The organism is Paenibacillus sp. FSL R5-0908, from assembly GCF_038006245.1.
Classification (GTDB): Bacteria; Bacillota; Bacilli; order Paenibacillales; family Paenibacillaceae; genus Paenibacillus_AQ; species Paenibacillus_AQ odorifer.
Genome location: NZ_JBBOUV010000002.1, coordinates 1 through 57,296 on the forward strand (window position 1 = coordinate 1; position 57,296 = coordinate 57,296).

Below are 57,296 nucleotides of genomic sequence, written 5' to 3' on the forward strand. Positions count from 1 at the left end.
TCGCCGGCGGTAACAAGATCCTGGGCGATGGACTGCATCCAGGAGAGCATGAGCTACAGCTGTAGTGGATCCCGTATGGTCTACACCGATTGAATCAATATAACCCTAAATATTCAGAGATAAAGGCGGGGACGGAATGAGTACTAATGATTTTGAATGGAGAATGACAAGGGGTTCAGAATCTGGTTATCTGGTCATTAATGAAATATCGGGTATATGGACGGTGGGTTGGTCTAGTGAAACCTCTAGGATCATAACAGACATGTGGTATCAAGGAGATAATAAAGATACTGCTTTTTCAGTATTTCGTGAGAAAGTAGCAGAAAGGTTAAAAGAAGGCTATAAAGCAAAATAAACAAAACCATGGACTGCATTAAGCAATATTAGGGAACATAAAAAGAAGCTAGCTGAATTCAGCTAGCTTCTTTTTTATGCGTATGTATTATTTCTTATCTGTCACGATAGATTTTTTCAAGAACGTTGATCATATCTTCAGGTCGTAGTGTACCAAGAAATTTTTTGATTTTATCATGATGCAGTGGAACAAAGTCAGAACATCTTGCGACAGAAGGAGAACTAAGACCAGCCTCTTTCCAATGGATGATACTTACATCCCCACCATCATTTTTCCGTTCCTCATGCGAGGTTACTTTAATGACAAGAGAATGATTATCCTTGGTTTCTAAGATTATAGCTGGTCTTAATTTCTCAATGTCCATATCATCAAAAGGATAAAGGACTGTATATAAATCTCCGCGATTATGGTACATAGATTGGGAATGCTACATTTAGCAAGTAGCTAATCCTTTTTGCTCCCCTCTACTCGATTTTTGAATTCGGATTCTAATCTCTTTAAGTTCTTTTCACCTTTGGCCCAGAGATCGTCAATTACAGAATCCACTTTTTCATTAGCAATACTAAGTCTTTCTTGAACAGTACTCATATCATTTTCCTCCTCATTGAAACACATTTCATTACCCCCAAGATAATAAACAATCTTGTTGACAGTGTGCTCCCATAAGCTAATAAAATATACACAGAACCATTTATTGTGAAAAAATTAAACAACGCTCTTACTAATTTAAGTATAACATACATTTTTGTTCAAATGCACTGGGTACTATCAGGTGACGAACAAGGAATCTACGAGCTGCTTCGCATCTGCCACAGTGGGAACCTCTACAGATCGTTTTGTACAAAAATCCACCCTATAGCCATTCCTCAAATGTAAATTCGCCGGCATAGGTACTCACATTCATGAATCGATTTCATTATCAGCTTAATGGAGAAAGATATGAAGACCAAAATAGAGAGCACAGCCGACAAAAGGATAGAAGTTTGCATATTTTAAATTGGAACACTCCACAACCTTGGATAGTGCTGTTAGCGCCATAAATATGAAAATGCCAGCAGAAAGTGAAATGGCTATACCTGAAATGGTCTCAATATTTTCAAGCCTGCCAATAAAACCAGCAGTAACCATCATCCCTAGTATCGTACAAAAACTCAAACTGACTAAATATATAATCAGCCTGAATGAATCACGAACCAGCGTACACAATATTAGCGAGAACATAATTATTTCTGTGAGTTTATGTAGAAGCATAGATGAAATTATCACAATCCCCGTATGTTCATCCACCAGAAATCCAGTAGCTATAATCATTCCATCTACAAAGCTATGGATGCATGCACCCATCATCATGAATTTGATAGACAACTTCGACTTCTGTTCCTCTTCATGTTTATGTCCATTATGATGAAAGAGAAGGGGAATTAAAATTCCCAGAACAATAAAAATAAGCCCAACATGTGAAAAATCAACTGCTAAGGGAATGAGTTCGATAACCGTAAAAGTTAGCAGAACACTCATATTTAACGCTACAATTTTAAAATGATTATGAATGATCCACTGACTCTTAAAATTCATCAGCACTCCTGAGAGAACAGAAATAGCTAATAGCCCAGCAGAAATAAGAACGTATGTCATTGGGAAATCACCTCTAATTTCCCATCGTCTAAACTGAAAGTATGAACCACTTCAATAAATTTGACTATCAACTCCTGCTTTAGATCATCCCGGTTCTGAAAACTGGTTTGATGCAATGATTTTTTTATTTTGGGTTCAAATCTATAGATAATTTCCATCATAGCTTGCTTGTCATTTTCTTGTGCTTGTGCGATCAATTCATATAAATGGACTTGGTTCATTTTCGACCTCCTGTTGAACTGTTTTTAATAGCTTCAATGAGTTTGCCCATTGTCTCACTCAGTACATCTATTTTCTTCTCAAATCGAATAAGCAAATAAAAAGTTACTCCTATCGGAAATCCAACATTCGCAATGATTTGTCCCCAGGACGGAACATCATCCATCTGTTTTCCCTTCCTTTCTATTTATCGATTCTCGTAATTTTTTTAAGGCAACCTTTTTCGTTTTAGAAATACTCTGCTGAGATACGCCTAACTTATTGGCAATTTCTTTATCCTTCATATTCTGTACGATGGAAAAGTTTAGTATTTCGCGTTCTCGCTCAGTGAGGTTGATAAACGCAGCATACAGAGAAGGATCGCTAATCTGGTTCTCTAACTCTTCAAAGAAATTATCTGAATATTCAACGCTGTTTTCGGCGGGATGATTCAAGTAATCGGATTCATCCAAGACCATTGAAAAGCGCTCATTGTGTTTCCTATTCTTTTTATCAAAATAAATTGAGTTATAGTGCAGCAGACTCGATATATAGCCAACAAATCTTTTTTCTAGGGTCATATCTTTATCCTCTTTATTTTCTGGATAATCATTCCTTAACAAGTGTAATCCCTCCTTTTTATATAAAGAGATGTAAGTGGAGAAAAAAACAACCTAAATAGAACAAATGTTCCCATTTTATTATACCATCTATTCGATTGACGATATAATCTAAAAAAAAAAGCAACTTGCTCTCGAAAGAACAAGTTGCTTTTTTAAAATTAGTTTAATAAACGAACAGGTACCCCGGTAATGTAGAAGCTGAAGTATATCGAAGATAGCTTCTATTAATTGTGAATACCCAAACCCCAGCTTGCCCTTGAGCAGAAATGACGCCACCCTGAGTTACATAATGATCAACTGCCCAACCAGGACCGTAATCAGGCTTCCCAGCTACAATCATGTACTCATGACAACCCGTGCACTCGTATTTAGAACCGCCAGCAAGTTCAGAAACATTATTCCCATTTTGGTCCACTACCCGGGGCGACAACCCCGAAGGTTTCATGTGGTGACCATTACCGTAGACCGGACATGGATTTTCAGCCATTGTAATCTCTCCTATACAATTTAGTTTCAAGAACGTCAACCGAAGTTGATCGTGCTTGTACTAAGTAAAGAGATCTCATGAGAAAAAAATACAACCAGTTACTTTAAAAAATTTTAGCCACCTTTAAATTTACGGAACTAAATTGGATGAAATAAGTAATATATGGTAAGGTTATCCTAAAAGGAGGAGGAATTAAGACAATGAAGAAAGTGAAATGGTTATTTTATTTGACTCTGCTATCTGTAGTCCTAATGACCGGATGCAGTCAAGCAGCACCCACAAATGACCCGAACGCAGCTTCAGGTAACTCGCCCACATCATCTGTCGCTCCAGATGAAGAAGCAGCAACAAGAGAACCGCAAGCAGCTACGCAGAACCCCTCATCTTCTGTTTCAGATGAACAAGCCGTAAATGAAGCCATTAAGGTTGCCGAAATATACAAGAATATAGAATACAATGTTACAGCTTCTGATGAATTGTTGTCTGAAGAGTCAATTCAAAAGCGAACTGAAGAAATGAAATCATTCTTTACAGAAGGTTTTTCCGAAAAAGCCGTGGATACGCGCTACACAATTATGGTATTACAAGTAGCAGAAGCACAACAGGCATCGGTAACATCAGAAAATCTAAAATTTACGGTTTCAAATCAGAAAAAAGATATGGTTGAATTGATCTATACAGCTGACCTTATCTTATTGGATCAGGAGAATAAGGAAAGTAATCGAGTACCGTTACAAGGGACTTTAACTTTATTTAATGAAAACGGAAAATGGCTCATACAAGGAGATAGATTTGACAAACCTGCATTTGCTAAACTTTCAAGCCCCTTAGAATAATTCGGTGTGACTTAATTGTGCCCTGTAGTTTGGATTGCATTTTCGTTAGGATAATGAAATAAAAAAGCAACTCTCGCCAGCTATTGGTTGGCAAGAGTTGCTTTTTTCCATTTCTAATGGACTTTTCAGGTGACAATCAAGAATTTAGCAGCTGACATAGAATTATTCTCGCATCCTGTAGAGGAACTATTTCCGGTTCTGGGAATTTCGATGTCGATACTTTGTAGTCAAGCAGGGGGAAACTTCATTTTCGGATATGCAACGCTGGCGATTATATTCTTGGAAATTCTCAATGACCGTAAAAGCATGCTTTTGTGAACACTATAAAAACGTCTATTATTGTGTTCCAAAATGTGGTATAATAACTTTAGGAATATTCCAAAATATACATACACATTTTGAAACGAACTAAGGAGTTTTCTGGAATGAAAATAGCATATGGTCGGGTATCAGCCAAAGATCAAAATCCGGAACGTCAACTTGTGAAGTTTCGGCAGTTGGGCATCGAGGAACGGTTTATTTTTGTGGAAAAGCAAAGCGGTAAGGATTTTGAGCGACCACGCTATCAAGCTATGCGCCTGATGATCCGTGAGGGGGATTTGGTGTACTTAGATGCGTTAGATAGGTTAGGTCGTGATTATGACGGGATAATTTCCGAATGGAAATATATTACGCGGGAGGTCGGCGCGGACATTGTTTGCCTGGACAATGAGATTTTGTTCGATAGCCGAAAATTTAAGAAAATGGGAGATTTGGGGAAACTACTGGAAGATCAGTTTCTAAGCATGCTTGCTTACGTGGCTGAACAAGAGCGTAAGAAAAATCGACAAAGGCAAGCGGAGGGTATCGACGTTGCGCGAGAAGCCGGCGTAACCTTCGGAAGACCAAAGAAGGAAATCAATTCTAAATTTTTGGATGTGTACAATCAATGGAAGGAAGGGAGTATAACAGCTACTGCAGCTATGAAAATGGTAGGTATGGGAAGAACTACTTTCTATAGGCGTGTTAAGGAATACGAAGAGTCAAATATATAATTTAGTTCTTAAGGATGTTGAACACTCAACTTTATTATGGGTCAAGGGATTGTTAACCGCTGGATGATGGCTAGAGGGATAAGGAGTTGAAATAAATGAATACATGCAACAAATGTGGCAACCTATTCGACCATTACGAAGCATTCTATACGGATATCTGTGATCCGTGTGCTGAAAAGTCGGAAGGAAAGTCACTCGCCGAACTGGAGAAAGAAGACGCTAGATTCGATGATGTAGTGATTGAAGCTTAATGCATATTACGAGTTTACTAGTTAGAGGACACATATAGCGAAGAAACTAAATAAAAAGGGGCGTGCATGGAAATGGATGAAATTAAAACGATAATCATGGAGTATGAAAATAATTTGCTTGTGCGAGTTGAATCATCTGTAATGTTAGGTGACAAAGAGTATAAAACACTATCATTTGAGATTTGGACAGACCGTGAAAAGTATAAAGATAATATTTATGAAGAATGGAAACAGGGTGAACAATATTTATATTGCACAAATCACGCTACGATAGATGAAAAAGATATGATCCGAACTTTTAAGCGGCGTTTTATGAACTGAATTTTATTACGCCGTACGAAGTTGACGCATACGGCGATGGAGGGAATAAGGTGGGTTGAGCTGCATATAACGGTTCAACATGTTCAGTAACTGGCGATTCGTGCATGTTCTTTTTCCCAGACAGTAAGAACTGTGCTGAGATATATAACGAAGGTCCAGATGCAAATGTTGATAGATGCGAGGAATGTAGGTTCTTCTATATGAAAGATGAAAAACGTTGTTGTACATCTAAGCCTTTTTATCATGAACCAAGAACAGAATTTTTAGAAGAAGACTTAGTCAGTTGTGGTGGATTTGAGAAGGCATGATGCACAGTTCGAAGACACTGAATGTTTGACGCATATAGCGAAGTATAGAAAATGAACAAGGAGCGTGCATAAATGATTACCAAGTCCGTTGATCTAACACTACATGAATCCGTTTGGAAGGCATTAGAACATGATATTGAAGCATCCGGTGGAAACGTTAATATCGCAGAACTGTTACGTGCAGTAGTGACTGAATCCTATTGGAGCAAGATGGAGCTAATGGGACTGGAATTGCCACTTTACAAAGGTCCAAAATGAATATCGAATATTCATAATGAGACTCACTTTTACCAGAAAACAAAGGATGTTGCTCTCCTGCAGGAAATATTTAACCATTCAGCTCCATCCATCATGATGAGATACATAGGGATAAATCAGGACATAATTGATCAGGCGATTAGCGAAATTCACCTTTGAGGGAGGGTTTATTGATGTTCTTTGTTAATGAGGCCCATAGAAAGAACTATGAATCTCTATTAAATTTCTACGCAAGCAGCCTACCCAGTATTGAATATGAAGTAGCTTGTTATATCTTGGCGTTACCCGAAGTTTTAAAGAGAATACCTGAAGATCATAGCATAAAACTTCCTTTTGATTGGGTACATCATTGGGAAGATGAGAATGATGAAAGTACTAAAAGATTATCCGATGCTATTTTTTACATGGATGATCCATACAAACATTTGGTATTTGCGGGGATGCACATGTATAACGGTGAAATATTTAGGCTTAATAGTGGTCTGAGTACATGGAACGACACTCATTTTCAAGTTTTTATACAGGCATGTAAGATTAGAGGAAAGCTCTAAAGCATGAACACCGTATCGCATATAGCGAAGGAGAATAAATATGAAACTTGAGTTTAAAGGCAAGAATCATCGCGGTCGGGAAATATGGATTGATACGGATTATTATGATGAATCTAAGCCGTATACGGGGTTTGAGTTGGAAGAATGGCAAATCCCAAGATACCAAGAAATGATGAATGCAGCTGTAAAGTGCATGGGTCGTAAGCTTACAAGAGAAGAGGCTCGTACATTGGATTGGCTGTCAGGTATGGAACCTGAAACCTGCCAACATATAACGAGATTCATCAGAGAGGCATACGAAAATCCTAAAAAAGCTGAAACGAAATAGTGAACAGTACGAAGACACTGAATGTTTGACACATATAGCGAAGTATAAAAGTGAATAAGGGAAGTGTATCAAATGAGTGTTGGTTCTTATGAATATTGGTTGAAAATTTGGAAAGAACAGCAAGGTTCTTTGAGTAATGGTGAAATGCTGGCAGCTGCCGTTGATTTCTGCCTTACAACCTATGGTTTAAAGGGTCCGGAAAGACTTAAATGGATCCGGTCGGCTCATAAGGTATATGAAGAACAAGGAAAAGCTTAATTCCAGCGAAAACACTTGCCAGCCTGAGTTCATTAGCAACTTTTTTATTTTCTTTTGCCTAGCCTGGTAGATCTCTTTCAAAAGGGTACACAATCAATTAATGTGACATAGTGGGGGCATTTTTTGTGGAGGATCTAGTTTTTCTATTCTTATAGAGCAGCTATCGTAGCGTTTAATATATATGGAGCTTAGTACGAAATATATAGCAAAGGGGATTATATCTATGGGTTATAAAGCAGCAGAACTTGCAAGTGAATGGTGTCATGCTAATCCTGGGTGGCAGAGAATTTGCGATATAGGAAATGGAGCTGAACATTTATATTTGCAATGGGAAGAACTATCTGCAAAGGCTAGACGGGAATGGGGCAGTGATTTCGATGAGCATGGAGCAAAGGAAGCCTGGGAAGAATTCGGTAAGAAAATATGTAAAGTACATAATGGCTTTATTGCTGAAGATGGTCAGTTTTACACAACGAATGATTTTTTAGGCTTATCCTTAAATGGAATGATGGTTTTTAAAACGGATGTTGCACAAACCGATGAGGCCGAACAATATGATGCATATACCAAAGGAGCGAAAACGAATGGATCATGCAATTGATAGTCTAAGCGCCTTTTATGAGATTGCTTTGAAACGCCTTTATGATGAGTGGGCAACAGGTAAATATATAAAATTATCAGATTGCCCTTTGTATAAAGAATGCAATACGTACCGCAAGGCGATTAAGGTAATGAGAGATTCATATAACGGTGAAACGTCGAGGGGTTCTGTCAAGGAAGACTTGGAATCTGAGATGTGGGTAACTAAAGGTATCGAAGTTAAATGGTGATACGCAGTACGACACCGAACTATAGAATGAATAAAGGAGTGTAATATTGAATCGGGAGAGTGTATCAGAATGGATACATGGTTAAACATTGTTTTTGGCGTGGGGTTTGCGTTGGGAGTAACTGAAATATTCTTTTTAATTAGAGCAAGGAGACAGGTTGCTCCTAAGATTAATGTTCCCAAGAAAAAATATATTTGGGATGGTAAAAAGTTCAATGAAATAAAATAAATATAGCAATAATGCCGCTGCTTAATGCTTGCGGTTTTTTTGTTGTGATGGAAATAATTTATGCAAATCTATCAGGCTATTTAAGCAGATTTCATGTGAATCTGCGTAACTTCAGGTAACTCAGTGTGATCCTGGGCGCTGGACTGCATCCAGGAGAGCGTGAGTAGCAGCTGCAGGGGATCCAGCGATTAGCTGCAGCATTTAGCCAGGGCAATGCACAGATCCGGAACCTGCAGATAGTTAGGTGAGCAGCTGAAGACTCCGGATCGATGCCGGCAGTAACAAGGTCCTGGGCTAGCAGCATCCAGGAGAGCGTGAGCTGCAGAGGATCCAGCGGTGAGCGGTGGCACTTAGCCAGGGCAATGCACAGATCTGGAACCTGCAGACAGTTAGGTGAGCAGCTGAAGACTCCGGATCGATGCCAGCAGTAACAAGGTCCTGGGCTAGCAGCATCCAGGAGAGCGTGAGCTGCAGCTGCAGGGGATCCAGCGGTAAGCTGTGGCACTTAGCCAGGAACAATGCACAGATCCGGAACCTGCAGATAGTTAGGTAAGCAGCTGAAGACTCCGGAACCTGTTACTTGTAAATCTTACAAATTATAATTTTTTTCCGAGATATATGTGAAAAATGATAGTTCAAAATGGTGCAAATGACCTATATAATTGTTTTGTTAATCATAAAAATAGAGAGAAGTGATTTATCAGTTGAGCACAATGATTTATTTATTATTAGGAGTATTTGATGCATCTGCAGTAATTATTTTAGCCCTTAAACTTTACAGACTTCCATTTCGAGAATACATAAAAGACATAGCGTTAATGTCTTTAGGAGTATCGTTGTTCTCTTATTTAATGAGAATAGTCATAGGTATACCAACATTAGATCTACCTATACAAGTGATATTCTTCATTCTATTTTTTAGATATCGTCTAAAAATAAAGCTGTTTTATAGTTCATTAATAACCAGTGCCAGTCTAAATGCATATATTATAGTTCAACTCTTTATATTATATGGATTTATTTTCGCAGGAACTTTAGAGTATAATGTAGTCTTTCAAACCCGTGATCTCCAGATACAGTTAATTCAAATACTATCTATTATCGTCTCATATTTGGCGGCGTTTTTATTTCATTTATTTGGATGGGGATTTTCTTTTATTATTAGACCTCCGCATCAGTTCAGCATTAAAGAGGATTATTTTAGTGGGGAAAACAAGGCTCTATTATTAACCACTTTATCAACTCTAGTAGGCGTATCATTAGCTTTGGTTATAACTTTTAACTTCTATGCTTTTTTTCTTATTCCATCATTTCTGATAGTCTATAGCATATCTTATTACTTTTCACAGAAAAGAGATCAGCAAGGATGATTGAAAGATTGGCACTTTTAATAGCTTCTAAGATAAAACAATTTGAATCTGTGACTGTTAGTATTGATATTATGGCTTATGAAATAGGTCGTAAATTGAATAATTACATAATTATTTTATTGACTCTCTTATTGAGTTACATAAATGGTACTTTAATTTTTTCGACAGTAGCAATGATTTCATTTGTTTGTATAAGAAAGTACTCAGGTGGACTTCACATGAAAAGCTATTTGTCTTGTATTATAAGCTCTGTAGCTATTTTTATTTTTGTGCCTATGGTTAGGCTGAGTGCGTTTGGTACTGATTTCTTATTAAGTATTTCATTAATAATATATTTATTTTATGCACCTAATGTATTTACTGGTAACATCCATCCTGAGGGATGGATGAGGAAAGCAAAAATAATATCTATAGCGTTAGTTATAATAGCTTTCTATATTCAATTATCTGCAGTTTCATTGGTTTTTTTCTTACAAGCAATATTAATCCTGCCGTGGAAAGGAGGTGCTAGAAAATTATGGGGGAAATGTTGATGAAAAAGATATCTGTAATGTTGGAAAAAAGTGCAATTAAAAATGGACCTAAAGAAAAAACTTTTTTGGGAAATCAACCGATGCCTGAAGATCTAAAGAAATTATTAATTGGGATTTCTGATAAAAAGTAGAATGAGTCAAAATGGATAATGAATTAATATTAGGTATAGGAATTGCTAATGAAAAAGAAACGGGTAACGTAGTTTTTGTAGAGAGAAAGAGTGTAAATTATATTGATATATGGTCGCCTAAAAAAAATTATCATGTTCCTAGATTCCATAGTGGCTCTGAAATGTATGGGGTATTAACCACATTGGAAGCATGTAAAGTAGCTTTTCCGAAATATCTGCAAGCAGATACAGGTAAGTTGGTTAATATGGATTCTGTGATAGATGTGACTGAGAGTAGATTTGCACTCACTCTCCATTTTGTGGACGGTTCGACTACTAATATGGCAAAATACAAGAGAAATCTTGTGAAAAATTTAAAGGATTGTTCGAAAAACAATAGTAGATTATTGCAAGCGAAAGATGAATTCTTGATAGGCACAAAAGTTGAGAAGGGGAAAGAAACAGGGGAAGTTACATATTTCGACAAAAAACACATTAAATTTATCGATGTGTGGGAACCTAAAAAAAACTATCATGTTCCCCTGTTTCACACAATGTTCGGAAATTTCAGCGAGATGTTAACTCTAGAGGCATGCAGAGCTGTCTTTAATGATTACTTAATGTTAGATACTGGTAAGTTAGTTAATCTGAACTTTGTGGATTATGTAGAAGAAAATAAATTCGCTTTGATCTTGCACTTCCTAGATGGGTCAACTACTGACATGGCAAAATACAAAAAAGATATTGTATATCACTTGATCAAAAAGCCTCACTAAATGCTGTGGCTTTTTTTGTTTGGAAAAATCATGAATTTTACCACAAGTCGAGCTTAGATTACAAGATAAATCGATACTAGTATTGATTTGCAAAATAGGCGTTCATTATTCGACATATTACACAAAGTTTCTATGCTAAATTAACTAGGTACAAGTGATCATGTGAAGGGGAAATGCAATAGTGGAAATAATACAGCAAGTCATAGAAATGAGAACTGCGAAAATATTTGATGGCATCCTGGAGAACGAAGGTGGATATCGATATAAGGAATTTATGGATAGTATACAATCGTTAACATCAGTTCCTTCAGAAATCATACTTAACTTAGAAGATATATTTTTGAGTCATACCAGGGAAGTGATAGATATATGTTATGAGTTAGGACTCAAAGAAGGAGTGCAGTTAAGTAAAAATAGAAAAGGTCTAGAAATAGATCTTTTTAAAACGAATAATAAATCCGGAAGTGAAAGGAAAAATCTAGCATAAATCAAACGAAATTTTTACAGCCTGGTTGCTTAAGCAGCTAGGTTATTTTGTTAAATAACTTGCGTGTAACCGATTAATGATCTTTGGATCAATGCGCCATCGATTGGTTCGTTTGAACTATTACATTTACAGTAACTAAGGAGGAAGTAAACATGTCAAACAGTAAACTTTATCGCTTTTTAGTGGAGTATATCACTGAAAATTATGAAACAACGCCTGGTCAAGTCGAGGCTACAGCAAGAGGCATTGAGCATTACTTAACGGATATAGTAATCCCTGAAACCCTATCAGGCAATAAGGAGTAGTGTGACACCAATGAAACCCACTAATACTCAGCCATTCAAGGCACAGGGAGCTAACTGAACAACAATTAGAGATAAAATTTGTAGATCATACTTCTATCATACTTTTTGAGTACGTTGAAATATAAAAACTGTGTTAAGCTATTAGAGATGGATAGAGGGGTCACCTAGCAAATTAGGTGACCCTTTTTGTATTTATTTTATTTAGGAGGTGCTCTGAAATTGAATGTTTTGTTGTATGGTTTAAACCCTACTAGATTAAACTCTCCGAGTCTAAAAATTCGCAAATGTGAATCTTTGGACGAGTTAAAGGAACTGACAGTAGTATTAAGCCCTGATTATTTACTAGTTGAAGAGTCTATGGCAAGCGAAGCAGTCTCTTTAATTTCAGCTGAAGATGCTTTTTGTCCAATAATTGTGGTTTGTACAGAAGATTCCGCACATAAAACGAGATATTGGAGTTCTCAAGGTGCAACGTCTGTATGGACTATGCTGGATTGGCAGGATAAATTATCTGAGCTTCAGGTTTCGCCAATTATGGGCATTGCGAAAGAAGAAGTGTTAATTCCTATTCCTAACAATCGATTTGTAATGAATGATGTCAGTGAGGAGACAATTGTTATTGCTGTGGGAGGAATCTATGAAGGTGCTGGATCAACACATACTGCTTTGCTTGTAGCAAATTTTCTAGCGAAGAATTTTAAAACAAAGGTGGCTTTGTGGGAAGGAGGAACAAGACCATGTTTTAGGTATTTAGAATATATTCAACGGGGTGAGGTGAATAATAAATCGCGTTTCGAAATTAATGATGTAACCTATTTCTCAGGGATACCCTCAGAATTAGCGGAGGCTGCTACTGAAAACTTTCGTTTTTTTGTTATGGATTTAGGTAGCCTAAATTCAGATGCCACATTCAAACTATTTAATCAAGCAAAGGTTCCAATTCTTTGTGCCTCTGGTGCCGAATGGCGAATGGTTGAACTGCTGCAATTTTGTCAAAGGCATTCAACCACACGCCAAGATCGATGGAAAATTGTATTGCCTCTTGCAAGTGAAAGTAGTAGAGAAGAGACGGCTGATTGTTTGAAAGATCGGCTGGTGTTCTCAATTCCACCGCATTCTGATGTATATAAAACACAACTAGATAGTGATCAGGTGTTAGAGGGTATATTGGGTTCGGTTATATCCGGAAAAAAATACAAGAAGAAGTTCGGCTTTTTTAATATGTGATTTAAGGAGGGAGGATATGTTAAAGAAGGTTCTTTTTCAACCAATTAGAGATATTATCATAGATCGAAATATAGGTTTTGAATCTACAGTGTGTGGTGTTTCTGGAGAAACAGCATCTGAAATATTTGATTATTATGCTGGTAATAGAGTGGAGTTTGATAAATGGGCAATCTGTGAGTCTATCAATAAAGGAATTCCATTATTGAAGCCAGATCAGAAATTATTTATTAATATTCGTTCTGAAACTTTTGAACATGGTGGGATTATATTAGCTGACATAGATCCCAATAAAGTAATTATTGAGGTATCTGAGGTAACGGAAATCACTAATCCGGTACGCGATTCATTAATGGATCTTGCTAATCGTGGATTTAGATTTGCTATAGATGATTTCGGGGTTGGTTTTTCAAATATTAATCGACTAATTTTAGATTGGTTCAAGCCCACATGGTTAAAATTGGATCTAACATTAATCGAACAAGTGGATACAAATCCCCGAATAGAAATTATTGTTAAATACATTCTTGATATGTGTTCTGAATTGGGTATTGAGCTTGTGGCAGAAGGAGTTGAAACAAAAAATCAATTATTGAAACTAATGAAAATTGGCGTGCGGTTTGCACAAGGATACTATTTAGGGAGACCGGATGATCCAAAGATAATAATTGATAGTCAAAGCGATCTCCAAATATCGGGAGATCGTTTTTTTCGTCTCTAATAAACATGGGGGGAGGTGATAAATATGAATAAAAAAGGGCATGTTGCTCTCGCTGCGATAGCAGGATCATTAAGCTTCTATACAGCGTTGCATAGCAAACTCTGGAACCCATCACACGAATATATTGGACCTCTTCTTATACTAAGTGTTGGTGCTGCAATTACAGGAGGACTTGCACCAGATTTAGATCACAAAACAAGTACCGCAAGTCAACATATTCAATTTTCTGTACAAAAAAGGCGGTTCTTTAGACTTGTTTCAGTATTAATGCTTGTTGTTGGGGTAATCCTTCTGGCGTTGAAATTATATGAAGGGGACTGGCGTTTAAGCGTTCTACCAGCTGCTAAAAATGCGCTGATATGTCTTGTGGGAAGTTTGATATTTTTTATGTTGGCCAATATGAGAAATATTGTTTTAAGTGGAGTCGGTATAACTCTGTTAGCTATGTATAGTTTGTATGGTTTGCATTGGATAACTGCCTTTGCTGGATTGGGATTTCTGATGTTACCTGTAGTCAAACATAGAGGGATAATTCATACACCAGAGTATGCAATTGTGATGAGTCTAGGTATTATTTCATTTTCATTCCAACAATCTGACACCGTTCAAATTTTGGCAATCGGTTTTTTAACCGGTTGGTGGGCGCATTTAGTTGGAGATTGTTTTGGCAGTGACGGTATTCACTCGTTAATAATTCCAAAGCTTAAAATTGGTCTACATCTCTTTTCAAATGGCGGGACAGTTGAACGCTGGATATCTCGTATTTGCTGGTGCTCTAGTCTAATTGTATGGGTGATCATACTTACAAATCAGGCATTACCTAACGTAACCTTTTTTAAGACACTCAATTTTTTACAATAAAGGAGGAGATAAAATTGAAAACATACAAAAATTGGACAGGTAATTTAAGAGAATATTTAAATGTAAATGATTTAGTGGATGAGGAGATGGTAAATCATTTCACCAATGTATCTCCATCTATATTAACAGGGGATCTAATCCAAATTGGTGAGCCTCAAGGCATTGTTGAGGGACATTATCTTTATCTAACTCTAATAAAAACTCCAGATGGTTGGAGATATGCGGGGTGCTGCCACTATGGACAAGCTAAGAATATATCATAAGGTACCAAGAATATTTATTTAAAATGAATAATGGGGAGGTTTTTTTTATGAAAAGAAGTAAAGCTTTTTCAATACTTCTCTTTTTAATTGTGTTTCTTTTACCGGTTGTAGCATATGCGGATGATGAAAACCCAGTAACAAAAATGAAAAGTATGTTGAAATTCAACTGGAAAGTATTAGATGGTTTGGGTTTTCTATTCTATATCATCATGATTCCCCTTACTCTTGCTATAATTGCATTGCTAGTATGGTGTATTGTTGATGTTGTTAAGTATTTAATTAAAGTAAGAAGAGCTAAAGCAAGCTTGGGTGACAAGAAGTTTTGGATAGAACTTGCGATTACACTTCTAATAGTGTTCTTGTTCACTTCAGGCGCTTTCTTGAATGTATTAGAAAACGTATACGATTGGACAAGCAAACAGGATATAGGTACAAACGAGATAAGTACTCCAGCTAAATAATTTTAAAAAAGGCAGATTCCCGAGAGGGGATCTGCCTTTTATTTATCTTGAATCGTAGGCGGTGGTGAATTGGATAAGGATTATATTGATCAGATGAAAAAAATATACACTATTAAACAATCTGATGTTACAGCATTAGACTGGTTTCTATTGTTGGTAGGTGGAGCAGCTACAATAATATGTACCGCTGCGTTTGTCTATTGGATTATAAAAATTATTATATTCTTGATTAATGTAAGGAAAGCAAAGGCTAGCATAAATGATGTTAGATTTTGGAAAAGGATGATCATTTCATTATTAATTATTTTTCTCTTTATGTCAGGCACTTTGCTCCTTGTATTCGAAAAATTAACTAACTTTCTGCAGATTATGGGGTGGAATGTTAAATGAAAATAAAATCAATACTTTATATGCTTGTGATAGTTTTAACTTTAAACTTTGTTTCGTCTAATGTTGTTCTCGCGGCTGCTGTTGCGCCTGTTCCCAATTATCCACCGAATGCACCGGTAGCTACACCTGTTGTTACTCCTAATCCATCTGTAACACCTGGACCTGGGGTAAGTGAACCTATTAAAGAGGATAATCCATGGTATATGCCTGAATGGGTATCTGCCTTAATGGAAGACTTTCAACAAATGAACCAAACGTTCAAGGATTTAATGTCTGGAAAGTTAATACACGATGCTATAGAAGGTCTAATTGTTTCATGGGTTGATGAGATGATGAGTCCTTTATATGGTGCTTTTGCTAAGAGTTATTTATTCTCACCGCGAGTAGCTGAGATATCACTTGTCTATTCTGGTTGGTCAATATTTTCAATTATAGGTTTGGCTGCAATATTGGCTGGATCACTAGTTTTAGCCTGGAATGTTATACATGGGAAAAAGGATCTTAAGAAGATGCTTCAAGCTTTTATAGTAAGCTTCGTAGCATGCTTATTGAGTTTAACGGTTTTAAACTTCTTGAATGTTTTAATGAATTGGATTACACAAAAGTTTCTTTCTGGAATTATAGGTACAACTGATATTTTATATGAAGGATTAAAAGGTGATCAAATCTTAAAGTCCCTAATTCTTGGGGCTGATGGAATTACGGACGCTATATATGCCAGTAAAACCTTAGGTGAGATTGTTGTTGCAACAGAGGGTGGAATATTCACATTGCTGATGTTTGTCACCATAGTAGTAGTACCTCTTTTCTTTATATCTGTTTTGAAGGTTCTAGTATTGATGATGATGGCTATTTTCGTTGCAATTTGGATTTCATACACTGCATATTCCGGAAAAATTGAAACACTGATTGGATTCATAAATATATATATTCGCACCTTACTGGTAGGGCTTATATCAGCTATCCAGTATGGAATATTTGTTCGTCTTCAGACAGATTATGGTGAGGGGGCTGGATTTTCAAGCGAAATAGGAGTATCGCCTTTAGTCTTTATGATCTTAAGCATTTTGGTCACAGTAATATTAATATTCGTGTTTTGGGTAAGACCACTTTTCAGAGCTATTAAACGACCAATGACTTTAAATGGGGGAGCCACGATTGAAAAATTGGGGGAAATGGGGGAAAGAACAAGTACAGCAATGAACAGTGTCGGTAAACGATTAGGGGCAGATTCTTTACAAAAAGGTTCGCTTTCTTTGAAGCAAAAAAGCAGTCGTATTGCTGAAGTGGGAAAAAGAATGCAGACTCAACAAAAAGGTACCCGTAGAAATCGGGTTGCTTCAAAATTAACAGGTGGAATATCAGAGTCGATCCAAGGAGTGAAATATACTGAACCGGAAGCTTTAGTCTCAACAGGGACTATGGTATCTGTTGATAGTGGTCATTTGGAACTTGAAGATGATCGTATTATTGAAAGTAATCAAACAGTTGCTAAAACGCTGCAAAAAGACAAGTTTGAACACGCTGAAGTTATAAATATAAAGAACAGTGAAAGAGCAGATATGTCCAGATTGATTAAAGAAATCAAACCCCAATATGGTGAACGAATTAATTGGAATGCAAGGGAAGGTAAGCTTACTCTTAAAGGGGATACAGGGGAAATAAAGGAAAGAATCAATGGAGAAATGTTATTTACAACCTCTGATGTACAGCGAGGATATTATAAAAATGGTCTGTTTATTGATACCGAGACTCTAAAAACGCATGTTGATGGTTCGGAAGCATCAAAATCAGAGCTTAAAAAAGTAAAAAACCTGTTACCGACTTACCGAAAAGCTGCTCTTTCAGCAGATGTTGCAAAAGAAGCATATAAGCAGCTGAATCAACAAGTAGACAAAATGCCGTGGGTTTCTAAAATTCGTTTGGATAATGGTGCCCTTTGGATTCCGGAAGAACATGTAACTGAAGCTGAAGGAGTATTTAAGCAATTACTAGCCAAACCAGTGGATCTAGTTAGATTGGATTTACCAAAAGGCAATCGTTTTATGCCGGCACTTGAAGAACATATTAAATTAAAAAGCAAAAATAAAGATCTACTTGCTGGTTTGCAAATTAATTCAAAAGATACCTATGTAATCGTAAAGAAAGATCTTGAGCAAGCATTCAAATCAGCATTAGAAGAGTTTAGGGATGGAAGAACACCGTACTGGAGAACAAGAGAAGGGAATATCAAAGTGATTGTTGACGGAGAACCTGTAAGTTATGGTCAAGCACCCATACCGGGAATGGACATGGGGAGTTTTGAGAACTTCCAAGCTGAAATGATAAACAAGCATAAAAGTTAAATTGGGGGTGTAAAGGTGACCGAAAAATCTTATCAAGAGCGAGAAAACGAATTGCTCCGCGCTAGTATGTTTGCTGATATACGAGAAGACATTCAATTTATGGGACTTTCAGTGAGTGACATAGGTTGGATCATTGGGGTTACATTTTTAATGGGTACCACGGTATTCCTATTACCCATATCCTTTATCATAAAGCTGTTATGGCTAATTACAGTTTTTGTTACCATTCTGATGTCAAGGATCCTAAAATGGTCCTATCGTTTTAGACGTTTGACACATTATATCAAGCACCCAAAAGAAGGATCTGGAGATAGTATGGATTCTTTATTGGGGGTTACAGAAGATGGATGGTTTTATAGAAGTGGAAAAACAATTCACATTATGCTAAACGTCCAATCACCGCCATGGGAAACAGCTGTCTTTTCTCAAAAAAAGCAAAGAATCGGTGGATTTGAAACTTTTCTAAGATCATTGGTGAGGGAAGGGTTTGAATGTGATATTACAGAAGAACAAATTCCTGATTTCAGGCATGAGATATGGAATGTGAAAAAGGAAAAAAGAAGTGTATCTGAAGGTATTGAGCGGAGAAAAGTAAAGAGGCTTCAGCTGTTTGAAGAATTAGCGAAGTCTGGTTCTGCAAAAAGAAGTGAATACACTATACGTTTGTCTATCAGTGAATTCGACCTCACGATTCGCCAAAGAGAGGATGAACCTAAGGGTTTGTCTAAAGCAGAGTTAAAAAGGCATAGATTGATTGCCGAATTGCGTCAAAGGAAAGATAGGGTACTTAACGGGCTTATACAAAGTGGTCATGAGTGTACAATAATATCTGGATTTTCAATTCCTGAGCTTACAAGTCGTCACTGGGATCGAACGGTTTGGGAAGAATGGAAAGCCTCACAAGGTACATGGGAAGAGGAAGAAGAAGAGGAAGAAACAAACGATGAACCTTCTAATTCTCAAAAATCTTTAATTGAATCCGTTGTATTGGCTATCGAAGGACAAAGGGAAGATGCAGTTATACCAACAAATGATATAGATCTCAGGAAAAATGAAGATGATTTTATTTTTCAGCCAGAACATGGGGAGGATCCGGAAATTTTGAGTGTTAATAATGAGGCTGCAGTAACAATGGAGGACAATGCTGTGGGGGAAAATAACGAATCTAAAGCGGACTCTGTAGAAAGTGAAGACATTGTTGTTCCGGTAATTAATTTGACCATAATGATTAGAATAATCAAATATCTTAATTTCATTAAGCATAAATTATTGGATTTGAAAGATTTACATTTTCCAAAATTAAAAAAACTGATCTATATGTTTCCAAAAAAGAGCTCTAAGGTAGAGTCCACAATTGAGATTGAGGAAGAAGAAATTGTTGTAGAAAACGGAAAAATCACAAAAGAATTGGTAGGAGTGAATATCTTTACATCTCCTACCTCATCAGGAAAATCATTTGTGGCTGCGAATATCGCTGTTGCTAATAGTGACAACGAGCGAACTGTTTCGCTAATTGATCTCTCGCCTCATTTTGGTACTTTAACTCTAATAAACCCACTACAAATTGATGGAGAGTACGCCAAGTGGAAGTCTTGGAGTTCTCGCCAAGTTTCAGGATTAAGTATTTTTACACCACTTGAATTTCCTGAGATTGAAGAAGTTCAGAATTTAATAAATTCCAGGTTAAGGGTTGGAGCAGTAGTTATAGATCTACCATGGAATTATCCAGGGCGGAGTTACTTAACTAACCAATATGACACTATAGCTATAATTGACACCGATTATCACCATTGGATGCGTTGGGAAACGGAGGTCAGCAATTGGAAGGGAGAGGTTTGGTTAAATCAAGTAGATGTGGACATGGATTTGAAAATGTCAGCACTAGTTAAAGAACATTTCAAAAAAGAAATTGATAAGAAGATTCCTTTTTTTCAAAATGCAAATCAAATGTTATTCCAAGGGCGACCGCTTGCTATTGATCCGCAAGCGCGTCCTTTTTTTGTGCATAGTGAAAGGAGTGTAGAAGAATGATAGAACAGAAGGAAAAGAAGCTATCACTTAAAAAGGTTTCTCTAAAAAGCAAGGTTGATAAACAGCTATTAACATATAGCGGACGTTTGATTAAGAAGTGGTCAAAGGAAAAAAAACATACTCTAGTGAACTCTGGTGATGAGAAAAACACTAAGTTAGTTAAAACTATGGAAGGTAAAGATTCAAAAACTGGTCATTTTGTAAGAGTCGTAATGATTGAGTCATACCCTCTTGAGATAGTAGCAGGGTACCTTGATCAATTAGATGAGTTAGTCACCAAAGAAGGGGCAACTCTTCGTAAAACAATTCGCTACATCAAATCAGATGTTAAATGGAATTGGGCAATGAAAAATAAATATAAACGACTTGAAAAAAGCGTTTCAGAAATGACCATTACAGATCCAGGTCGTCAATCTGAGATAGACGCAAGAGATGCCTTAGTATCTCTGCAGGAATCGATACAACAGGGGAAAAGTAAGCTGGTTGAGGTCAGTACTTTCCTTACCATATCTGCGGAAACAACTTATCAACTGGACGCAGCTGAATCAAATATGAGAGATTGGATCGATGACCTAGATGGAAGACTTGATAATCTTTTTAGTGAACAACTAGAAGCTTTAATTCAAACCAGTCCTGTGTCAGATAAAGAATCACCCTCCGGTGAATTCTTTAATAAGCATCACTATGGGCGCGTTATTACTGATTCAGTTGCAGCAAGAACATACCTATTTACTAGTGGATCTTTTAGTGATGGTCAAGGGTTATACTTTGGTCGGCGCACAGAGGACGGTGGTTTTTGTTTTATTAACTTGTGTGACCCTAATGACCCTAGAGCTCAAAATTTGATGGTTTTGGGGAAAACGGGACAGGGGAAAAGTTATTTTTTGAAAGCACTAGTTGTCTCTTTGTTAGAAGAAGGTGTACATGTATTTGTGTTCGATCTTGACGGCGAGTGGAGGGATTTATGCGACGAAGTCGGGGGAGTATACATTGATCATACTGCTGATGTTGGCAGATACTTTGAACCACTAGCAATTATGCCCTCTATACCAGAAATCGATGAAGAATGCGTAAGGTATAATCGTTCAAGATATCAAAGAGCAATTGATACTGGTATTCGTACTTGTTCTATGCTAGCTGATGGTTTAACGAAAACAGAACTATTCGAGGCTGGTGAGGCTGTTAGGCGAGTATTCCAAAATGCTGGTATAGAGAAAAATAAACCAGAAACTTGGGACGGACCATATTCTGGTGAGCGACCAACTATTCATGCGTTTTTTAGAGATGTACAGGAAGATGCAAAAACGAATGATGATGCTAAATCATTATATGACAAAATCAAAATCTATTTTATTGGAATTTATGATGGAGTATTCGAGTCTGAAGAACCTTTAACATTTCAGAATGCTCCTTTAGTAGTCTATAAGGTAGGAAGTGGAGAAACTGAAGGGAACGAGAAGGATGAAAAAGCTAAGTTAGCACAATTAAAAATGTCCATGGCTTTTGATGTGGTAAATTCTAATATCCAAAAACTTCGATTCGAAGGGGCATATTTCAGCGCGGTTCTAGTTGATGAGGGACAAAGGCAATTAAAAAATAGAGAATTAAAACAAGCTGTATTTGATTGGTATACAGCCATACGTAAGTGGAATGGAATGATGATACTAGGGGCTAATACTCCAGCTATTATTCTTGATACAGCTGAAGGTGTTGGTATGTGGGAAAACACTAATGTTAAGGTGTATTTCTATATGGAACATTCTGCTGTACGGATGTTATCTCAGCACTCTGATGTACCAGAAGAAGTACAGGATAGGATTAGAGAAAATGAAGATACGAATTGCTATGTCTTAGAGTATCACAAGAAATATGACGAGTTGTTTATGCATGTTCCGGAAGATGAGCACGTTCTTTACAAAACTCGCGGTCTAAAAGAAGCAATATAAGCCTATGTCAGATGCGATAGCTAAAACTCAGGAAACAATTAATAAGATCAAAAAAACTCGTCGAATGATTATCTTATTAACTACTTCATCTCTAGCACCATATATTTGGGGGCTCATTATATTAATCGCTCTGGTGATTCTAGTGATCGGATTTGTTTTGCTTCCGTTTTTCTTATTCTCTACTCCTGGTTCTCTATCTTATAGTTCTTCCACAACAGACTCAGCTTTATATGCACCGAATCAATTAGATACGGACGGTACAGCCTATATATGGCCTGTGCCGTCTATTTCGCGTGTCTCCTCATCGTTTGGAAACCGTGATTTAGGAGGGATTGAGTATCATAAAGGGATCGATATTGCTAATGGAGCAGAAAAAACAGAGTTACAGCCAATTTATGCAATGGCTTCAGGGGTTGTAACGTTGGCTGGTGCGGCTAGCGGCTACGGTCAAGTGATTTATATCGATCATGGTAATAATCTTGTATCGAAATATGGTCATTTGGAAGCATTGATGTATGTGAATACTGGAGATGTCGTAAGCAAAGGACAACTAATAGCAAGAATAGGCAAGGGAATAGTTGGGAGATCAACGGGACCACATTTGCATTTTCAAATTGAATCGTCGGGAAAACCTGTGAACCCTCTTGATTACGTACAACCGCCTGGAACATCGCTGGATCCAGGTGAATATTCGTATAAACCTTTAAATATACCCGTTTTATTGGATTATCTAAAGAAGCGTAAGTCAGCACTTGGGTACGTAGAAACTCTAAACATGATTGATCGTGCCGCCAAATTAAAGAATGTCGATCCATATCTACTCCTTGCAATTACCGGTCAGGAGCAATCATTCGTCCCTGAGAGTAATAATCATGCTTCAGAGATTGTGAAAAATCCTTGGAATGTGTTTGGCTGTTGGGTGCGACTTGTTCTGCTATAACCGTCATGAACGGGAAAAGCAGGGATTCATAAGAATCTAACTTTGTAACTGAAGAGAGGAATGACGGAGCCATGTTTCCTGAAACTCTCTCGTTAATCCTCCTGTGTGCAGGATCGATGGCGAATCCATCCTGTACAAAGCCAGGTGAAGTCGGCTGAATGAAAGCTACAGCCACCCGAAAGGGAAGGTATGCTGACAGATAGGCCGGACGGCTGAAAAGTAAATGATGGTGAGAATGACCCAGGGGTCTGACGAACTGCCGAATGTACGGGCCTATATCCGAGCGATACGGAAACGTGTTGTCTACCAACTGGTAGAGTGGATGGCGAAGAGTACAAATCCAGCATAGGAAACTCGCTATATCGAACGATGGCGATATCCAGTCCACAGGTTCAAAGGCAGCACCTAAGATTTACATGGATAGCTAGGTTGCAAGGAACAAGGAAAGCAAGGGACGTCGTTAGTTGGATCGCCATCCTAGACGGTTGCTATAAGGCTTTGCCGAAATGCATTCATCCTTGTGAGAGTAAGGGAATGACCGATGATACGCCCGTAATAGGCGTGGAGGAATATCCCTGAGTCTTTTTAGATGAAATGTTTATTTTCCAAATGTGAACTGCACCGATCAGGTAAGAAAGTGGGAACATCCTCCACGAAAGGAGAGATGCCACTGTGCAGGCGCTTCGGTATTGGGACTATTACAACATGACAGGAACCTTTACGGATTTGTACGAAAGGGCAAGAAAGAAGGAGCGCTTCGGCTTTCTCTACGACTTGATTACGTCACGGGAGAATATCCTTCTCGCCTTTCGGACCATCAAGTCCAACAAAGGTTCTCAAACCGCAGGAACGGACAGAAAGACCATTGCAGACCTTAAGGTGTTGACAGACGAAGAACTCGTAAACGTAGTACGGGATAAATTATTGAATTATCGTCCTAAGCAAGTCAGGCGCGTCTTCATTCCTAAACCGAACGGTAAACTAAGGCCGTTAGGGATTCCATGTATGTTGGATAGAGTCATTCAGCAGAGCTTCAAGCAGATCCTTGAGCCAATTGCAGAAGCTCATTTCTACAGACATAGTTACGGCTTTAGACCGCTCAGATCAGCCCATCATGCATTAGCAAGATCACAATATCTTGTGAACCGCATTGGGCTGCACTATGTCGTAGATGTTGATGTTCAAGGTTTCTTTGACAATGTCAACCATACCTTGCTCATTAAGCAATTATGGAACTTGGGAATTCAAGACAGGAAAGTTCTACGCATTATCAGCAAAATGCTAAAAGCTGAGATTGAGGGTGAAGGTAAACCCTCAAAAGGCACCCCACAGGGTGGTATTTTATCTCCACTTCTCTCGAATATTGTTCTGCATGATCTGGATCAATGGATAGCTGGGCAATGGGAAGAATTTGCTACGGTCTACCCGTACTCCACAAGTACCAATAAAAATAAGGCTTTGAAGAAAACGAGGCTTAAAGAGGGGTACCTGGTGCGCTATGCGGATGACTTCAAAATCTTTTGTCGGGATTGGAGAACGGCCCAAAAGTGGTATGTAGCGGTCAGACTTTACCTCAAAGAACGCCTGAAACTTGAACTTTCACCAGACAAATCGAAAATCGTTAACCTGCGTAAGCGTCCTTCTGAGTTTCTAGGGTTTACGATTCGTGCGGTGAAAAAGGGTGATATAAGAGTGGCGCATACGGGTATCAACCGCAAGAAAAAAACGCAAATCAAAATGATGGCTAAGAAACATATTCGTCTCATGCGGAGACGGCCAACAGCCCGCAATGCTAATCTCTACAATAGTTTCGTACTGGGAATTCATAACTATTTTAAACGGGCAACTTTAGTCAACCTGGAGTTCTCACGTCTTGCCTATGATCTTCGGACGTTCACCTATAATCGACTTAAGCAGGTCGGGAAGTATGAGCACCCATCCAATCCACCACCGACATATACCAAATGGTACAACGTCAACTATCGAACATTCAACGTCGGTGGAGTGTATCTATATCCCATAAAGGATGTGCAAATGGTCATTAACTCTTATCAATTCAAACAAGAGTTAACTCCGTTTACGCAAGAAGGCAGGGAAGAGATTCACCAAAAGCTTAAACCCCATCTTCAAGTGGAAATCGTAAGACTGATGACATCGTATATCCCTAACTGCAGTGTGGAGTATTTGGATAACCGAATAAGCCGGTACAGCATGAAGCTTGGAAGATGCGAAATAACAGGCTCATTCTTATACGCAGATGAAGTTCATTGTCATCATTATCTGCCGGTTAGCCTGGGGGGGACGGACCGATTCAGTAATTTGCGAATTCTCCATAAGGATGTTCATACGCTCATACATGCCAAGAAGCAGGAAACGATTATAGCACTCATGACCGGACTCGGAATGACCGAGCAGATGGTCAACATGATAAACCAATATCGGAAGATGAGTAACTTGGAACTTATAAACGAAGTGATCTAAAAAGATGGAACGCCGTGTGCGCTGAAAGGTGCATGCACGGTGTGGGGGAGGGGAAAAGGCGGCGATCGCATCAAAACCTTACCTATTCCTATTGCAAGGGAAAGGGAGCTACTCTAACTACAGAACAGTCAGCAACTATTGCAGCTCAAACAATAATTAAATTGTCCCAGGATAGACCCAATGGAAGAGATTTTATCGAGTGGCTGTCTGCAATGGATAATCCCCGAGGATATTATGCTGAACATAGAGGATGGTGGATAGGTGTACGTAAATTTCACAAGTTGCTATCAGAATTAGGAGGATGATTGTATGACGTTAGTATTAATAATTGGTATTGTTTTTTGGGGACTTTATAAATATGGAGACAAATTTAAGGTACCTTCTTTATTGTGGAAAGCAATAGGTGTATTTCTTCTAATAATGCTGGTTCGTAACATTAGTGATGTTTATGATCTTGTAGTTGTTCAGGCAGACCAATGGTGGCCTATTGTAAAAGAAAATGCAAATGATCTTGCAAATGGATTGTTAGGATTTTTTAAGCACATGAAAGCAGGTGATTAATCAAATGGACAATAAAGATGTTAATCAAAAAGAATCGTTCGCACAGTTTTTCACACGTATAGCAGCGCTAACAGCTGGGGCATGTGGTCTGATTTATATATTTGATTTTTCTCCCTCACTACATGAGTTAAGTGAAAAAGTCCTATCTTATACATTAAAGAGTTGGATTCTATTTGTCGGTCTACCGTATGTTGCAAGGATAGGTTGGAGGAAAAGAAAACAAATACTTAATTATGTACTTAAAAGCAAAGAGAAGTATTCACAGGGTAGCGATCAAGCTAACAGTAAATCTACAAATGATACTATATTTATTGAGGCTGCTGAGGGGCAAATAGCAGCCTCTGTCTCTGATTTGAGGGAAATCCCTTTTAGTGAGGTTTTTCCACCGCAATTTGACATGTTACCTCGAAATCCTCGTCCCATCAATTCTAAAGTCTTTACCAGAGAATATGCGAGTGAGAAGATTTCTAATGCGCTTGAATTGGTAGGTTTCAATTTTGAGGGGAATATAGAAATTTTAAGTATAGAGTCAGGACCGGCTCTGCAAATAATTTCGTTTCGCTTACCGCCTAAAATCCAACTTTCCCAGCTAATGAAGAAGAAAGATGATATAGCTAATCATTTAGGACAACATCAAAGTTTTGAGGTCACAACATCTGATTATCAAAGTGCGGCTGCTTTCATAATACCTCATAGAGATGAAGACAGAGCATTTGTATATTTACGCGATGTTGCACAAGATTTAATACGTTATTCTGAAAATGCTGAACTACCTGTAGTTTATGGTAGGAAAATGAAAGGAGAGGCATTACTTGTAGACTTGGCAAAACTACCACACTTACTAGTTGCTGGTACTACAGGTTCCGGTAAATCTGTTTTTTTTAATGTCATATTGTCTTCTTTATTGACAATATTAAGTCCCAAGAGATTAAGATTAATTCTTATCGATCCTAAGAAAGTTGAATTTTCGGTGTATTCAGGTTTTCCACATCTCCTAACGCCTGTGATTACAGATATGCGGCGTGCTGCAACGGCAATACAACAAACCATTGTAGAAATGGAACGTAGATATGATTTGTTTTCGCAGCTAGGTGTTAGAAATATATCGCATTACCATAAAAAATATCCAAAAAAAGAAAGGCTGCCTTATATTATTATTGGAATAGATGAATATGCAGATTTAGTACTTCTTTTAGGTGCAGAAGTTGAGGAACCAATACAACGGGGGTTACAGATGGGGCGTGCTGCTGGGATACATATAATTATGGGTACGCAAAGACCTAGCGTTGATGTTGTGACAGGTATTATTAAAGCTAATTTACCCTCAAGAGTCGCCTTCCGTTTACAAAGCGGTGTTGATTATAGAACGGTTATGGATACTGGTGGACCGTCACTACTTGGTAATGGAGACGGAGTATGTGTTGTTAATGGCGGAAGTCCACAGAGATTCCAAAGCGCAGCGATTAGTACAAATGATGATGAGTCCACTATGTTCATTGAGCAACTAGGGGAATTTTGGAGAAGGACAGTAACTAGTAACGAATCTATTTTTACGGAACCTAATCTTGGTGATACATCAGATAATGAAATATTAGGGGATTTGGTGGAATTAGCGAAAGTTCAAGAGGAGTTTTTGGACAACTCTAATGATATTGATCTATCTAAAAATATTGATAAAACAGACGATACAGAAGGACAGCATAATCCAGAAGGACAGCATAATCCAGATGAAATATATGAAAAGGCTATTTCAATTGCTAGAGAGAACAATGGAATTAACGTCGCGATTTTGCAAAAGAAACTCAGGATAGGATATATGAGTGCAGCAAACATATTAACTAAAATGCAGGAACAAGGATTAATCGAAAAATATAATTCTAGCAAAAATATGCGTCAATGGATTTCAGGTCAGCAAGATGAAGTATACAAAGAAAAAAAATTAAGGGAAGGGATTAAAGATCATATTTGCAGAACAGGGATATTAAGTTCGACTGATCTTAGTTCTATATTTGAAATTCGGAAAGAAACGATATTACTGCATATGAAAGAGTTAGTTGCTGAGGGATTTTTGTCTCCTCCTTCTAGTCCAAGGATGGGATATACTCTGGCATGGGATGAAGAACAAGTACAAAATTATCTTGAAAATCATCCAGCAGAGTTAAAAGATACTATCAATTGATAAAAAATTATTAGTTCCCGTATTAGTTCCCCGCATCAGTTCCCCATATTAGTTCCCAATGAATTCTATAGAGAACCCTTTACCAATAAGGGATTTTATAAATTATCACTATAGATAATCTATGGGAACTAATATCCGGAACTAATCGAAATATCCACTAATTACAAACCCTCTTTTTTTATTTTTAGAAAGTCATATTCCTTTTTAAAGACCACACATGGATCCAATACAGCAGCAGCTCACGCTCTCCTGGATGCTGCTAGCTACCGCCGGCGAATCGATCCGGAGTCTTCAGCAGCTCACTTAAGTGTCTTCAGGTTCCGGATCTGAGCATTGCCCTGGCTAAGTGCTGCAGCTTACCGCTGGATCCCCTGCAGCAGCAGCTCACGCTCTCCTGGGTGCTGCTAGCTACCGCCAGCGAATCGATCCGGAGTCTTCAGCAGCTCACTTAAGTGTCTTCAGGTTCCGGATCTGAGCATTGCCCTGGCTAAGTGCTGCAGCTTACCGCTGGATCCCCTGCAGCAGCAGCTCACGCTCTCCTGGATGCTGCTAGCTACCGCCAGCGAATCGATCCGGAGTCTTCAGCAGCTCACTTAAGTGTCTTCAGGTTCCGGATGAGCATTGCCCTGGCTAAATGCTACCGCTCACCGCTGGATCTCCTGCAGCTGCTACTCACGCTCTCCTGGATGCGGTCCAGCGCCCAGGACCAAATACCGCCGGCGAATCGATCCAGAGTATTCAGCAGCTCACCTAAATGTCTGCAGGTTCCGGATGAGCATTGCCCTGGCTAAATGCTACCGCTCACCGCTGGATCTCCTGCAGCTGCTACTCACGCTCTCCTGGATGCGGTCCAGCGCCCAGGACCAAATACCGCCGGCGAATCGATCCAGAGTATTCAGCAGCTCACCTAAATGTCTGCAGGTTCCGGATCTGAGCATTGCCCTGGCTAAAATGCTGCAGCTTACCGCTGGATCCCCTGCAGCAGCAGCTCACGCTCTCCTGGATGCTGCTAGCTACCGCCAGCGAATCGATCCGGAGTCTTCAGCAGCTCACTTAAGTGTCTTCAGGTTCCGGATGAGCATTGCCCTGGCTAAATGCTACCGCTCACCGCTGGATCTCCTGCAGCTGCTACTCACGCTCTCCTGGATGCGGTCCAGCGCCCAGGACCAAATACCACCGGCGAATCGATCCAGAGTATTCAGCAGCTCACCTAAATGTCTGCAGGTTCCGGATGAGCATTGCCCTGGCTAAATGCTACCGCTCACCGCTGGATCTCCTGCAGCTGCTACTCACGCTCTCCTGGATGCGGTCCAGCGCCCAGGACCAAATACCACCGGCGAATCGATCCAGAGTATTCAGCAGCTCACCTAAATGTCTGCAGGTTCCGGATGAGCATTGCCCTGGCTAAATGCTACCGCTCACCGCTGGATCTCCTGCAGCTGCTACTCACGCTCTCCTGGATGCGGTCCAGCGCCCAGGACCAAATACCACCGGCGAATCGATCCGGAGTCTTCAGCAGCTCACTTAAGTGTCTTCAGGTTCCGGATGAGCATTGCCCTGGCTAAATGCTACCGCTCACCGCTGGATCTCCTGCAGCTGCTACTCACGCTCTCCTGGATGCGGTCCAGCGCCCAGGACCAGCTACCGCCGGCGAATCGATCCGGAGTCTTCAGCAGCTTACCTAATTGTCTACAGGAACCGGATCTGAGCATTGCCCTGGCTAAATGCTGCAGCTTACCGCTGGATCCCCTGCAGCAGTAGCTCACGCTCTCCTGGTTGCGGAATCGGAATTTACCTGATTGATTATGACGAGGTACGGTTTATTTCTCTTGCTATACAATCTAGAGCTCACATATAATACAAACAAATGTTCTTATTTTGGAGAGGTGTTAAACATGTTAGAAGATACTCCGCGCAAGTTATTGTTGATCATTAATCATTACTCACGACATTTTGGATGTCTGCCATCATTGCCTGAGTTGGAGCGATTAAGTGGTCGTATGCCCGTCGATATCAGAAACGGATTAGAAGAATTAGCGAAAGAAAACTATATTGAGTGGAACCCACATACACCGCCTGAAAGGGCATGCATTATATCAGGTTGGGAAAGAGATAATCCATCCCACCGAGATCCAGATGAGGTACAAAAGGTTAAGAATATACCGAGTAGTGCGGATTATTGGTTGTTATATTAGTGGGGGATTTATGCATAAAAAAATTAAAAGGTTAGGTAAGGAGATGCAAAAAAAAGCCCGATTTAAATCCCAGGCTTTGGTATGAATTTTCATAAATCGGACGTAAATCCATAACAGCAGCAGCTCATACTCTCCTGGATGCTGCAAGCGCCCAGGATCAAACACCACCGGCGCACCGATCCGGAATCTTCTTCAGTTGCAAACCTGTATATCTGCAGGAACCGGATCTGAGTGTTGCCCTGGCTCATTAGAACACTTTACATGTGGACTTCATGATTAGCTTTTATGAATTAGTCCGTATCATAATTTTTGTTTAAGTAATCTGAAATTAGTTCTTGGGTTTTGTCAACACCCACAATATTTTCATAGTTAATTATTGCGGCATCAAGTTTCTTCTTAGCTAATAGTTTAGGTAAAGCTACTCCTTGATCTAATTGGATTATCCTTTGAACTACTAAACGCATTATTGAGGTTCTTGTTATCCCAGGATCAAGAAAACTTAAAATATCATCAATTACTGAATAGGCTGTTTCACTAATACTAATTCGTATTGGTTCTACTTGTTCAGGTGTCTTTCTCAAAAAACTTATATCCTCGTCAGTGATAGAGGATGGTGTGAAGTCGGAGCTTAAAATAAACTGTTCGATTACATAATTAAGATTTCTTGATTTAGTCCATTTTTTTAAAAATTCATGAGTACCTTTTTCCAGATAAAAGGTATTTGGTTTCCTTTCTGATGGAGAAGTGAAAAGGTCCCTTTTGTCTTTATAGAAAATGTTGAAATTGGATATAACATCTCTCATCACAGATGAACGGTTTGCCGAAACGCCTTTATTTTTAAGATTAGTAACTAAGTCATCTATAATAGTTATTGCTTCGATACTTAGAGCCATATTCGTGGCAATTGAATTCTCGCTGTTTTTTTTTGCTGGTCTGCCTCTTCCCCGTTTTTTATCTATCTCATTATCTTCATCATCAAGGGAGTTGGAATTTGAAGGAGAAAATTTATAGTCATTCAATATGAATGATTCTAAGCTTTTTCGTCTTATTTTTTCTGGAACTAAATTTCTAAATTCATCCAATTGAACACTATCTAACGCGAGTCCATATTTTTTAATCAATTATAAACAACCTTTCTATATATAAGAATCCAGATTATCTATTTCATAGGTATTAAAATGGAATCCTTCTTTAATATTTTGCAGCAACATTAATACCATAGAAAAATTATTTTTATCTAGCTTATTTATTAAATCATAAATTGAAATCATTTGCTTATGACTATATAGTTCTGCAGATAGTTTAATCAAAATTGTTAGTTCTTCAATATCGTCATTTGAATTTAACAGATTACTCCAGTCAATTTCTCCTTCATTCCAATTTATAAAGTGAGTTACCTTGTTTCTAAATTCTTCATTTCCTGCCATCAGGTAAACTACAGGAAGTAGATTGCAATCATTTCGTTTTCCTGCGGGTAGTTGTGCTTTTATTAATCTGTATTGGTTTTTATGTGAATAATCAGTGAAATTCTTCATTTGTATTCAACCTCCATTTTTTAATTTATCCGAATAATATTTTAGAGTAAAAGCCACCGGCTATAAAGCCGATAGCTTTTACAGCTTTATAATAAACCAGAGGATTTAAAAGAATAATAGCCTTCTTGCCACCCTACTATTAAATGGTCTAAAAGTTCAATGCCCATTATTTCACCGCACTCTGCTATACGTTGTGTTAACTTTATATCTTCTTCAGATGGGGTTACAATGCCGCTAGGGTGGTTGTGAGCTATGATTATACTTGCAGCATTATTTAAGATTGCAGCCTTGAATATTTCTCTTGGATGAGCGATTGATGCGCTTAAGGATCCCATATGACAACGATGGATAGCAATAATTTGGTTTTTAGTGTCAAGAACCATAATTAGAAGAACCTCTCTATCTTCGTCAACTATGTATTTGTTTGTGATCTCAACTGCATCAATAGGTGAGCAAACACGTATGAGAGGTAAGTTTGTTTTATCAATTTGTTGAGTAATTCTTGTGATTTCGATAATGCATTCCATTTCGTATCCCCTTTTCTAATTGTTTCTTGATTTAATTATACCATCAAGACATTAAAAATCAAGTGTTTAATTACATAATAAATTAAAATTATTGTATCGATCCGGAGTCTTCAGCTGCTCACCTAACTGTCTGCAGATTCTGGATTTTAGCGTTGGCCTGGCTAATTGCTACCGCTCACCGCTGGATCTCCTGCAGCTGCTACTCACGCTCTCCTGGATGCGATCCAGCGCCCAGGACCAGCTACCGCCGGCGCATCGATCAGCAGCTCACTTATGTGTCTGCAGGTTCCGGATCTGAGCTTTGTTCCTGGCTAATTGCCACCGCTCACCGCTGGATCTCCTGCAGCTGCTACTCACGCTCTCCTGGATGCGATCCAGCGCACAGGACCAGGTATCGCCGGCGCATCGATCAGCAGCTCACTTATGTGTCTACAGGAACCGGATCTGAGCATTGCCCTGGTTAAATGCTACCGCTCACCGCTGGATCTCCTGCAGCTGCTACTCACGCTCTCCTGGATGCGATCCAGCGCCCAGGACCAGCTACCGCCGGCGCATCGATCAGCAGCTCACTTATGTGTCTGCAGGTTCCGGATCTGAGCTTTGTTCCTGGCTAATTGCCACCGCTCACCGCTGGATCTCCTGCAGCTGCTACTCACGCTCTCCTGGATGCGATCCAGCGCACAGGACCAGGTATCGCCGGCGCATCGATCAGCAGCTCACTTATGTGTCTACAGGAACCGGATCTGAGCATTGCCCTGGTTAAATGCTACCGCTCACCGCTGGATCTCCTGCAGCTGCTACTCACGCTCTCCTGGATGCGATCCAGCGCCCAGGACCAGCTACCGCCGGCGCATCGATCAGCAGCTCACTTATGTGTCTGCAGGTTCCGGATCTGAGCTTTGTTCCTGGCTAATTGCCACCGCTCACCGCTGGATCTCCTGCAGCTGCTACTCACGCTCTCCTGGATGCGATCCAGCGCACAGGACCAGGTATCGCCGGCGCATCGATCAGCAGCTCACTTATGTGTCTACAGGAACCGGATCTGAGCATTGCCCTGGTTAAATGCTACCGCTCACCGCTGGATCCCCTGCAGCAGCAGCTCAACACTCTCTTAGATCGGGTGTATGGTTCAAATAGCTACACTCTATTACGCAGCAAAAAAAACACTATATGAGGTATCGACTAAATCTCTTATCTGATATCTCATATAGTGTTTTTGAGTGGGTTCTGTAATGAACCCCAATGGAAATTAATGTTTTAACGCTGAAGATACAATGATTTTTTTCTTAAGTAAAAAATTGTCGGATATAATAAATTCTCCGTTTTCATCAACAAAATGATTATTCCCATTCTCGCTTAGGATGAATTTTGAAAGTTTCTCGAAGGTTCCATAATTGATTATGTAAGAAGCTCCTTTGTTAAAGTACATTATCTTTCTACCTCCATTTAACTGGAAATTACTATATGACTGATAGTTCTTGTGCAATTCTAATTAGTGATGTTTTTTTAATCTCATAATATTTTTGTCTTCCAAACCCTAAGACACTCATTAATTGATCATCTTTGGGTTCGCGTCTAACTAAATATTTCGCACTTACCAAAGATAGCTGGGGCTCAGTTAATTCACTAAGAGCATGAGCCATATCATATAAACGATCTTCAACATTCATTAATTCTTCCTTGATTTTTTCAGCTCTAGAAAATGGTCTCATTACTGCATCTTCAATCGGAGAAGATACTCCCCCCCTTGTTTGAACGCCACTGATATTTCCATATGTAGCAGTCATTTTAGGTAAATCAAGAACATAAAAGGCACCCAAAATGTCGGTCAGCTGCTGTTCAAGATTATGTTTTCTTTGTGTTAATCGATAATGCTCACGTAAACGATTTTCTATAATAGGGACATATTGAGATCGTGATGCAGTTGGAATTTCCAATTCCATTTGATCAGCATCTGATTTATTAGTTATTCCAAAAATCGCAGCGTAACCATTCAAATCAAAGTATTCTCTAATTAGATCTAATTCATCAGAGTGAGTTTCTCCTTCTGATTTTAAACAACTTTTTTGAAGTCTTTGATAGCGTATATAAATCCAGTCAAGTGGTAACGAACTGATGTTAGTTTTGGTAATCTGCACGCTTCGCATTAATTTCTCCTTCCGTGATAGACAGATTTAATATGGATATCAAAAATACATATCTCAAACTTATTTAAATAAGTAATTATGACAATGAATATTACTAAAATTAGTAAGTTACCTATATAACAGTGTTCCATTATTACTTTTTTTGAGAAGATATGTATTACAAATAACTAAAATTCGTATTCTCAGCTTATTTTGTAGGAGGATCTCTATTGCAATACATAGGTGAACGATTAAGAGCAATTCGTAAAAATAGAAATCTCACACAACAAAAAATATTTGAGCGTTCAGGAATATCAGTTGGAACTTTATCTGATTGGGAAAATAATAAGCGTGCTCCAACAACATCAGCTTTGCAACGTTGGGCAGATGCCGTGGGTATTGATTTTTGGGACATATTTTTTTCTGATTTGACCCCTACAGCAGCTGAGATTAACATGCTGACTTTATTTAGGCAGCTGACTCCAACTGATCAAGAACATTTGTTATCACTTATGAAACTTATGTCAAAGAAAAAATAGTTTAACCTTTACCTTCGATTCTCCGAATAATTCCGATTAATCCATCAAATGAAATTAAATTTTTGTCAATCTCTGCTTCCGACTGATCTTCTATTATTATTCCAGTGAATCTAGAAGGTGAGAAACTGCAAACTGTCTCACTTTCTTCGATTTTCCCATCTGTTTTTGAACACCAGTTCCAATGGCTACAATTTCCGCAATTCATCATAAAAAAAACCTCCTAAGTATTAATTTCGATTTAACACTGATGTTAGCAAATGGGCGATTGTCCCAGCATTCATTTGTAATTGATCATCTTTTTTTAATTCTAAATATCCTGCTACCCGAGCTTTGTAATTTTCCTGATTAATACAGTGTGTTACAGAAATTAAATCAGTCCCTCTTTTTAAATTCTCGACTAGTGATATACCAGTCATAACAAGGTGTATTAATTTTCGATTTCCAATTGCTTCGTTAATCAGAGACAAGTGATATTCATTAACTGCTTTTGTTTCACCTGAGATGTAATCAATATAGTTTTTAGGGATTGTGATAGAACTTGAATCTCCGATGCCTTTTAGTTTTGTGTGATCCATTATTTCCCTCCATATTTAATGTTGTAAGATAAAACCGGCTTAATAAATACCTTAATAGATGAACTTAGATAGGCTTAGATGAAACTTCAATAGTTATATTGCCATATAAAACCAATGATAGCAATGGAAAACTTACTAAAAATAATAATAAATTATGACGAATGTTATCTTTAAAAGTAATATAAGAGGTGATTTAACTCTGTTTGTAGGTATAAAGTTCCTTTTTTTAGAGGGGAATTATGCAATATGAAAATAAGTGCCGACTATATTTTTTGTAGTCTATTAGTGGTAAAAACTTATAAAAGTAATAGGAATAAATGAATTCATATTGAATTATAAATGAAGAATATTTAGGATAAGCACTGATTTTAATTATGTACATTTCAATATTAAACTCAAATTGAATTGAAAATGAATTTAAAATACTTGATTACTTTTGAGATTTGGTATATATTTGTAAAGAAGAATCATTTTCGTGTTCAAATTAAATTCAAATACAATTCATTTTGAATTGAAAGGATTTAAAAATTAAAAATGAGGTGATTGTGAAATGGTTGCTAATATTAAAAATGATTTTGGAAACTCTACTAACAAGATGTATTATAATGGTAAAAAACTGGTACAGCCATCTACGATAAAACGGCTTACTGAACAACCAGCTATTGCAGAAGGTAATCTTGAAAAACATATGGCTAATCTATTTGATGAATTAACCGTGAATATTACAAGCCCTGCATTAAAGAGATCGGGATTTTTTAGTGTAGGTAAACGTGCGAATCTAAATATTGCTAAAACCGAAAATATGAATATACGAATTGGTGAAAAGCATAAGCATGACATACCAGTGATTATGAATCTCTCAATGACAGCAGCCGCAGCAATTGCTGAATACTACGAAGAACATGCCAAATTGCCGGTAACCTTATCAATTGAAGCAAAAATGACAGGAGCAATCCCTGCCTCTGAATGGAAACCAGCAACTGCTTCAATGATGGAAAAAAGATTTACTAATAACGGAGATGGAAAGTCTTCGCATGTAGTGATTGTATATATTGGAACCTCTTTAGTAACTGTTACAATTAACTATATTTCCGTTAAAATAACTCAAGAGGGCGTACCTGCAATATATGCATTAAGGGAAGCACCGACCCCCAAGGAAAATAAAGTCCCTGGAATACTGGAAAAATTAGTAAAGGAGTATAAAGGGAAAAAGGGCAGAGAACATATTGCGAACTTAACTCAAGTTGAAATTGCACAGAAAAAAGGCTTATTAACTGACATAGGTTCTGGAACAACGGAATTAATTCATCTTCATGGTGCTAATCCTGTTATAGATAACTGTACCGGTGTACAGCGTGGGGTGGGTCATGCAGCAGAAGAGGCAGCTAAAGCGCTATCAAGTGATCTCGGAGGTCACCTACAAATTAATAGACAGCGATTTGATGATTTGTTGTTAAATACTGATGATAATTTACATGATTCTGCTGTAGCATTTATGGATGATGCTAAGTATGTAGAGGCGCAGAATATTTTAGAGATTATTAAAGAACGTTACATAGTAATAGGTGGGGACATTGAGTACTTTATGGTGCTTGGAGGCGGTAGTATAACATTTGAATCGGAACTTTATTCCGAGCTAGTCGCTTTCGCAGAGGAAGTGCATTGCTTTGTACTTTGGATTCCTGCAGAGTATGCGGTAGATATGAATCTTGAAGGTTTATCAATACTTCATGATAGAGTGTTTTTTCCTTCGGAGGTTGTTAAGTCGTGAACGAGGATAATAAAGAGGTCAGTAAACGAGATCTTGTGTCCTGGCGTATTAATAAACTCAATGATTTTCAGTCTCTAAATAAATGGGTTAATGCACAAGGAAACATTCAAATTTCACTCACAACGTTGGTTAGACATATGATTGATCGCTTTGGATATAGAGATATTACGGATATTGATATTCAAAAAACAATGTTTTTAGAGCCATATTCCAAAGATTTTCAAAACATCATTGCTGTTATGGATGATTTGAAAAATAAATTATCGATTTCAAATTCTTCTACAGAGTTAAGCGTAGACGCAGAAATTAGTGATGAAAAGAACCAAGATACAAGTTCTGCTGTGACTAGCATTGAAGCAAAAAAGGACGTAAACTCAGAGAAAGATAACTTTTACTCAACTATAGATCCCTCACGACTTTAAACAAGTGGAAACCTAATTATTTGGCCTCAAAAGCCACTTAATTAGGTTTTTTTTGGAAGAGCGTAAGAAAACAAAAATCAGGAACCTGCAGACACATAAGTGAGCTGCTAATCAATGCGCCGGCGTAGCTGGTCCTGGGCGATGGACCGCATCCAGGAGAGCGTGAGTAGCAGCTGCAGGGGATCCAGCGGTGAGCGGTAGCAATTAGCCAGGGCAATGCTCAGATCCGGAACCTGCAGACACATAAGTGAGCTGCTGATCGATGCGCCGGCGGTAGCTGGTCCTGGGCGATGGACCGCATCCAGGAGAGCGTGAGTAGCAGCTGCAGGGGATCCAGCGGTGAGCGGTGGCAATTAGGCAGGGCAATGCTCAGATCCGGTTCCTGTAGACACATAAGTGAGCTGCTAATCAATGCGCCGGCGTAGCTGGTCCTGGGCGATGGACCGCATCCAGGAGAGCGTGAGTAGCAGCTGCAGGGGATCCAGCGGTGAGCGGTAGCAATTAGCCAGGGCAATGCTCAGATCCGGAACCTGCAGACACATAAGTGAGCTGCTGATCGATGCGCCGGCGATACCTGGTCCTGTGCGATGGACCGCATCCAGGAGAGCGTGAGTAGCAGCTGCAAGGGATCTTATTGTAAGCGGTAACATTAGGCAGGGCAAAGCTCAGATCCGGAACCTGCAGACACATAAGTGAGCTGCTGATCGATGCGCCGGCGGTAGCTGGTCCTGGGCGATGGACCGCATCCAGGAGAGCGTGAGTAGCAGCTGCAGGGGATCCAGCGGTGAGCGGTAACATTAGGCAGGGCAAAGCTCAGATCCGGAACCTGCAGACACATAAGTGAGCTGCTGATCGATGCGCCGGCGGTAGCTGGTCCTGGGCGATGGACCGCATCCAGGAGAGCGTGAGTAGCAGCTGCAGGAGATCCAGCGGTGAGCGGTGGCAATTAGCCAGGGCAATGCTCAGATCCCGAACCTGCAGAAGAAAAATTGATAGTAATAGATCAATATGCTATTATAAATAATATTTTTGAGGCATATGCCTCAAAAAAGGAGGAGCCTATGTTTGATATAAAATCTTTAACATTAAGTGATATAACGACAGAGCTTCATCACGTATTTGAATTGTTTAATAAAACTTATTTTGATGGGGTATTACCTACACCAGCTATAACTATACAATCAAACGGGCATCAAAGGCTTTCTATGGGATGGTGTTCAGTAGTACCCGTTTGGGGCACACAAGATGGGACATTGCAAATGTATGAATTAAATCTATCAGCTGAGTTTATGGATCAGGACTTTTATGAAACGATGGATACTGTTTTGCATGAAATGGTACATCTTTACCACCTTCACGCAGGTATACAGGATACCAGTCGTAAAGGTACATATCATAATAAACGCTTTAAACAAAAGGTTTTAGAGCTAGGATTTGAATACAAGGAGGATAAACCAGATCCTAAACATGGATGGACTTATGCGAGACTTGGAGATGAGGCAAAACGAAAAATAGGAGAAATGCCGATTAGAAAAGAAATATTCGTTATCGCACGTCATGGATATAGTTATTTCAAAGCCTTAGCAGAGGGGGGGGAAACGGATGAAATAGCCAGTTCTAGCAGTACTAATATGGGTTATGAGTCAGGCTCAAAATCTATTAAATGGACCTGTCCATCATGTGGGATTTCAGTAAGATCATATAAAAAAGACTTAAACATTTTATGTGGTGATTGTAATCAAAATTTTGAAACAGAATAAGTCGAGATTTCTAGGTCACTATGATAAACAACTGAGTATGAGCAGCTAGATTCTAGTAGTTGGAGCATGTAAGACAGTACAATCCAGAGCCATAAATATAACCTTAAAAAGCTTTGTATGTATGATTTATTAAATACAAAGCTTTTTTTTATTTTTTTATACCTAAAACCATTTACAAAAGATGTTTTGATGGTATAATAAAATAAAAAAGGAGGTGATTACATGGCCGAGGCTTCACTTGAATCACTTTACGATCAATTTGAGGCACTTCAATCTGAAATGTATGAATTAAGTAACCTTTATGCGTTAAATTCTTATGTAGTCGTATCTAAGTCACAGCAATTAGATCAGGTACACAATCTTATTAATAAAACAAAAAAGCCGAATGCGTAGGAGCAATCGACTTGTAAGAGGCGTGAAACTTTGCCGGTACCACGCCTCTCCAGAATAACATACAAAGGGAGAGAGTAGAATGGAAATTTTGACAACACCAGTTTTAGGTTGGGTATTTTTAGTAGAATCAGGGCTTGCGTTTTTATGGTGCATGTTTAGAAAAAATAAGCAAAATTCCGACAAAATATAGGTTTGGAGCAAGGCTGTGAACAACTTTTCTCTTCTTTTTTATAACCTTATGTGCTAAAATGTGGATAACTTAAATTGTTCTTTTGACAAAGAAATAGCCATTGAAAAAGCTTCTAGTAGAAGAGTTGGAGCTCTGATACTAGGTGCCGAATCAACCGATCTGGACATCGGTGAATCAGTGCTTTAACAATGACCTGGGGTATTTCTTAATACCTTATTTATGGTATTGATATATATTAATTTACCATAGTGTCATCTATTTTTCAAGTGTTTACAAGCCCTCGATTTGTCTTTGTACAGGCAGATCGTGGGCTTTTTCTGTATTCATAAACAATTAAAATCCATCTATTAGAGGGGTAATTCATCTAAGCCATGAAAAGGATCCTTTTTTCCACGGTGTGCGTTAGAAGTAGATTTATAGGACTACGTATGAATGCGCTGGCTTAAGATCTTTGCTATTTATAATTTCGCACTATATGAAAAATTCATAATAGTAACGACTGCAGTCCCTTTGCCACTACCAGAACATATATACAATCGATCTCATAGCAATTTAAAAAGGAAGCTCTTTCTGTCACATTTTACATAATCAGGAGGTAATTATGCAAAATCCAATGAAACTAAAACGGGTCGTTATTAAAGAGGAACTGGTAGCTTTAACCGGCGATTACGTGTCAGCATTAATACTAAATCAATTTATTTATTGGTCTGAAAGAGTCAAAGATGCAGATAAGTTAATTCAAGAAGAAACTGAGCGTATGTCTACCAATGGACTGCAGCCAAATCTAAAACGTGATCATGGTTGGTTTTATAAAAAAGCAGAAGAATTGTCTGAGGAATTAATGCTTAAGGCAAGTATTCAAACCATAAGAAGAAAAATAAAAAATTTGATTGACGGTGGATGGATCTACGAGAGAAGAAATCCTAATTATTCTTGGGATAAAACATTTCAATACAGAGTAGATTTAATACAAATTATGACTGATCTAAGTATAAAAGGTTATCACTTAGAGGGATACGAATCATTACAACGAACGCTAAATATAACAAACTTTCAAATGACATACCCGAAGTTCCAAAATGGAAGTTCGGAAGACCATTTTGGAGATAGCAAGTTCCAAAATGGAAGTTCGGAGGTCCAAATTGGAGATTCGAATCACCATACAGGAATTTCGAACGGTCAATCTGGATACTCGAACTTCCAGAATCGAACTCCGAACCTCCCTGCTGGAACAGCAATACCAGAGATTACTTCAAAGACTACTTCAGATTCAATATTGAATGATAGATTGAATGGGTCGGCTATCGCCGCCTCTATGAATCTTCCATTGAATAACATTGATGATAATTTAAATAGAATATACGAAGTGCTCTGTACTAATGTGCCTAAATATTGCTACGTAGCAGATAATATACCAATGAATGATAGTTATATAGAATCTATCTTTCTAATGTTAAGCAGCCATCATAAAGATATTCTCTTACCAGAAATAGTTATTAAAGCGTGTGAACTCTACTTCGAAAAATCTTGTAATCTTGATTTGGTTTCTGGTGGTGTATCTATGCATTTGAAAATAAACAATCCAACTGGATATTTTTCTACATGTTATGAAGAGGCTTATAAACTTTACAAGGTAAAGCAAGGTTTATTAAATAGATAATTACGAAATCTACTAATTGAGCCAAAGTTAATTTTTACAGTGCTTATTTTAGTGCTCATTGCTTTACAAGAGATTGAGTAACTAGAACTCACCGGTAGATCCCTGCAGTAACAGCTCACTTAGTGTCTGCAGGAATCAAATTCGGGCATTGGCCTGCCTAATTGCCACCGCTCACCGCTGGATCTCCTGCAGCTGCTACTCACGCTCTCCTGGATGCGATCCAGCGCACAGGACCAGGTATCGCCGGCGCATCGATCAGCAGCTCACTTATGTGTCTATAGGAACCGGATCTGAGCATTGCCCTGGCTAATTGCTACCGCTTACCGCTGGATCCCCTGCAGCTGCTACTCACGCTCTCCTGGATGCGATCCAGCGCACAGGACCAGGTATCGCCGGCGCATCGATCAGCAGCTCACTTATGTGTCTGCAGGTTCCGGATCTGAGCATTGTTCCTGGCTAATTGCTACCGCTCATCGCTGGATCTCCTGCAGCTGCTACTCACGCTCTCCTGGATGCGGTCCAGCGCACAGGACCAGCTACCGCCGGCGCATCGATCAGCAGCTCACTTATGTGTCTACAGGAACCGGATCTGAGCATTGCCCTGGCTAATTGCCACCGCTCACCGCTGGATCTCCTACAGCTGCTACTCACGCTCTCCTGGATGCTGCTACAGCTAAATATTTCAAATCATACTTGTATCATACTTTTTAGGTACGTTACAGGCTGAAATACGTGATATTCTTATAACATGATAATTTTTGACACCAGGCAGTTACACGAGGGACATTGAGTTAAGAAGTGATACTTCTTTCGAAAATCATATTAAGCGTGAAGGTGCCGATAGTAGGCGCTTTTTTTGTTTAAAGAGGGGGGTAACATGGGAATCTGGTCTTTTAAAGAGGCGGCAGAAGTTTTAGAACTTGCTGAAAGCTCTGCGAGGCGCTGGGTTTACAGTTTAGAGAATGCTGGGTATCAATTCGGGCGTAAAGAGAAACGAAGAAAATTGACGGATGAAGATATGATTGCGCTACTAAAACTGAAACTGCTGAGTCAGAGAATGAATCTTGAAGAGGCATGTGCCGTTGTTTCAGATGAAAATATAAATCCAGAGCGAGTAGTTATGATCGATAGTGATTACGAAGTAGCTGAAAAAGAATTTGAAGAAGAGTTATTCAAATTAGATTCATCTATTTTTTGGGAAGGTGGAATTCAATCAATAGAAAGAGTTAAAGAAATGTGGACGATATTAAAACAAAAGGAACAGCACAGTTAATAGTGCTGTTCCTTTTGTTTTAATGATGTTAAAGGCGAGAGAAGGAGGAAATAAAATTGCTAGAGGATACCAAATTAATTAATGATGCTTTGGAGATCGTAAAGTTGGGAACACAAAAATTTAAGGTGAGTGGCGGTTATATTATGCCGCGCGGATACGCATTTAAACATCCTAAATTGGGGTATCTGGCTTTTTGTCATAGCCCTAATTGTCCGTATAATCCGATAGGTGGTCAAAATGCTCTCAAAGAGATTTTAGATGCTGGAGGGTTTACAGGATTTGAAGATATCGTTTGGTTACAGGATATGATATAAGGCTACTGAAGTAAGCTATATAAAATAGGATTATAGAAAGGAAAAATGAAAGATATGTCGGAAATTAAAACGGATAGTAGAACACTGATGATTGCAAATCCTGGTGGTGGTGATACTATCGGATATTTGCAAAAGACAATTGGACAACTTCCAAAAAATAAAAAAAGTATCATTGTTGAATTTCCATGTCTTGGTATTCCACGGATAGCTTATGCGCTAGGTGAAGAAGCGGTCAAGATTGATAAGGAAAAGTCCATGGATCAGTTACTCTTGGACTATGACCGCAATGCACCAGCTGAAATGAGTGAATATATTTACACGAAGAATGATAGCAGTGATTATATATTGATGAATCCACGATCTAACCCTGAAAATCCAGTTACTAGAAGAATTAACAGCAACAGTTCATTGATCGAATTACCGCTTTATTTAAAGAATAAACTTTCCAGTATGTATGATTATATTTTTTTCGTTAGTCAAGGAACAATGATTCATCCAGCAACTTTGTATGGAATGAAAGTTGCAGATATCATTGTTTTCTATAGTTTGAGTGAAATTGAATTCGTGAATAATTATACTTTTTCTAAAAAAAGTAATGAAGTGTTTGGTATAGAGAAAGAAAGGCTGATTTTATTTTCTGCCACTAATCATTTGCAATCTAATAATATCGCAATTTATACCAAACACAGCGAACTAGCCAAAAAAATTTCGGAAATTGAGCCTAATGTAATTCAATGGAGTCCGCGAAATAGCCTCAAAACAGGAAATGAAAATATTGGGCTGATTGATCCAATGGATCATTTAACTCTTAAATATCATTTAAGAGAAGCAAAGACAGAACTTTCGGACTTGGAAATGAAGAACATAACATCTATTACTGAAAGAATAAGAGGACAACTCGCTGAGGGGCATTTAGATGATTATGTGAGTTCACTGACAAACGAAGATAAAAGACAAAAAATTAAATATTTGATTGCTGATATGGTGAGAAGTATCACGGATTTTGTTTTTACGATGCCAATCACTGATGTTATTGAGATGGTGCAAAAAGAAATTACAGAGCTTGGTGTAATCCAGGAAATTTTAGATGATCCAACCATTAGTTCAATCGAAATCAACGGTCCTGATCAGGTCATTGCAGAAATTAATGGTAAAGATATCCATATGGAGCATATAAAATTTCAGGGTACGGAGCATTTAATACAGACCATTGACAAAATGCTGATGCCGATAGGAAAGCCATTGTCGAGTAATGAACCAATTATTGATGCTAACTATCGAGGCTTTAGAATTTGTGCTGTTGCAGATAATAAACATTACTCAGGGGTGAGTGGTGGTCACTCTCTTATTTCAATAAGAAAATTTCCTCCTAACGTATACACAGACGAAGAATGTATAAACTATGGAAATATAAGCCTGGAAGGAACCGAGTTTCTTCAATTCGCCATAAAAATGGGGGCGAATACTCTGGTTGCTGGTGGGACAAACAGTGGTAAAACTGCTAAATTGCTTATGTTCCCTCAATATGTTCCAAAGATTACTAGAATCATTTCAATTGAGGACTCTGAGGAGTTGATGTATGCAAGCAAATTGCAATATAAAGATTATCCCAATTTACCATCTTTGTTAGTTAAAAATATTGAGGATAAAGACAAAAGTTATGGTATTGGAAAATTAGTTAAGGCTACTCTTCGGTTAAAGCCTTCTGTATTGGCTATTGGCGAAATAAGAGATGAAGAGGCGGCTTCTGAAGCTTTAATTGCCATGAATACAGGTCATGTTATTTGGACAACCATTCATGCCAATAGCGCAGCAGAAGCAGCTGTACGGTTATTGCAACTTAACGGGAATACTAATGCAGCTGCAGCGCAAGTTGCTGGTTCCTTGGATCTTATATTATTTCAGAAAAGATCGAAGAAAACTGGTGTGAGAGTTTTGATGGAAATAAGTGAACTGATTAGTTACAAAGGAACAGAGGAGCCTGTTTTAAATACAATTTTCAAGTATAACCCTACAACTCAGGTTTTAGAGTTTAAAAATAAGATTAAATCAACAAGCTTTTTGGAAAAAATTCAATCAGAAGAACCTGATGAAAAAGAATATCATCGCTGGTGTGAGGTGGAGGGTATATGAGTTTTGCACTTATTGCATTTGCAGTTATTGTTATAACTTATGGTATATCCAGCATATTACCTAAGAAAAAAAGTGAAGTGAGGAGTAACCGGCTACGAAATGCTTTTGGTTTTGATAGTGTAAAGGATCAAGCCACTGATCTAGGCTTAAAGTTTCAGCTAAAGCACTATATTATTCTTATGATAATTTCAATGGTGGTAGGAATTTCAATCGCGTTTATAACCGATAACCTAATGTTCGCAGTAGTCGGAACAGTTATCGGTTTTTTTGTGCCGCGATTAGTCTTTTCAAAATTAAAATATTCTAGAAGAAAGGCTATGCTTTTTAATCTGCCTACAAATGTAAGACTTTTAGTATCCATGATGAGGGATTGCAAATCTCTTCAAAAATCTTTGGAAATGTCTTTGCCAGTAATGTCTGGTGTCACTAAACCACTTTTTGAAAATCTGTATAATTCTCTTTTACTTGGGGTAGATCCACGAACTGCTCTAAAGCAAATGAGTGCTAAAGTTCAGTTTCGGAAGTTCGATGATCTATGTGAAAAGATAATAATGGGGAATATTGATGGGTTCCATACGAAGTCCATTAAAAGTATTAAGGAGTCAAATGATGATATTAAGAGTGACATCGCCTTGCTCCAAACTATTGATGTTGAGAACAGGACTAAACGAAATAAGTTTTTCGTTATTTTTCCTGCAGGATGGGCAATAATTTTTTTATTCGCTTATCTTGAAAAAAATATGGAGAGTATGGGTTCATCATTAAGCTTATTGACTACACCAGGCAAAATATTAGTTGGAACCTTATTGTTGACTACTTTTTTCGCATATTTGGGCAGGGATAAGTATTTAAGATTAGATTTAGACAACTTGTAATATCATCAACGACTTACTACCCTTTTGGGGGAAGATGGTCGTTTTTTTATTAATTACGAAGAACATTATTTATAAATTAATTAAAGGAGGTGAAAAAAACGAATCTTTCATTTTTGTTTTCAATTGTGATACTAATCATGTCTCTGCCAGTGCTGTCTATTATCTTGCCTGGATTTGATAGGCAAAAAAAAATAACAAAAATGGCTGTTTTTCTAAATATGGACGAGAAAGAAATCCAGCGAATGGAACAAAATTCTTTTCTTGTTCTTTTTTCGGACCGGCTTGAAAAATGGAAATGGTTAGATCAAATATTTGGAGAAGTTACAAGGGCAAAATATTTGACTCTGAATAAAAAGGATAGTTACCCATATTTCATTTCCAAAACGATACTAAAATCATTACTGTTTGTTCCAATAATGGTGTTGTTACCAGTAGTGACGCATATGCCAATACTTTATACACTAGTCCCACTTTCAGTGGGGCTTTTAATTTGGAACGATATTAATGATATTTCAAAACAGCACAAAAAAAGGCAGAATTTATTGATTAGGGATCTTCCAAATCTCATTAGCAAAATGATTAACGCGCTAGAGGTCGGTAAGCCCTTAAAAGGTATATTCGAAGCAGCCAGTAATCAAGGTAGCGAACTTCTTGGGCAAATGCTCAAGCGTTTAATTGCTAATAGCGACAGGATGTTAATGAAAGACGCACTGAAAATCTTTGCAGAAGATATTGATCTTCCAGTAATGTACGATTTTGTATCTGTAGTCAATGTTATTTTGGAGAAAGGATTCCACGAAGGGGAAGATGATTTAAACTCAATAAAAAATGATTTAAGGGATTTACGTAGACTTTCACTGATAGAGCTCACCAAAGGAAATCCCGAAAAAATGAATTTATTCTATGGGATTCTAATCTTTCATGACATGATTTTTATGGGTTTGATGGGATTTAAACTTTTTGCAGGTCTTGCTGCACTTTAAAAAAATTAAAATATGGAGGAGATATTATATGTCTAGTATCATCGGAAAAGCTAAAAATAATTTTAAAAATGTAGGTGCTAAACTTTATTCTAAAAGTATGTCCCTTATCAATGGAGATAAAGGCGATGGCGTGAATTGGGTTGTAGTTACATTTGTTACTATTATATTGATTGTTCTTGTTTTTGTACTGTTTAAAGATAAACTGATTCCGTTGATTTTCGATAAAATTTCTAACAAAGTCAATGAAATTAACTGATTTTATGAGAAGAAAAATGAAGAATCTGATAAAAAGAGAGGATGGGGACAGTCATGTCTCTATCCTTTTTTATTCTCTAATAGTTACTTTTTTTGTCATGTTCGGATTATCAATATGGCAGTACACAGAGGCCAAGGGCATTATTAACAGTGCTGCTAATGAAGTTTTGCAAGTAATGAAGGTGCAAAATGGCGCGAATGCACAAACTAGACAACAATTTAATGATTTATTGGTAAGGGCTGGTATGGATCCTTCGAAGATAACCTTCCAAGCTACTTCACAGACTGTACAGAGAGGGGACGTATTAGAGATAAAGGTATCAAAGACAGTAGATATTTATGCTGCCAAAATTTTAGGATTATCCTTTAGCTTGCCCATTAACGTTAAGGTTACAGGTCTTGCCCATAAGCTGATCAGAGAAGGAGGGTAACTAAATGTGGATGAAATTATGGGGGGCTATTCTAATAGGGACATTCTTTGTCATTTTCTCCTTTGACACGTATTCAGTTGGCTATCTATACGCTAAGTCAGGTCGGGGTTTCGAGCATTCAATTGATGCAGGGATAATTGAGTCAGGAATTGTAACGGATGCTCAACAAGGTACGGTAACACTTGATGAAGATATGTTGAGGAGTGCAGTGAAGCGTGAATTTATTCGCTATATGAACCTTGATCCATTGATGGAGAATGCATACATGAGCGGAAGTCAGTTAGATTTAAAGATCTCTTATGATTCAGATGGAATCCCTTGGATTCAGGTTGAGTTCAAAACAAGGATTTCATACTCAATAAAAGAAATAAGTTATCCTCTTTCATTAAGTCGAAGAATAGCGTATGAGAGTATTTATATATAACAGAGAAAAAAAGAAACACATTAACGAGGAGGCGTAATCTTTTGAAGCGATTTTGGAACAAATATACACGGGCTCTTTCATTTATCGTTATTGGACTTGTAATATTAATCGGAGTTTACACCGTTCAAAATAGAAATATATCTCAACAGGTAGAAACGCAAAGGGTTGTTGTAGCCAAACAGGACATTGCACCATTTACCGAAATAACAAAAGACAAGTTGCAATATCGCGAAATAGTTCTGAGTGAAATTCCAACAGATGCGGTTCTTGATGCTGAAGATCTCAAATTCGGTGATCTTTATGCAGGGGAGTATGGTATTAGAAATAACGAACCGGTTAGGACAACTTATAATACGACATCCTTGAATTCAGAAGTTGGCAGTAGTATTGGTCTTAAAGAGGGAATGACTGAAATCGGGATAGCCACTGATTTAGTCCGATCTGCAGGGGACGACGCTAAACCTGGTGTATATGTCAATGTTATCGCTTATGTAAGGGATGAGGCTACAAACCTTAGCAAAAAAGTTGTAAATCCAAAGTTAACTAATATTAAGGTCTTAAAGCGCCTGAATTCAGAAGGAACAGCACCTGATGTAGCATCAGGTAATAGTCTTATTCCAGTAGTAGTTGTGCTTGAAGTGACCGTTGAGCAAGCCGCTGCTATCATGGAATACCAGGAGAGTGGAAAGGTGTACTTACTTCCGGTAGGTATAAAATCTTAATAGTCTGAAAATTATCTTTACTTTATGTCGGACAAAAATTATAATTAGGTATGACATAAAATAAGGTGATACGATGAAGGAGAAAGAAACGCCTTTAAACCAAGTGAAAAAAAGGAATAGAGGGCGACCTCCAGCAGAGAATCCGAAGGTCAAACGAACAGGATTGAGGCTGGATGATGAATCAGCTAAGATACTACAAAATTACTGTGAAATAAACAACGTAGATAGTTCAGAAGCGATACGAACAGCAATAAAGCTTTTAGGTTCGAAAGTGAATGATTTTGGTGGTACTGAATGGAAAGAAAAGGTGCAGCAAAGTCAACAAATATTTAATGAAGCAACAACTTCAATTAATAAATTATTGAAAGATCTTTATGAAGTAGTACCGTATGAAAATAAGGGGAAGGGTGATCAAAATGAAAACGAATAAAAGTATGAAGTTGATAATTTCTCTCCTCATGCTCTTTAATATTGTTGGTATTGCTGGTGTTTCTGCTGCCCAAGTTCAGGGAGTCACGGTAAAGGTGAATAATAAAAACGTCACATTTCCAGATGCAAAACCCTATACAGAAGGTGATAGGGTGATGATTCCTATTCGATTTGTGTCTGAAGCATTGGGCGCAAATGTGGGCTATAGCAAAGAGAGAGTAGTTACAGTTCAACAAGGTGATAAAAAGATTACAATGAAGGTAAACAGCACTTCTGTAGTGGTGGATACTGTTATAAAAAAACTTGATGTTCCGGCACGTTTACAACAATCCCGTGTCTTTGTTCCACTGCGATTTGTGTCAGAGGCTTTAGGAGCTCAAGTCGGATGGGATCAGAAACAAAGAATTGTGAGTATTACAACTGATACAAAGAAACCAGTTGATAATGGATCACAGCAGCCTAATAAGGATTTCGGTTGGAATCAAGAAAACAAAGACCTTGGAAAAGTTTTGTTTGTGGATAATATAAGCCTTACAAACGGCGTGGTTACTTTTACGCTTCCGAAAGATGTGAAGGGAACATATTATAATCCTGGCGGTGGTAGTTTGTTAACACCAGGGAATAAATATACTTTTGCTGTTGGACAAGGAAAGGGATTTGTTTCTTTCTCGATGGTAGATCCTACAAATGCATTTTGGGAAAACTTTTCAGTTATTTTTGATGTTCAAGATTCAAACCTTGTAAGGGATTTTTCCGAACATAAGAAAGATGCAGTAGTTAAAAATGGAGATAATGAGAGCCTTTTGTCTGAAGTAATTAAAGCAGCCCAATCTTTAAAGTAATCTGCTTTTATGAGTCGAATAAAAATCATAATCTTAGCAAAAAGACCCCTTCTAAAATGAGGGGTCTTTTTGCTAAGAGAAAAGAGGAGGGTTACGTTTGAAAAGGAAAATAATGCTAATTATATCATGTTTCTTTGTTATGTTCGGTGCAGTGTCTAGCGCTGCGTCAGCTGATCCAATGGTGAAAAAATATGTGCCTCTTTGGAACTATGACTATGAAGGGACTGCGCTTAATGGTTATATTCCAGCCATTGATAAAGATGTTAACGGGAACGTGTGGAAGTTAACGGGCTGGAAAAGTGTTTTTAGTTTTCCAAATAATAAATCAAGCATTATTAATAATTATGATGTTTTCAATGTGAAAAATAGTCCAGGGGAGGATTTTGATAAAGAGAATGGGTTTGGTTTGGTGTATAAAAGTGCATCAAGCTTTGGTACATTATTTGATGCAATTAATTCCAATAATCTAACTGTAAGTACTAAACAACTAAAGTATTATCGTGATAATTTCATGTTAAGTGCTGATGATGCGATTTTTAAAGAAGGGCATCCCTTTTTTTATAAATTGGAAAACTATTACCCTCTCATTCGTACATCGGGAATAGTACAGCGATTGGGAATAAAATTTGTGAAAACTGAAAAAACATCTGAAACTGAGAGAACTGCTTATTACAGTGTTTCACCTTGGCCTGAATTGAACGTTGTCCAGGGTAATAATTTGACAATAAGTTTTACTGCTTCAGGTTATAGTGAACGTAATATTCGTGTAGTTGCAGCGCCTAAAGGAGCTTTTCCGGATCTAAGTAACGTTGTCTCATTAACAGATGGGAAATTGATAAATACTACTGAAGATACCTTAAGTAAAACTCTCAATTTCGAAGCTAAGAAGATTCTTAAAGTTCTAGGGAAAGACGTTGATATTATTGTAGAAGATGGTTATGGCAGAACCGCTATTAAGAGTTTGACACTGGCTGACAATACACCTATGGACTATAAACCAACTGAATTAACGCTTACAGAAGGTGGTCAGTTATGGGCTAAAGTTCGTTATGATGGAGAAGATTTTATCACTTCTGATTCAGTTAACGTAGCTGGAATCCCTAATACTGCAGAAATGAAAATCGGTGGTGCGGTGACTGGTGAGTTCACTATGTACAGTAACCAGACGGCGCTACCTCAAACTATAACCAATGGTACAACATTATCCTTTTTTCTAGGTAAAATCGATGTTGGGAAAAAGCCTGGTAAGTATTATATTAAGGCGAAAGCAACGATCAACAATCCAAATCATCAGAATCGTGCGCTGGAGTCACCAGCTGCAGCATATCTTAACAATGAAATTAGTGGTGAGTGGTTAATCGAAGTGGCTGAACCATCAACTGACTTGGTTGCCCAATCAGTGACGGCAGCCCCTTCAACGTTAGTAGTTGGAGATTCATCTATAATTTCTGCTAAAGTTAAAAATATCGGTGATAATGGTAAATCTAATGTGCGTATTCGTTTCTATGATAATGGAAACCAAATTCATGAGCTAAGAAAAGATCTATTGGCTAATCAAACGGCTACTGTCGGCGGGTTTACTTGGTCTGGTGGTGAGGGAGTACACAATATCACAGTTCATGTAGATCCACTAAATGAGGTTGAAGATAAGGACCGTTCAAACAATATTGCATCTACTGGATGTACAATAAACGGGCGTTCTGGATCGAGTGACGGAAATTGTTCACCTAAGCTAGAAGGGAATTGGAAAGTAACATATAGTCTTATAACGGGATATCACACTAAGACTAGTTATTACACCTGGAAAGATATTAATGGGAAAGAGTACTATAGTTCATATAGTTACACTGACTATAGTGATCCCATTTGGGAAAACAGAAGTGTCTCGTATCAAGAAGAGTTGAAAGTAACCTCAACAGTTACTACAAAGCAAGGGATTGCAACGGACCTCAAGAAACCTAAAGAATCTGATCGGGAAAGTAGAGGATCATGGGAAATCATACCTTATGCAAGTAAATCTTCTAAAGATCCTAATAGGATTACTCGGGCAGGATACGGTTTTGAGGTTAAGGTGAATACTGACTATAGCAATGATTGGGAAACAAAAGTACCAACGGGGTTGAATAATACTGCAGAACCGATAGGTGGAAGTTTTAAAGGTCCGGACGCAATGTATGCGATGGTTTATGATACGAGAGGTACTCTGGTTAAAACTATTAAAATGGAAAAAACATCGGGTAATAACAATACAGCAACTTGGGAGCTGCCAATACAAAGCGTAAAATCGGATTCAGGGAAGGTATATAATGATAGGAAATTTTTTACTGCTGTTAACTCACCTAATGGATCCTACACAATAAAAGTATACTCATCTGAATCAGGTATGACTGGATTGAAAGTATGTTTTGAAAAGAAGGTTGAAATATGGGGTTCAATGTATGATGATGTTCAAAATTTGAAGAGTAATTAATTCTGTTAACAGTAGCCATATCCTCGGATATGGCTATTGTTATTTTGATTTGGAGGTGAATATTATACTGCTGCTTATTGCTCTAATTTTAATCTGTATGATATTTAGCTATACGGATATCAGGACAAGAAGAATTCCAAACAAAATCATTCATCCTTTGCTTATATTGATCTTCGTAATCAGAATGTTTGATGTCCAGTTTTATTTCGGACTCATACCAGCTTTAATACTCACAATTCTTTTTTTTGTTAACTCAAACGCGATTGGTGCTGGCGATATTAAGCTAATTGCATTGATTGGACTGGTTCTTGGTTTGGAAAAAACACTCTTTGTGATAATGGGGATGAGCATCTCCGCGATGCTATATCTTATCTTCCGACTCTTAAAAGATAGAGTAAATGTTAAGTCAATCCCATTAGCTCCATTCTTGACGTTTGGGGTTTTTTGTAGCGTTATTTTACTTTATTGATTTAGAACTTGACCTATTTTTGAAAGGAAGAATGAACATGGAGAATAGTATTATTAATTCAAAAATCGTTGAACTTGCCGTGAGAAATATCCGTGCTTCCAATGTGAATGTTGAAGAAGCTTATTCATTGGCATTACGTGAGGCTAGTCAATATTTTCAAACAGATCTTGATATGCCCATTTCACTCTCTGTGAAACGTCTCATTGAAATGAAAATCTGACACATTATGTTGGATGAAAGGTGTTGTTGAAATGAAAAAAACTTGGATATACATATTTATTATCTTTTTTCTGACTGTTGGAGGATTTCTTAATATCGGTTCAATAACAGAGGTGCTTGCCGATAATGTAGAAGAAAATCATGTGAGTTCAGATGAACAGATGAATGTGGAGATGAGTGTCCTAGATGATGTTTATAAAGTTGAGAAAGATACTGTAATAACTGAAGTGTACTCTTCTCAATTACTGAAGGTTGTTCCTTCAATAGATTCTCCCAGTATTGATATGTCTGGAGTAACACTTTCGAAAACTCTTACCGTGGAGATTGGGAATTCATCAGAAAGTGGGTGGCAATACGATATATCAATGCAGGATTTTATTGTGACTAGATCTTACTCGGATAATCGTCACGTAACCGCAAGTTTCCCGTCAAGTTATGTTGCTTTCACGGTTACTGATTTAGAGGCTATTGAGGGTAATCCAGAGGGGATATTCTTAGGTTCTGGATTTTTCTCGGACTCGCAGACTGTTCTTCAGGCTTCAGAGGGATCTGGTAGAGGTACATTTAAGGCTGCTATTAATCTAAATATCAGCGTACCGGCTTTACTTAATATTAAGAACGCCCAGGGGATGTCAATACCTGAGGGAAGAATAGGCATGTTAACCGGAAGTTATTCATCAACAATGACTTGCACATTGGTTTCAGGAATTTAAGCAGTTAGAGAGGAAAGAAAAAATGAAGAAAATAAGGACCGGTTATTTCAAAATCATTTCATCCGTTTTGATGATCTGGTGTGTATTTTTGGTGGGGATGGCAAACGCAGAAAGCTCATTCGTACTTTCACCAACTAAAGAAGTGGAAGAAGGTCGAGGTTACTATAAAGACCAGATCAAGCCTGGTGACACTCGGGAATATACTTTTTTCATTCGAAATGCAAAAGACAATCCTGTAAAGATTAAAATGTATCCAGCAGATGCTCTACCAGCTCAGAATGGGGGGAGGAGCTTTTCGGAAAAGGATCAGGAACTTAAGCTCGTGGGAAAATGGATGGAGCCGCAAGGAGTGAATGAATTCACTCTGAAGCCTAAAGAAGAACGCAGTTTTACTTATAAATTGACTGTACCAGCGGATATTACTCCAGGTCAGTATGTCGGCGTTATTGCTGCTGAAGAGCTGATCAAGGCAGCAGAACAAAATCCTAACATTCAAGGGCAGCAAGCATCATTAGCCATTGATGTGGTTAACCGAAGTGGCGTGCAGATGGTTCTGGAATACAAAGCAGATCAGGCGAAGCATAATATGAGCATTGATAGTTTTAAACATGATTATGTTAGTTCGGGATATTCCAGGCTGACGGTGGAGCTCAGTAATTCAGGAACTATACTTGAAAAACCTAAAGGTAAAATTCGTATAAATGATAGTAAAGGTCAAATAATCTATAAACAGGATTACGCTGCAGAGTCAATCTATGGTGGGACAACAGCAGATATGGTTTATATCGTGAATGAGACTCTTTTGTTACCAGACACATACGAGGCGTATTATGAAGCGACTTTTTCCGGAAAAACAATAAGTCGTACTTTTTCGTTTTCTATTAGTCCTGAGCAATCCAACGTATCTAAAGAGGCTTTAATACAAAACGGAAAAATAGAAGTAACTCAAACATTTTGGGATTGGTTAGAGCTTCATCTTTGGGTAGTTATTTTAGTAATCATAATTATTGTTATCTTTTTCTTTTTGTTTTTTTGGTTGTTGTTACTGCTTTGGAAACGGAAAAAGGAAAAGGAAGAAGAGAAAGAGTCTGATCCGGAGGCTATTAAACCCGTAGATAAGCAATTAGAAAACTAAGAAGGAATTATTAAGAACGGACTCTATATTTTTAGGGTTCGTTTTTTGTTGTTTTATTGTCTTGAAAGGAGGTGGTGATGTTCGCAGTGTAGGCTGATTTCTAACAAAGATAAATTTTCGAGGAGGAGAATCATGAAAAAAGTATTATTAAGTATTTTAATGCTGGTAGCCTTAGCAGTTCCAATGTCTGCTTATGCCGCAGATACAGGTGAATCAGAAGTTGTGGTAACTGGTGCGGGGCTTCAAATAACTCAAACGAAACCAACCTTTACGGATGTAACGCTTGATTTGAAGCAGAACCAGAGTTCAGCTGCTAACAGTAATTTGTATGTACTAGATGCGCGTGGTACTGCAGCTGGTTGGGGTGTTGTACTCAGGGCTTCCGATTTTAAACTGACAAAAATGGTAGGTGGAAAGGCAGTTGAATTTGTCATTCCTGCATCAGCTGTATCGTTCTCAACCTTGTACAAAAGTGCTATTGTCGGGACACCAATTGATTTCCAAGGAGCCAAGGGAGAGTTAGCAAATCAACAGGTGCTCTCCTCAGCAGACAGTCGTATTGTAGCAGTGATTCCCTCTGAAGGGGCGGGAACTCATCAATTTTTAGTTAATTACACCTTGAATGTTCCTAAGCTGATTATGGGTAGTAACGGACAACAGGTAGGTTTGCTACAAGGTACCTATACCTCAACATTTAGTTACACTGCAACAGCAGGAATATAAATTCGAATACTGGAGGAAAAAAATGAGGAAACAACGGACTCACACTACGTATAAGAAGACTAGAAGTGGATTTATATTTTTCTTAGTTCTGATGTTATTAGTTCCGGCATTAACCTTTTCTGGAATGGCACCTAAGGCACAGGGGGCGTCTTTCAAATCTGTAGTTGATGTAACTACTACCTATGCCCTGGATAATGATGTGTATTTTAGAGTTACATTTTCAGATGAGTCAAAAGCTTATTTCCACAATAACACATTGGAGTATCCTTATGATGCTAATATTCTAGATCGTGTACCTGGATATTACAGGGATAGAGACGGCTACATTTGGAACAGTAGTACAAATACAAAAATTAGTTCTTTAACGTATACATCTTTAGTTTCTTACAAGCTTAATATGAGTGGTGTTGTAGCTCCCAGTTATTTCGCCCTGACAACTGATGGAAAAGTACACGCATGGGGCGAAGGGATAAAAGGTCAGTTAGGTACAGGAAGTGTTGCAGATAGAACTACACCTGGTTTTGTTAAGAATGGATTAGATAGTACTGATCTCACTGGAGTTAAAAAGATATTGGTATATTCCGATATGGGTGTTTTCTTCGTAAAAGACACACAAGTATTCTTTGTTGGTTATAATGTCCTGGGCTTGAATGCAAATCTTGGTGTATCTATGCCCCAAACTGGAATACCTGCCTTTACGAATGGGTC

At 38.1% G+C, this 57,296-nt stretch carries 70 protein-coding genes and 1 pseudogene (1 of these 71 running past the window's edge); 58 read left to right on the forward strand and 13 right to left on the reverse strand.

Annotated features, from left to right (window positions below; all coding sequences use genetic code 11):
* The first annotated feature begins 136 nt into the window (after positions 1–136).
* Complete coding sequence (locus tag MKZ09_RS33945) at positions 137–355, forward strand: hypothetical protein (RefSeq protein ID WP_076138907.1); 219 nt, start codon at positions 137–139, stop codon at positions 353–355.
* A 94-nt stretch (positions 356–449) separates the two neighbouring features.
* Here MKZ09_RS33945 and MKZ09_RS33950 read toward each other — a convergent pair whose 3' ends face one another.
* From MKZ09_RS33950 to MKZ09_RS33980, 7 genes are all read right to left on the reverse strand, one after another.
* Positions 450–770 carry a type II toxin-antitoxin system PemK/MazF family toxin gene (locus MKZ09_RS33950; protein WP_076138906.1) on the reverse strand — a complete coding sequence of 107 codons (321 nt, stop codon included), beginning with the start codon at positions 768–770 and terminating at the stop codon, positions 450–452.
* Positions 771–799: 29 nt separating this feature from the next.
* Positions 800–943 (reverse strand): hypothetical protein, encoded by a 144-nt coding sequence (locus MKZ09_RS33955; RefSeq protein ID WP_179088975.1) that lies wholly within the window; start codon positions 941–943, stop codon positions 800–802.
* A 336-nt stretch (positions 944–1,279) separates the two neighbouring features.
* Positions 1,280–1,990, reverse strand: a complete 711-nt coding sequence (locus MKZ09_RS33960; protein ID WP_076138905.1) for a ZIP family metal transporter — start codon at positions 1,988–1,990, stop codon at positions 1,280–1,282.
* Positions 1,987–2,211, reverse strand: coding sequence for a helix-turn-helix domain-containing protein (locus MKZ09_RS33965; protein WP_076138904.1), 225 nt, complete (start codon positions 2,209–2,211; stop codon positions 1,987–1,989). Before MKZ09_RS33965 ends, MKZ09_RS33960 begins: the two co-directional genes overlap by 4 nt.
* Positions 2,208–2,375, reverse strand: a complete 168-nt coding sequence (locus MKZ09_RS33970; protein ID WP_076099531.1) for a YvrJ family protein — start codon at positions 2,373–2,375, stop codon at positions 2,208–2,210. The genes MKZ09_RS33965 and MKZ09_RS33970 overlap by 4 nt, the downstream gene beginning before the upstream one ends.
* The gene (locus MKZ09_RS33975) at positions 2,368–2,811 is read right to left on the reverse strand and encodes a sigma-70 family RNA polymerase sigma factor (RefSeq protein WP_036681494.1); all 444 of its coding nucleotides are present in this window, start codon (positions 2,809–2,811) and stop codon (positions 2,368–2,370) included. The genes MKZ09_RS33970 and MKZ09_RS33975 overlap by 8 nt, the downstream gene beginning before the upstream one ends.
* A gap of 163 nt (positions 2,812–2,974) precedes the next feature.
* A complete protein-coding gene (locus MKZ09_RS33980; protein WP_036681493.1) occupies positions 2,975–3,298 on the reverse strand; it encodes a hypothetical protein in 324 nt (107 codons plus the stop codon).
* 200 nt (positions 3,299–3,498) lie between these two features.
* Between MKZ09_RS33980 and MKZ09_RS33985 the strand changes: the two genes are divergently transcribed.
* The 33 genes and pseudogenes from MKZ09_RS33985 (at position 3,499) to MKZ09_RS34145 (ending at position 30,680) form a co-directional block, all read left to right on the forward strand.
* The gene (locus MKZ09_RS33985) at positions 3,499–4,134 is read left to right on the forward strand and encodes a hypothetical protein (protein WP_036681491.1); all 636 of its coding nucleotides are present in this window, start codon (positions 3,499–3,501) and stop codon (positions 4,132–4,134) included.
* Positions 4,135–4,559: 425 nt separating this feature from the next.
* Positions 4,560–5,168, forward strand: coding sequence for a recombinase family protein (locus tag MKZ09_RS33990; RefSeq protein ID WP_076138903.1), 609 nt, complete (start codon positions 4,560–4,562; stop codon positions 5,166–5,168).
* 95 nt (positions 5,169–5,263) lie between these two features.
* The gene (locus tag MKZ09_RS33995; protein ID WP_178944262.1) at positions 5,264–5,419 is read left to right on the forward strand and encodes a hypothetical protein; all 156 of its coding nucleotides are present in this window, start codon (positions 5,264–5,266) and stop codon (positions 5,417–5,419) included.
* Positions 5,420–5,491: 72 nt separating this feature from the next.
* Positions 5,492–5,740, forward strand: coding sequence for a hypothetical protein (locus MKZ09_RS34000; RefSeq protein WP_143761308.1), 249 nt, complete (start codon positions 5,492–5,494; stop codon positions 5,738–5,740).
* 380 nt (positions 5,741–6,120) lie between these two features.
* A complete protein-coding gene (locus MKZ09_RS34005; protein ID WP_076138901.1) occupies positions 6,121–6,306 on the forward strand; it encodes a hypothetical protein in 186 nt (61 codons plus the stop codon).
* A gap of 24 nt (positions 6,307–6,330) precedes the next feature.
* A pseudogene (locus MKZ09_RS34010) lies at positions 6,331–6,465 on the forward strand (site-specific integrase); the annotation flags it as partial.
* A gap of 14 nt (positions 6,466–6,479) precedes the next feature.
* The gene (locus MKZ09_RS34015; RefSeq protein WP_076138900.1) at positions 6,480–6,857 is read left to right on the forward strand and encodes a DUF2538 family protein; all 378 of its coding nucleotides are present in this window, start codon (positions 6,480–6,482) and stop codon (positions 6,855–6,857) included.
* Between the two features lie 40 nt (positions 6,858–6,897).
* Positions 6,898–7,185 (forward strand): hypothetical protein, encoded by a 288-nt coding sequence (locus MKZ09_RS34020; protein ID WP_076138899.1) that lies wholly within the window; start codon positions 6,898–6,900, stop codon positions 7,183–7,185.
* A gap of 72 nt (positions 7,186–7,257) precedes the next feature.
* The gene (locus MKZ09_RS34025; protein ID WP_076138898.1) at positions 7,258–7,443 is read left to right on the forward strand and encodes a hypothetical protein; all 186 of its coding nucleotides are present in this window, start codon (positions 7,258–7,260) and stop codon (positions 7,441–7,443) included.
* A 223-nt stretch (positions 7,444–7,666) separates the two neighbouring features.
* A complete protein-coding gene (locus MKZ09_RS34030) occupies positions 7,667–8,044 on the forward strand; it encodes a hypothetical protein (protein ID WP_076138897.1) in 378 nt (125 codons plus the stop codon).
* Complete coding sequence (locus MKZ09_RS34035) at positions 8,028–8,273, forward strand: hypothetical protein (RefSeq protein WP_076138896.1); 246 nt, start codon at positions 8,028–8,030, stop codon at positions 8,271–8,273. Before MKZ09_RS34030 ends, MKZ09_RS34035 begins: the two co-directional genes overlap by 17 nt.
* 69 nt (positions 8,274–8,342) lie before the next feature.
* A complete protein-coding gene (locus MKZ09_RS34040) occupies positions 8,343–8,501 on the forward strand; it encodes a hypothetical protein (RefSeq protein ID WP_179088974.1) in 159 nt (52 codons plus the stop codon).
* A gap of 704 nt (positions 8,502–9,205) precedes the next feature.
* Positions 9,206–9,871, forward strand: a complete 666-nt coding sequence (locus MKZ09_RS34045) for a hypothetical protein (RefSeq protein WP_081386683.1) — start codon at positions 9,206–9,208, stop codon at positions 9,869–9,871.
* Entirely contained in the window at positions 9,868–10,404 is a 537-nt protein-coding gene (locus MKZ09_RS34050) for an accessory gene regulator B family protein (RefSeq protein ID WP_076138895.1), read from the forward strand. Before MKZ09_RS34045 ends, MKZ09_RS34050 begins: the two co-directional genes overlap by 4 nt.
* Positions 10,404–10,535, forward strand: a complete 132-nt coding sequence (locus MKZ09_RS34055) for a hypothetical protein (RefSeq protein WP_341004424.1) — start codon at positions 10,404–10,406, stop codon at positions 10,533–10,535. The genes MKZ09_RS34050 and MKZ09_RS34055 overlap by 1 nt, the downstream gene beginning before the upstream one ends.
* Positions 10,536–10,546: 11 nt before the next feature.
* Entirely contained in the window at positions 10,547–11,290 is a 744-nt protein-coding gene (locus MKZ09_RS34060) for a hypothetical protein (protein ID WP_081386682.1), read from the forward strand.
* 181 nt (positions 11,291–11,471) lie between these two features.
* Positions 11,472–11,777 carry a hypothetical protein gene (locus tag MKZ09_RS34065; protein WP_076138894.1) on the forward strand — a complete coding sequence of 102 codons (306 nt, stop codon included), beginning with the start codon at positions 11,472–11,474 and terminating at the stop codon, positions 11,775–11,777.
* Positions 11,778–11,929: 152 nt separating this feature from the next.
* Positions 11,930–12,082 (forward strand): hypothetical protein, encoded by a 153-nt coding sequence (locus tag MKZ09_RS34070; RefSeq protein WP_178944259.1) that lies wholly within the window; start codon positions 11,930–11,932, stop codon positions 12,080–12,082.
* Between the two features lie 219 nt (positions 12,083–12,301).
* A complete protein-coding gene (locus MKZ09_RS34075) occupies positions 12,302–13,309 on the forward strand; it encodes a hypothetical protein (protein ID WP_076138893.1) in 1,008 nt (335 codons plus the stop codon).
* A gap of 16 nt (positions 13,310–13,325) precedes the next feature.
* On the forward strand, positions 13,326–14,027 hold the full coding sequence (locus MKZ09_RS34080) for an EAL domain-containing protein (RefSeq protein WP_076138892.1): 702 nt from the start codon (positions 13,326–13,328) through the stop codon (positions 14,025–14,027).
* Between the two features lie 24 nt (positions 14,028–14,051).
* Positions 14,052–14,888: a metal-dependent hydrolase gene (locus MKZ09_RS34085; RefSeq protein ID WP_076138891.1), complete on the forward strand. Its 837-nt coding sequence runs from the start codon at positions 14,052–14,054 to the stop codon at positions 14,886–14,888.
* A 14-nt stretch (positions 14,889–14,902) separates the two neighbouring features.
* Positions 14,903–15,151 (forward strand): hypothetical protein, encoded by a 249-nt coding sequence (locus tag MKZ09_RS34090; protein ID WP_081386681.1) that lies wholly within the window; start codon positions 14,903–14,905, stop codon positions 15,149–15,151.
* 47 nt (positions 15,152–15,198) lie between these two features.
* Positions 15,199–15,612, forward strand: a complete 414-nt coding sequence (locus tag MKZ09_RS34095) for a hypothetical protein (RefSeq protein ID WP_076138889.1) — start codon at positions 15,199–15,201, stop codon at positions 15,610–15,612.
* A 69-nt stretch (positions 15,613–15,681) separates the two neighbouring features.
* Positions 15,682–16,002, forward strand: a complete 321-nt coding sequence (locus MKZ09_RS34100) for a hypothetical protein (protein ID WP_076138888.1) — start codon at positions 15,682–15,684, stop codon at positions 16,000–16,002.
* Positions 15,999–18,347, forward strand: coding sequence for a hypothetical protein (locus tag MKZ09_RS34105; protein ID WP_076138887.1), 2,349 nt, complete (start codon positions 15,999–16,001; stop codon positions 18,345–18,347). The genes MKZ09_RS34100 and MKZ09_RS34105 overlap by 4 nt, the downstream gene beginning before the upstream one ends.
* 15 nt (positions 18,348–18,362) lie before the next feature.
* On the forward strand, positions 18,363–20,378 hold the full coding sequence (locus MKZ09_RS34110) for a hypothetical protein (RefSeq protein ID WP_076138886.1): 2,016 nt from the start codon (positions 18,363–18,365) through the stop codon (positions 20,376–20,378).
* Positions 20,375–22,324: a VirB4 family type IV secretion system protein gene (locus MKZ09_RS34115; RefSeq protein ID WP_076138885.1), complete on the forward strand. Its 1,950-nt coding sequence runs from the start codon at positions 20,375–20,377 to the stop codon at positions 22,322–22,324. The genes MKZ09_RS34110 and MKZ09_RS34115 overlap by 4 nt, the downstream gene beginning before the upstream one ends.
* 4 nt (positions 22,325–22,328) lie before the next feature.
* Complete coding sequence (locus tag MKZ09_RS34120; protein WP_076208638.1) at positions 22,329–23,264, forward strand: M23 family metallopeptidase; 936 nt, start codon at positions 22,329–22,331, stop codon at positions 23,262–23,264.
* A 672-nt stretch (positions 23,265–23,936) separates the two neighbouring features.
* Complete coding sequence (gene ltrA, locus MKZ09_RS34125; protein ID WP_179089686.1) at positions 23,937–25,745, forward strand: group II intron reverse transcriptase/maturase; 1,809 nt, start codon at positions 23,937–23,939, stop codon at positions 25,743–25,745.
* 309 nt (positions 25,746–26,054) lie between these two features.
* On the forward strand, positions 26,055–26,306 hold the full coding sequence (locus tag MKZ09_RS34130; protein WP_076138883.1) for a hypothetical protein: 252 nt from the start codon (positions 26,055–26,057) through the stop codon (positions 26,304–26,306).
* A gap of 4 nt (positions 26,307–26,310) precedes the next feature.
* Positions 26,311–28,485, forward strand: coding sequence for an FtsK/SpoIIIE domain-containing protein (locus tag MKZ09_RS34135; RefSeq protein ID WP_076138882.1), 2,175 nt, complete (start codon positions 26,311–26,313; stop codon positions 28,483–28,485).
* Positions 28,486–29,256: 771 nt separating this feature from the next.
* Entirely contained in the window at positions 29,257–29,736 is a 480-nt protein-coding gene (locus MKZ09_RS34140) for a hypothetical protein (RefSeq protein ID WP_340962156.1), read from the forward strand.
* 644 nt (positions 29,737–30,380) lie between these two features.
* Complete coding sequence (locus tag MKZ09_RS34145) at positions 30,381–30,680, forward strand: hypothetical protein (RefSeq protein ID WP_076139110.1); 300 nt, start codon at positions 30,381–30,383, stop codon at positions 30,678–30,680.
* Positions 30,681–30,970: 290 nt separating this feature from the next.
* On the opposite strand, the gene MKZ09_RS34150 is transcribed toward MKZ09_RS34145, so the two are convergent.
* From MKZ09_RS34150 to MKZ09_RS34165, 4 genes are all read right to left on the reverse strand, one after another.
* A complete protein-coding gene (locus MKZ09_RS34150) occupies positions 30,971–31,801 on the reverse strand; it encodes a hypothetical protein (RefSeq protein ID WP_076139109.1) in 831 nt (276 codons plus the stop codon).
* 15 nt (positions 31,802–31,816) lie between these two features.
* Entirely contained in the window at positions 31,817–32,215 is a 399-nt protein-coding gene (locus tag MKZ09_RS34155) for a hypothetical protein (protein WP_076139108.1), read from the reverse strand.
* Between the two features lie 86 nt (positions 32,216–32,301).
* Entirely contained in the window at positions 32,302–32,742 is a 441-nt protein-coding gene (locus MKZ09_RS34160; RefSeq protein WP_076139107.1) for a JAB domain-containing protein, read from the reverse strand.
* A 1,460-nt stretch (positions 32,743–34,202) separates the two neighbouring features.
* Entirely contained in the window at positions 34,203–34,889 is a 687-nt protein-coding gene (locus MKZ09_RS34165; RefSeq protein WP_076139093.1) for a hypothetical protein, read from the reverse strand.
* A 209-nt stretch (positions 34,890–35,098) separates the two neighbouring features.
* Here MKZ09_RS34165 and MKZ09_RS34170 point away from each other — a divergent pair, with 209 nt between their 5' ends.
* Positions 35,099–35,407: a helix-turn-helix domain-containing protein gene (locus MKZ09_RS34170; RefSeq protein WP_076139094.1), complete on the forward strand. Its 309-nt coding sequence runs from the start codon at positions 35,099–35,101 to the stop codon at positions 35,405–35,407.
* A 1-nt stretch (position 35,408) separates the two neighbouring features.
* Here MKZ09_RS34170 and MKZ09_RS34175 read toward each other — a convergent pair whose 3' ends face one another.
* Positions 35,409–35,615 carry a hypothetical protein gene (locus MKZ09_RS34175; RefSeq protein ID WP_076139095.1) on the reverse strand — a complete coding sequence of 69 codons (207 nt, stop codon included), beginning with the start codon at positions 35,613–35,615 and terminating at the stop codon, positions 35,409–35,411.
* Positions 35,616–35,634: 19 nt separating this feature from the next.
* Positions 35,635–35,982 carry a hypothetical protein gene (locus MKZ09_RS34180; protein WP_076139096.1) on the reverse strand — a complete coding sequence of 116 codons (348 nt, stop codon included), beginning with the start codon at positions 35,980–35,982 and terminating at the stop codon, positions 35,635–35,637.
* Positions 35,983–36,532: 550 nt separating this feature from the next.
* Here MKZ09_RS34180 and MKZ09_RS34185 point away from each other — a divergent pair.
* From MKZ09_RS34185 to MKZ09_RS34290, 23 genes are all read left to right on the forward strand, one after another.
* Positions 36,533–37,753, forward strand: coding sequence for a ParM/StbA family protein (locus MKZ09_RS34185; RefSeq protein ID WP_076139097.1), 1,221 nt, complete (start codon positions 36,533–36,535; stop codon positions 37,751–37,753).
* On the forward strand, positions 37,750–38,175 hold the full coding sequence (locus MKZ09_RS34190; protein ID WP_076139098.1) for a hypothetical protein: 426 nt from the start codon (positions 37,750–37,752) through the stop codon (positions 38,173–38,175). The genes MKZ09_RS34185 and MKZ09_RS34190 overlap by 4 nt, the downstream gene beginning before the upstream one ends.
* A 1,061-nt stretch (positions 38,176–39,236) precedes the next feature.
* On the forward strand, positions 39,237–39,935 hold the full coding sequence (locus MKZ09_RS34195; protein WP_076138942.1) for a SprT-like domain-containing protein: 699 nt from the start codon (positions 39,237–39,239) through the stop codon (positions 39,933–39,935).
* 222 nt (positions 39,936–40,157) lie between these two features.
* The gene (locus MKZ09_RS34200) at positions 40,158–40,328 is read left to right on the forward strand and encodes an aspartyl-phosphate phosphatase Spo0E family protein (protein WP_081386690.1); all 171 of its coding nucleotides are present in this window, start codon (positions 40,158–40,160) and stop codon (positions 40,326–40,328) included.
* 791 nt (positions 40,329–41,119) lie between these two features.
* Positions 41,120–42,178, forward strand: a complete 1,059-nt coding sequence (locus tag MKZ09_RS34205) for a hypothetical protein (protein ID WP_076138943.1) — start codon at positions 41,120–41,122, stop codon at positions 42,176–42,178.
* 877 nt (positions 42,179–43,055) lie between these two features.
* Positions 43,056–43,451: a hypothetical protein gene (locus MKZ09_RS34210; protein WP_076138944.1), complete on the forward strand. Its 396-nt coding sequence runs from the start codon at positions 43,056–43,058 to the stop codon at positions 43,449–43,451.
* A 56-nt stretch (positions 43,452–43,507) separates the two neighbouring features.
* On the forward strand, positions 43,508–43,765 hold the full coding sequence (locus MKZ09_RS34215; RefSeq protein ID WP_076138945.1) for a hypothetical protein: 258 nt from the start codon (positions 43,508–43,510) through the stop codon (positions 43,763–43,765).
* A gap of 54 nt (positions 43,766–43,819) precedes the next feature.
* Positions 43,820–45,898 carry a CpaF family protein gene (locus MKZ09_RS34220; protein ID WP_076138946.1) on the forward strand — a complete coding sequence of 693 codons (2,079 nt, stop codon included), beginning with the start codon at positions 43,820–43,822 and terminating at the stop codon, positions 45,896–45,898.
* A complete protein-coding gene (locus MKZ09_RS34225; RefSeq protein ID WP_076138947.1) occupies positions 45,895–46,773 on the forward strand; it encodes a type II secretion system F family protein in 879 nt (292 codons plus the stop codon). The genes MKZ09_RS34220 and MKZ09_RS34225 overlap by 4 nt, the downstream gene beginning before the upstream one ends.
* Before the next feature lie 137 nt (positions 46,774–46,910).
* Positions 46,911–47,756, forward strand: a complete 846-nt coding sequence (locus MKZ09_RS34230) for a type II secretion system F family protein (RefSeq protein WP_143766814.1) — start codon at positions 46,911–46,913, stop codon at positions 47,754–47,756.
* Between the two features lie 28 nt (positions 47,757–47,784).
* Positions 47,785–48,012: a hypothetical protein gene (locus MKZ09_RS34235; RefSeq protein WP_076138949.1), complete on the forward strand. Its 228-nt coding sequence runs from the start codon at positions 47,785–47,787 to the stop codon at positions 48,010–48,012.
* A 16-nt stretch (positions 48,013–48,028) separates the two neighbouring features.
* Entirely contained in the window at positions 48,029–48,442 is a 414-nt protein-coding gene (locus MKZ09_RS34240) for a DUF4320 family protein (protein WP_076138950.1), read from the forward strand.
* A 4-nt stretch (positions 48,443–48,446) separates the two neighbouring features.
* Positions 48,447–48,866 carry a hypothetical protein gene (locus MKZ09_RS34245; RefSeq protein ID WP_076138951.1) on the forward strand — a complete coding sequence of 140 codons (420 nt, stop codon included), beginning with the start codon at positions 48,447–48,449 and terminating at the stop codon, positions 48,864–48,866.
* Between the two features lie 41 nt (positions 48,867–48,907).
* Positions 48,908–49,588, forward strand: a complete 681-nt coding sequence (locus MKZ09_RS34250; protein WP_076138952.1) for an RcpC/CpaB family pilus assembly protein — start codon at positions 48,908–48,910, stop codon at positions 49,586–49,588.
* A 73-nt stretch (positions 49,589–49,661) separates the two neighbouring features.
* Positions 49,662–50,018: a hypothetical protein gene (locus MKZ09_RS34255; RefSeq protein WP_076138953.1), complete on the forward strand. Its 357-nt coding sequence runs from the start codon at positions 49,662–49,664 to the stop codon at positions 50,016–50,018.
* Positions 50,005–50,859, forward strand: coding sequence for a copper amine oxidase N-terminal domain-containing protein (locus MKZ09_RS34260; protein ID WP_076138954.1), 855 nt, complete (start codon positions 50,005–50,007; stop codon positions 50,857–50,859). Before MKZ09_RS34255 ends, MKZ09_RS34260 begins: the two co-directional genes overlap by 14 nt.
* Positions 50,860–50,956: 97 nt before the next feature.
* On the forward strand, positions 50,957–53,329 hold the full coding sequence (locus MKZ09_RS34265) for a CARDB domain-containing protein (protein WP_076138955.1): 2,373 nt from the start codon (positions 50,957–50,959) through the stop codon (positions 53,327–53,329).
* A gap of 55 nt (positions 53,330–53,384) precedes the next feature.
* Positions 53,385–53,798, forward strand: a complete 414-nt coding sequence (locus MKZ09_RS34580) for a prepilin peptidase (RefSeq protein ID WP_143767404.1) — start codon at positions 53,385–53,387, stop codon at positions 53,796–53,798.
* A 37-nt stretch (positions 53,799–53,835) separates the two neighbouring features.
* The gene (locus MKZ09_RS34270) at positions 53,836–54,018 is read left to right on the forward strand and encodes a hypothetical protein (RefSeq protein ID WP_076138957.1); all 183 of its coding nucleotides are present in this window, start codon (positions 53,836–53,838) and stop codon (positions 54,016–54,018) included.
* A 31-nt stretch (positions 54,019–54,049) separates the two neighbouring features.
* On the forward strand, positions 54,050–54,730 hold the full coding sequence (locus MKZ09_RS34275; protein ID WP_076138958.1) for a hypothetical protein: 681 nt from the start codon (positions 54,050–54,052) through the stop codon (positions 54,728–54,730).
* 97 nt (positions 54,731–54,827) lie between these two features.
* Positions 54,828–55,865 carry a WxL protein peptidoglycan domain-containing protein gene (locus MKZ09_RS34280; RefSeq protein WP_179088985.1) on the forward strand — a complete coding sequence of 346 codons (1,038 nt, stop codon included), beginning with the start codon at positions 54,828–54,830 and terminating at the stop codon, positions 55,863–55,865.
* Positions 55,866–55,997: 132 nt separating this feature from the next.
* Positions 55,998–56,588: a hypothetical protein gene (locus tag MKZ09_RS34285; RefSeq protein WP_076138960.1), complete on the forward strand. Its 591-nt coding sequence runs from the start codon at positions 55,998–56,000 to the stop codon at positions 56,586–56,588.
* Positions 56,589–56,610: 22 nt separating this feature from the next.
* Positions 56,611–57,296, forward strand: the 5' end (the start) of a protein-coding gene (locus tag MKZ09_RS34290) for a hypothetical protein (RefSeq protein ID WP_341041941.1). 2,164 nt of this gene lie beyond the right edge of the window; 686 of the gene's 2,850 nt are visible here — the first part of the coding sequence; it begins with the start codon at positions 56,611–56,613; its stop codon lies beyond the right edge, outside the window.

Excerpts from the sequence above, each read along its gene's own strand:
- MKZ09_RS34140 (WP_340962156.1), top strand. The coding sequence starts at position 29,257 with ATGAGCATTGCCCTGGCTAAATGCTACCGCTCACCGCTGGATCTCCTG.
- MKZ09_RS33945 (WP_076138907.1), top strand. The coding sequence starts at position 137 with ATGAGTACTAATGATTTTGAATGGAGAATGACAAGGGGTTCAGAATCT.
- MKZ09_RS33960 (WP_076138905.1), bottom strand. The coding sequence starts at position 1,990 with ATGACATACGTTCTTATTTCTGCTGGGCTATTAGCTATTTCTGTTCTC.
- MKZ09_RS33965 (WP_076138904.1), bottom strand. The coding sequence starts at position 2,211 with ATGAACCAAGTCCATTTATATGAATTGATCGCACAAGCACAAGAAAAT.
- MKZ09_RS34205 (WP_076138943.1), top strand. The coding sequence starts at position 41,120 with ATGCAAAATCCAATGAAACTAAAACGGGTCGTTATTAAAGAGGAACTG.
- MKZ09_RS33980 (WP_036681493.1), bottom strand. The coding sequence starts at position 3,298 with ATGGCTGAAAATCCATGTCCGGTCTACGGTAATGGTCACCACATGAAA.
- MKZ09_RS33990 (WP_076138903.1), top strand. The coding sequence starts at position 4,560 with ATGAAAATAGCATATGGTCGGGTATCAGCCAAAGATCAAAATCCGGAA.
- MKZ09_RS34270 (WP_076138957.1), top strand. The coding sequence starts at position 53,836 with ATGGAGAATAGTATTATTAATTCAAAAATCGTTGAACTTGCCGTGAGA.
- MKZ09_RS34005 (WP_076138901.1), top strand. The coding sequence starts at position 6,121 with ATGATTACCAAGTCCGTTGATCTAACACTACATGAATCCGTTTGGAAG.
- MKZ09_RS34200 (WP_081386690.1), top strand. The coding sequence starts at position 40,158 with ATGGCCGAGGCTTCACTTGAATCACTTTACGATCAATTTGAGGCACTT.
- MKZ09_RS34280 (WP_179088985.1), top strand. The coding sequence starts at position 54,828 with ATGGCAAACGCAGAAAGCTCATTCGTACTTTCACCAACTAAAGAAGTG.
- MKZ09_RS34255 (WP_076138953.1), top strand. The coding sequence starts at position 49,662 with ATGAAGGAGAAAGAAACGCCTTTAAACCAAGTGAAAAAAAGGAATAGA.
- MKZ09_RS34260 (WP_076138954.1), top strand. The coding sequence starts at position 50,005 with ATGAAAACGAATAAAAGTATGAAGTTGATAATTTCTCTCCTCATGCTC.
- MKZ09_RS34085 (WP_076138891.1), top strand. The coding sequence starts at position 14,052 with ATGAATAAAAAAGGGCATGTTGCTCTCGCTGCGATAGCAGGATCATTA.
- MKZ09_RS34040 (WP_179088974.1), top strand. The coding sequence starts at position 8,343 with ATGGATACATGGTTAAACATTGTTTTTGGCGTGGGGTTTGCGTTGGGA.
- MKZ09_RS34220 (WP_076138946.1), top strand. The coding sequence starts at position 43,820 with ATGTCGGAAATTAAAACGGATAGTAGAACACTGATGATTGCAAATCCT.
- MKZ09_RS34070 (WP_178944259.1), top strand. The coding sequence starts at position 11,930 with ATGTCAAACAGTAAACTTTATCGCTTTTTAGTGGAGTATATCACTGAA.
- MKZ09_RS34160 (WP_076139107.1), bottom strand. The coding sequence starts at position 32,742 with ATGGAATGCATTATCGAAATCACAAGAATTACTCAACAAATTGATAAA.
- MKZ09_RS34155 (WP_076139108.1), bottom strand. The coding sequence starts at position 32,215 with ATGAAGAATTTCACTGATTATTCACATAAAAACCAATACAGATTAATA.
- MKZ09_RS34275 (WP_076138958.1), top strand. The coding sequence starts at position 54,050 with ATGAAAAAAACTTGGATATACATATTTATTATCTTTTTTCTGACTGTT.
- MKZ09_RS34120 (WP_076208638.1), top strand. The coding sequence starts at position 22,329 with ATGTCAGATGCGATAGCTAAAACTCAGGAAACAATTAATAAGATCAAA.
- MKZ09_RS34210 (WP_076138944.1), top strand. The coding sequence starts at position 43,056 with ATGGGAATCTGGTCTTTTAAAGAGGCGGCAGAAGTTTTAGAACTTGCT.
- MKZ09_RS34145 (WP_076139110.1), top strand. The coding sequence starts at position 30,381 with ATGTTAGAAGATACTCCGCGCAAGTTATTGTTGATCATTAATCATTAC.
- MKZ09_RS33970 (WP_076099531.1), bottom strand. The coding sequence starts at position 2,375 with ATGGATGATGTTCCGTCCTGGGGACAAATCATTGCGAATGTTGGATTT.
- MKZ09_RS34055 (WP_341004424.1), top strand. The coding sequence starts at position 10,404 with ATGAAAAAGATATCTGTAATGTTGGAAAAAAGTGCAATTAAAAATGGA.
- MKZ09_RS34245 (WP_076138951.1), top strand. The coding sequence starts at position 48,447 with ATGTGGATGAAATTATGGGGGGCTATTCTAATAGGGACATTCTTTGTC.
- MKZ09_RS34050 (WP_076138895.1), top strand. The coding sequence starts at position 9,868 with ATGATTGAAAGATTGGCACTTTTAATAGCTTCTAAGATAAAACAATTT.
- MKZ09_RS34035 (WP_076138896.1), top strand. The coding sequence starts at position 8,028 with ATGGATCATGCAATTGATAGTCTAAGCGCCTTTTATGAGATTGCTTTG.
- MKZ09_RS34230 (WP_143766814.1), top strand. The coding sequence starts at position 46,911 with ATGTCTCTGCCAGTGCTGTCTATTATCTTGCCTGGATTTGATAGGCAA.
- MKZ09_RS34115 (WP_076138885.1), top strand. The coding sequence starts at position 20,375 with ATGATAGAACAGAAGGAAAAGAAGCTATCACTTAAAAAGGTTTCTCTA.
- MKZ09_RS34165 (WP_076139093.1), bottom strand. The coding sequence starts at position 34,889 with ATGCGAAGCGTGCAGATTACCAAAACTAACATCAGTTCGTTACCACTT.
- MKZ09_RS34080 (WP_076138892.1), top strand. The coding sequence starts at position 13,326 with ATGTTAAAGAAGGTTCTTTTTCAACCAATTAGAGATATTATCATAGAT.
- MKZ09_RS34030 (WP_076138897.1), top strand. The coding sequence starts at position 7,667 with ATGGGTTATAAAGCAGCAGAACTTGCAAGTGAATGGTGTCATGCTAAT.
- MKZ09_RS34175 (WP_076139095.1), bottom strand. The coding sequence starts at position 35,615 with ATGATGAATTGCGGAAATTGTAGCCATTGGAACTGGTGTTCAAAAACA.
- MKZ09_RS34235 (WP_076138949.1), top strand. The coding sequence starts at position 47,785 with ATGTCTAGTATCATCGGAAAAGCTAAAAATAATTTTAAAAATGTAGGT.
- MKZ09_RS34060 (WP_081386682.1), top strand. The coding sequence starts at position 10,547 with ATGGATAATGAATTAATATTAGGTATAGGAATTGCTAATGAAAAAGAA.
- MKZ09_RS34180 (WP_076139096.1), bottom strand. The coding sequence starts at position 35,982 with ATGGATCACACAAAACTAAAAGGCATCGGAGATTCAAGTTCTATCACA.
- MKZ09_RS33985 (WP_036681491.1), top strand. The coding sequence starts at position 3,499 with ATGAAGAAAGTGAAATGGTTATTTTATTTGACTCTGCTATCTGTAGTC.
- MKZ09_RS34195 (WP_076138942.1), top strand. The coding sequence starts at position 39,237 with ATGTTTGATATAAAATCTTTAACATTAAGTGATATAACGACAGAGCTT.
- MKZ09_RS34000 (WP_143761308.1), top strand. The coding sequence starts at position 5,492 with ATGGATGAAATTAAAACGATAATCATGGAGTATGAAAATAATTTGCTT.
- MKZ09_RS34135 (WP_076138882.1), top strand. The coding sequence starts at position 26,311 with ATGGACAATAAAGATGTTAATCAAAAAGAATCGTTCGCACAGTTTTTC.
- MKZ09_RS34105 (WP_076138887.1), top strand. The coding sequence starts at position 15,999 with ATGAAAATAAAATCAATACTTTATATGCTTGTGATAGTTTTAACTTTA.
- MKZ09_RS33995 (WP_178944262.1), top strand. The coding sequence starts at position 5,264 with ATGAATACATGCAACAAATGTGGCAACCTATTCGACCATTACGAAGCA.
- MKZ09_RS34225 (WP_076138947.1), top strand. The coding sequence starts at position 45,895 with ATGAGTTTTGCACTTATTGCATTTGCAGTTATTGTTATAACTTATGGT.
- MKZ09_RS34285 (WP_076138960.1), top strand. The coding sequence starts at position 55,998 with ATGAAAAAAGTATTATTAAGTATTTTAATGCTGGTAGCCTTAGCAGTT.
- MKZ09_RS34240 (WP_076138950.1), top strand. The coding sequence starts at position 48,029 with ATGAAGAATCTGATAAAAAGAGAGGATGGGGACAGTCATGTCTCTATC.
- MKZ09_RS34025 (WP_076138898.1), top strand. The coding sequence starts at position 7,258 with ATGAGTGTTGGTTCTTATGAATATTGGTTGAAAATTTGGAAAGAACAG.
- MKZ09_RS34130 (WP_076138883.1), top strand. The coding sequence starts at position 26,055 with ATGACGTTAGTATTAATAATTGGTATTGTTTTTTGGGGACTTTATAAA.
- MKZ09_RS34020 (WP_076138899.1), top strand. The coding sequence starts at position 6,898 with ATGAAACTTGAGTTTAAAGGCAAGAATCATCGCGGTCGGGAAATATGG.
- MKZ09_RS34095 (WP_076138889.1), top strand. The coding sequence starts at position 15,199 with ATGAAAAGAAGTAAAGCTTTTTCAATACTTCTCTTTTTAATTGTGTTT.
- MKZ09_RS33955 (WP_179088975.1), bottom strand. The coding sequence starts at position 943 with ATGAGTACTGTTCAAGAAAGACTTAGTATTGCTAATGAAAAAGTGGAT.
- MKZ09_RS34185 (WP_076139097.1), top strand. The coding sequence starts at position 36,533 with ATGGTTGCTAATATTAAAAATGATTTTGGAAACTCTACTAACAAGATG.
- MKZ09_RS34015 (WP_076138900.1), top strand. The coding sequence starts at position 6,480 with ATGTTCTTTGTTAATGAGGCCCATAGAAAGAACTATGAATCTCTATTA.
- MKZ09_RS33950 (WP_076138906.1), bottom strand. The coding sequence starts at position 770 with ATGTACCATAATCGCGGAGATTTATATACAGTCCTTTATCCTTTTGAT.